Annotated in this window: 49 protein-coding genes (1 of these 49 running past the window's edge); 17 read left to right on the top strand and 32 right to left on the bottom strand. The window is 71.2% G+C overall.

Annotated elements, in window-relative coordinates; all coding sequences use genetic code 11:
- The 6 genes from ACFYXS_RS26115 to ACFYXS_RS26090 all read right to left on the bottom strand — a co-directional run.
- On the bottom strand, positions 1–244 hold the 5' portion of the coding sequence (locus ACFYXS_RS26115) for a hypothetical protein (RefSeq protein WP_389252255.1). The gene continues 782 nt to the left of window position 1, outside the view; 244 of the gene's 1,026 nt are visible here — the first part of the coding sequence; it begins with the start codon at positions 242–244; its stop codon lies beyond the left edge, outside the window.
- A gap of 216 nt (positions 245–460) precedes the next feature.
- Positions 461–1,510, bottom strand: a complete 1,050-nt coding sequence (locus ACFYXS_RS26110; protein WP_389252253.1) for an ABC transporter ATP-binding protein — start codon at positions 1,508–1,510, stop codon at positions 461–463.
- A complete protein-coding gene (locus ACFYXS_RS26105) occupies positions 1,494–2,522 on the bottom strand; it encodes an ABC transporter ATP-binding protein (RefSeq protein ID WP_389252305.1) in 1,029 nt (342 codons plus the stop codon). Before ACFYXS_RS26105 ends, ACFYXS_RS26110 begins: the two co-directional genes overlap by 17 nt.
- Before the next feature lie 14 nt (positions 2,523–2,536).
- On the bottom strand, positions 2,537–3,529 hold the full coding sequence (locus ACFYXS_RS26100; RefSeq protein WP_389252251.1) for an ABC transporter permease: 993 nt from the start codon (positions 3,527–3,529) through the stop codon (positions 2,537–2,539).
- A gap of 61 nt (positions 3,530–3,590) precedes the next feature.
- Positions 3,591–4,514 (bottom strand): ABC transporter permease, encoded by a 924-nt coding sequence (locus tag ACFYXS_RS26095; protein WP_389252249.1) that lies wholly within the window; start codon positions 4,512–4,514, stop codon positions 3,591–3,593.
- 6 nt (positions 4,515–4,520) lie between these two features.
- Positions 4,521–6,161 carry an ABC transporter substrate-binding protein gene (locus ACFYXS_RS26090; RefSeq protein WP_389252247.1) on the bottom strand — a complete coding sequence of 547 codons (1,641 nt, stop codon included), beginning with the start codon at positions 6,159–6,161 and terminating at the stop codon, positions 4,521–4,523.
- 407 nt (positions 6,162–6,568) lie between these two features.
- Here ACFYXS_RS26090 and ACFYXS_RS26085 point away from each other — a divergent pair, with 407 nt between their 5' ends.
- From ACFYXS_RS26085 to ACFYXS_RS26070, 4 genes are read left to right on the top strand one after another with little or no spacing between them, the layout of a single operon-like run.
- Positions 6,569–7,549, top strand: coding sequence for an ABC transporter permease (locus ACFYXS_RS26085; protein ID WP_389252245.1), 981 nt, complete (start codon positions 6,569–6,571; stop codon positions 7,547–7,549).
- A 54-nt stretch (positions 7,550–7,603) separates the two neighbouring features.
- Entirely contained in the window at positions 7,604–8,569 is a 966-nt protein-coding gene (locus ACFYXS_RS26080) for an ABC transporter permease (protein ID WP_389252243.1), read from the top strand.
- Positions 8,566–10,635, top strand: coding sequence for a dipeptide ABC transporter ATP-binding protein (locus ACFYXS_RS26075; protein ID WP_389252241.1), 2,070 nt, complete (start codon positions 8,566–8,568; stop codon positions 10,633–10,635). Before ACFYXS_RS26080 ends, ACFYXS_RS26075 begins: the two co-directional genes overlap by 4 nt.
- A gap of 38 nt (positions 10,636–10,673) precedes the next feature.
- Positions 10,674–12,371, top strand: a complete 1,698-nt coding sequence (locus tag ACFYXS_RS26070) for an ABC transporter family substrate-binding protein (protein WP_389252239.1) — start codon at positions 10,674–10,676, stop codon at positions 12,369–12,371.
- 137 nt (positions 12,372–12,508) lie between these two features.
- On the opposite strand, the gene ACFYXS_RS26065 is transcribed toward ACFYXS_RS26070, so the two are convergent.
- The 8 genes from ACFYXS_RS26065 to ACFYXS_RS26030 form a co-directional block, all read right to left on the bottom strand.
- A complete protein-coding gene (locus ACFYXS_RS26065) occupies positions 12,509–13,621 on the bottom strand; it encodes an ABC transporter ATP-binding protein (RefSeq protein ID WP_389252237.1) in 1,113 nt (370 codons plus the stop codon).
- Positions 13,614–14,669, bottom strand: a complete 1,056-nt coding sequence (locus ACFYXS_RS26060) for an ABC transporter ATP-binding protein (protein WP_389252235.1) — start codon at positions 14,667–14,669, stop codon at positions 13,614–13,616. Before ACFYXS_RS26060 ends, ACFYXS_RS26065 begins: the two co-directional genes overlap by 8 nt.
- Positions 14,670–14,680: 11 nt before the next feature.
- Complete coding sequence (locus tag ACFYXS_RS26055; protein ID WP_389252233.1) at positions 14,681–15,643, bottom strand: ABC transporter permease; 963 nt, start codon at positions 15,641–15,643, stop codon at positions 14,681–14,683.
- Positions 15,636–16,568 (bottom strand): ABC transporter permease, encoded by a 933-nt coding sequence (locus tag ACFYXS_RS26050; RefSeq protein WP_389252231.1) that lies wholly within the window; start codon positions 16,566–16,568, stop codon positions 15,636–15,638. Before ACFYXS_RS26050 ends, ACFYXS_RS26055 begins: the two co-directional genes overlap by 8 nt.
- Positions 16,569–16,724: 156 nt before the next feature.
- Positions 16,725–18,356, bottom strand: coding sequence for an ABC transporter substrate-binding protein (locus ACFYXS_RS26045; protein ID WP_389252229.1), 1,632 nt, complete (start codon positions 18,354–18,356; stop codon positions 16,725–16,727).
- Positions 18,357–18,983: 627 nt separating this feature from the next.
- Positions 18,984–20,879 carry a translational GTPase TypA gene (gene typA, locus ACFYXS_RS26040; RefSeq protein ID WP_389252227.1) on the bottom strand — a complete coding sequence of 632 codons (1,896 nt, stop codon included), beginning with the start codon at positions 20,877–20,879 and terminating at the stop codon, positions 18,984–18,986.
- 145 nt (positions 20,880–21,024) lie between these two features.
- Positions 21,025–21,696, bottom strand: coding sequence for a hypothetical protein (locus ACFYXS_RS26035; protein WP_389252225.1), 672 nt, complete (start codon positions 21,694–21,696; stop codon positions 21,025–21,027).
- A 135-nt stretch (positions 21,697–21,831) separates the two neighbouring features.
- The gene (locus ACFYXS_RS26030; protein ID WP_389252223.1) at positions 21,832–23,568 is read right to left on the bottom strand and encodes an ABC transporter family substrate-binding protein; all 1,737 of its coding nucleotides are present in this window, start codon (positions 23,566–23,568) and stop codon (positions 21,832–21,834) included.
- Between the two features lie 274 nt (positions 23,569–23,842).
- On the opposite strand from ACFYXS_RS26030, the gene ACFYXS_RS26025 reads away from it, so the two are divergent.
- From ACFYXS_RS26025 to ACFYXS_RS26010, 4 genes are read left to right on the top strand one after another with little or no spacing between them, the layout of a single operon-like run.
- Positions 23,843–24,136, top strand: a complete 294-nt coding sequence (locus ACFYXS_RS26025; protein WP_319658792.1) for a hypothetical protein — start codon at positions 23,843–23,845, stop codon at positions 24,134–24,136.
- 10 nt (positions 24,137–24,146) lie between these two features.
- Positions 24,147–24,998, top strand: coding sequence for a hypothetical protein (locus ACFYXS_RS26020; RefSeq protein WP_389252221.1), 852 nt, complete (start codon positions 24,147–24,149; stop codon positions 24,996–24,998).
- Positions 24,998–26,911, top strand: a complete 1,914-nt coding sequence (locus ACFYXS_RS26015) for a fumarate reductase/succinate dehydrogenase flavoprotein subunit (RefSeq protein WP_389252219.1) — start codon at positions 24,998–25,000, stop codon at positions 26,909–26,911. Before ACFYXS_RS26020 ends, ACFYXS_RS26015 begins: the two co-directional genes overlap by 1 nt.
- Positions 26,908–27,678, top strand: a complete 771-nt coding sequence (locus ACFYXS_RS26010; protein WP_389252217.1) for a succinate dehydrogenase/fumarate reductase iron-sulfur subunit — start codon at positions 26,908–26,910, stop codon at positions 27,676–27,678. The genes ACFYXS_RS26015 and ACFYXS_RS26010 overlap by 4 nt, the downstream gene beginning before the upstream one ends.
- Positions 27,679–27,762: 84 nt before the next feature.
- Here the strand turns inward: ACFYXS_RS26010 and ACFYXS_RS26005 are convergent, their stop codons facing one another.
- The 6 genes from ACFYXS_RS26005 to ACFYXS_RS25980 all read right to left on the bottom strand — a co-directional run bounded on the left by ACFYXS_RS26005 (position 27,763) and on the right by ACFYXS_RS25980 (position 35,186).
- Entirely contained in the window at positions 27,763–30,381 is a 2,619-nt protein-coding gene (locus ACFYXS_RS26005; RefSeq protein WP_389252215.1) for a SpoIIE family protein phosphatase, read from the bottom strand.
- 146 nt (positions 30,382–30,527) lie between these two features.
- Positions 30,528–33,107, bottom strand: a complete 2,580-nt coding sequence (locus ACFYXS_RS26000; RefSeq protein WP_389252213.1) for a SpoIIE family protein phosphatase — start codon at positions 33,105–33,107, stop codon at positions 30,528–30,530.
- Positions 33,108–33,270: 163 nt separating this feature from the next.
- Positions 33,271–33,675: a (deoxy)nucleoside triphosphate pyrophosphohydrolase gene (locus ACFYXS_RS25995; RefSeq protein WP_389252211.1), complete on the bottom strand. Its 405-nt coding sequence runs from the start codon at positions 33,673–33,675 to the stop codon at positions 33,271–33,273.
- Between the two features lie 10 nt (positions 33,676–33,685).
- Entirely contained in the window at positions 33,686–33,856 is a 171-nt protein-coding gene (locus ACFYXS_RS25990; protein WP_389252209.1) for an SPOR domain-containing protein, read from the bottom strand.
- Positions 33,853–34,290, bottom strand: coding sequence for an RpiB/LacA/LacB family sugar-phosphate isomerase (locus ACFYXS_RS25985; RefSeq protein WP_389252207.1), 438 nt, complete (start codon positions 34,288–34,290; stop codon positions 33,853–33,855). The genes ACFYXS_RS25990 and ACFYXS_RS25985 overlap by 4 nt, the downstream gene beginning before the upstream one ends.
- 188 nt (positions 34,291–34,478) lie before the next feature.
- Entirely contained in the window at positions 34,479–35,186 is a 708-nt protein-coding gene (locus ACFYXS_RS25980; RefSeq protein WP_389252205.1) for an SDR family oxidoreductase, read from the bottom strand.
- Positions 35,187–35,332: 146 nt separating this feature from the next.
- Between ACFYXS_RS25980 and ACFYXS_RS25975 the strand changes: the two genes are divergently transcribed.
- On the top strand, positions 35,333–36,172 hold the full coding sequence (locus ACFYXS_RS25975) for a helix-turn-helix transcriptional regulator (protein ID WP_389252203.1): 840 nt from the start codon (positions 35,333–35,335) through the stop codon (positions 36,170–36,172).
- A gap of 129 nt (positions 36,173–36,301) precedes the next feature.
- On the opposite strand, the gene ACFYXS_RS25970 is transcribed toward ACFYXS_RS25975, so the two are convergent.
- The 4 genes from ACFYXS_RS25970 to ACFYXS_RS25955 form a co-directional block, all read right to left on the bottom strand.
- Positions 36,302–37,057, bottom strand: coding sequence for a GntR family transcriptional regulator (locus tag ACFYXS_RS25970; RefSeq protein ID WP_319658783.1), 756 nt, complete (start codon positions 37,055–37,057; stop codon positions 36,302–36,304).
- Positions 37,058–37,147: 90 nt separating this feature from the next.
- Positions 37,148–38,434, bottom strand: coding sequence for a M14 family zinc carboxypeptidase (locus ACFYXS_RS25965; RefSeq protein WP_389252200.1), 1,287 nt, complete (start codon positions 38,432–38,434; stop codon positions 37,148–37,150).
- A gap of 145 nt (positions 38,435–38,579) precedes the next feature.
- On the bottom strand, positions 38,580–39,554 hold the full coding sequence (locus ACFYXS_RS25960) for an LPXTG cell wall anchor domain-containing protein (protein ID WP_389252198.1): 975 nt from the start codon (positions 39,552–39,554) through the stop codon (positions 38,580–38,582).
- Between the two features lie 152 nt (positions 39,555–39,706).
- The gene (locus tag ACFYXS_RS25955; RefSeq protein ID WP_389252196.1) at positions 39,707–40,762 is read right to left on the bottom strand and encodes a carboxymuconolactone decarboxylase family protein; all 1,056 of its coding nucleotides are present in this window, start codon (positions 40,760–40,762) and stop codon (positions 39,707–39,709) included.
- A gap of 203 nt (positions 40,763–40,965) precedes the next feature.
- Here ACFYXS_RS25955 and ACFYXS_RS25950 point away from each other — a divergent pair, with 203 nt between their 5' ends.
- Positions 40,966–42,126: a sensor histidine kinase gene (locus tag ACFYXS_RS25950; RefSeq protein ID WP_389252194.1), complete on the top strand. Its 1,161-nt coding sequence runs from the start codon at positions 40,966–40,968 to the stop codon at positions 42,124–42,126.
- Positions 42,123–42,875 (top strand): response regulator, encoded by a 753-nt coding sequence (locus tag ACFYXS_RS25945; RefSeq protein ID WP_389252192.1) that lies wholly within the window; start codon positions 42,123–42,125, stop codon positions 42,873–42,875. Before ACFYXS_RS25950 ends, ACFYXS_RS25945 begins: the two co-directional genes overlap by 4 nt.
- Here the strand turns inward: ACFYXS_RS25945 and ACFYXS_RS25940 are convergent.
- Positions 42,803–43,399 carry a hypothetical protein gene (locus ACFYXS_RS25940; RefSeq protein ID WP_389252190.1) on the bottom strand — a complete coding sequence of 199 codons (597 nt, stop codon included), beginning with the start codon at positions 43,397–43,399 and terminating at the stop codon, positions 42,803–42,805. The genes ACFYXS_RS25945 and ACFYXS_RS25940 overlap by 73 nt on opposite strands.
- 142 nt (positions 43,400–43,541) lie before the next feature.
- Here ACFYXS_RS25940 and ACFYXS_RS25935 point away from each other — a divergent pair, with 142 nt between their 5' ends.
- Positions 43,542–46,124 (top strand): alkaline phosphatase D family protein, encoded by a 2,583-nt coding sequence (locus ACFYXS_RS25935; protein WP_389252188.1) that lies wholly within the window; start codon positions 43,542–43,544, stop codon positions 46,122–46,124.
- A 69-nt stretch (positions 46,125–46,193) separates the two neighbouring features.
- On the opposite strand, the gene ACFYXS_RS25930 is transcribed toward ACFYXS_RS25935, so the two are convergent.
- On the bottom strand, positions 46,194–47,612 hold the full coding sequence (locus ACFYXS_RS25930) for an ATP-binding protein (RefSeq protein ID WP_389252186.1): 1,419 nt from the start codon (positions 47,610–47,612) through the stop codon (positions 46,194–46,196).
- Between the two features lie 165 nt (positions 47,613–47,777).
- A complete protein-coding gene (gene ychF / locus ACFYXS_RS25925) occupies positions 47,778–48,866 on the bottom strand; it encodes a redox-regulated ATPase YchF (protein ID WP_389252184.1) in 1,089 nt (362 codons plus the stop codon).
- A 186-nt stretch (positions 48,867–49,052) separates the two neighbouring features.
- On the opposite strand from ychF, the gene ACFYXS_RS25920 reads away from it, so the two are divergent.
- Complete coding sequence (locus ACFYXS_RS25920) at positions 49,053–49,589, top strand: DUF6542 domain-containing protein (protein WP_319658771.1); 537 nt, start codon at positions 49,053–49,055, stop codon at positions 49,587–49,589.
- A 24-nt stretch (positions 49,590–49,613) separates the two neighbouring features.
- Here ACFYXS_RS25920 and ppgK read toward each other — a convergent pair whose 3' ends face one another.
- The 3 genes from ppgK to ACFYXS_RS25905 are packed head-to-tail and all read right to left on the bottom strand — an operon-like array spanning position 49,614 to position 51,641.
- Complete coding sequence (gene ppgK, locus ACFYXS_RS25915; RefSeq protein WP_389252182.1) at positions 49,614–50,372, bottom strand: polyphosphate--glucose phosphotransferase; 759 nt, start codon at positions 50,370–50,372, stop codon at positions 49,614–49,616.
- Positions 50,373–50,401: 29 nt separating this feature from the next.
- Positions 50,402–51,427, bottom strand: coding sequence for a 4-hydroxy-3-methylbut-2-enyl diphosphate reductase (locus ACFYXS_RS25910; protein WP_389252180.1), 1,026 nt, complete (start codon positions 51,425–51,427; stop codon positions 50,402–50,404).
- Positions 51,428–51,455: 28 nt separating this feature from the next.
- Entirely contained in the window at positions 51,456–51,641 is a 186-nt protein-coding gene (locus ACFYXS_RS25905; RefSeq protein WP_389252178.1) for a hypothetical protein, read from the bottom strand.
- A 185-nt stretch (positions 51,642–51,826) separates the two neighbouring features.
- Between ACFYXS_RS25905 and xseA the strand changes: the two genes are divergently transcribed.
- The 3 genes from xseA to ACFYXS_RS25890 all read left to right on the top strand — a co-directional run bounded on the left by xseA (position 51,827) and on the right by ACFYXS_RS25890 (position 54,074).
- Positions 51,827–53,035, top strand: a complete 1,209-nt coding sequence (xseA, locus tag ACFYXS_RS25900; RefSeq protein ID WP_389252176.1) for an exodeoxyribonuclease VII large subunit — start codon at positions 51,827–51,829, stop codon at positions 53,033–53,035.
- A gap of 63 nt (positions 53,036–53,098) precedes the next feature.
- A complete protein-coding gene (locus tag ACFYXS_RS25895) occupies positions 53,099–53,350 on the top strand; it encodes an exodeoxyribonuclease VII small subunit (protein ID WP_389252174.1) in 252 nt (83 codons plus the stop codon).
- Between the two features lie 130 nt (positions 53,351–53,480).
- On the top strand, positions 53,481–54,074 hold the full coding sequence (locus ACFYXS_RS25890) for a malonic semialdehyde reductase (protein ID WP_389252172.1): 594 nt from the start codon (positions 53,481–53,483) through the stop codon (positions 54,072–54,074).
- Positions 54,075–54,097: 23 nt separating this feature from the next.
- Here ACFYXS_RS25890 and ACFYXS_RS25885 read toward each other — a convergent pair whose 3' ends face one another.
- Positions 54,098–54,628: a DUF4245 domain-containing protein gene (locus ACFYXS_RS25885; RefSeq protein WP_389252170.1), complete on the bottom strand. Its 531-nt coding sequence runs from the start codon at positions 54,626–54,628 to the stop codon at positions 54,098–54,100.
- Between the two features lie 159 nt (positions 54,629–54,787).
- Here ACFYXS_RS25885 and glpX point away from each other — a divergent pair, with 159 nt between their 5' ends.
- The gene (glpX, locus tag ACFYXS_RS25880) at positions 54,788–55,828 is read left to right on the top strand and encodes a class II fructose-bisphosphatase (protein ID WP_389252168.1); all 1,041 of its coding nucleotides are present in this window, start codon (positions 54,788–54,790) and stop codon (positions 55,826–55,828) included.
- 81 nt (positions 55,829–55,909) lie between these two features.
- On the opposite strand, the gene ACFYXS_RS25875 is transcribed toward glpX, so the two are convergent.
- Entirely contained in the window at positions 55,910–56,263 is a 354-nt protein-coding gene (locus ACFYXS_RS25875; protein ID WP_389252166.1) for a WhiB family transcriptional regulator, read from the bottom strand.
- Positions 56,264–56,665 lie beyond the last annotated feature (402 nt).

Here is a 56,665-nt window from a genome sequence, read left to right as displayed (position 1 = left end):
CCCCGAGGACCCCCACGCCGCCGGGCCGGAAGGCGGCCACCGCGCCGGCCGCGTACAGCCCGAGCAGCAGCAGGTCCACGGTGGAGGTGATCATCGGCGCCCCGCCGACCGGCACCCCGAGCCCGGTCCACACCCTGATGGCGCCCTCCGCCCGGAACTGGGTGAGGTCCTGCGCCACCCAGACGGCCTCGGCCGCTGCCAGAGCAGCACAGATCACGCCTCCGAGCCGATACGTCTGCCGCATGGCCACCTCCCAGGCCCCTCCGGCAGCAGTGTCCTTGCGTTCCCAGGGGATACGTGGCGCGACCGCCCCGCGTTCAACGCGGGGTCCTGCGGTGGCCGGCCGGGGCGGCGCGAGGCCACCCCGGCCGGCGGACGGCACCCGCACGGCCGTACGGCGCTCAGCCTGGCGGGCGCGTATATCGCCGGCGGGTCGGCCGGGTTGCCCGCGTGTTAAGGCTCATTCGCCCGCGGGGTCCGCGGGCACCACGGTCTTCTCCTCCGCGAAGTGGCAGGCGCTGGCGTGCGCCGCCGGGGAGTCCAGGCCGCGGAAGACGGCGGGGACGGCGAGTTCGGGCACCTCCAGGGCGCAGCGTTCCTCGGCCTTCCAGCAGCGGGTGCGGAAGCGGCATCCGGAGGGCGGGTCCGCCGGGGAGGGGACGTCGCCGGAGAGCAGGATGCGCTCGCGGTGTTCGCGGGCCTCCGGGTCGGGCACGGGGACGGCGGAGAGCAGGGCCTGGGTGTAGGGGTGGGTGGGGTGCTCGTAGATCTGGGTGTCGTCGCCGGTCTCGACGATCCGGCCGAGGTACATCACCGCGACGCGGTCGGAGATGTGCCGGACGATGGACAGGTCGTGCGCGATGAAGAGGTAGGCCAGGTCGAACTCGTCCTGCAGCTTCTCCATCAGGTTGACGACCTGGGCCTGGACGGAGACGTCCAGCGCCGAGACCGGTTCGTCGGCGACGATGATCTCCGGGCGCAGTGCCAGGCCGCGGGCGATGCCGATGCGCTGCCGCTGGCCGCCGGAGAACTGGTGCGGGTAGCGATTGATGTACTCCGGGTTGAGGCCGACGACGTCCAGCAGTTCCTGCACCTTGCGCCGGCGTTCGCTCTTGGGGGCGACCTCGGGGTGGATGTCGTAGGGCTCGCCGATGATGTCGCCGACCGTCATGCGCGGGTTCAGCGAGGTGTACGGGTCCTGGAAGACCATCTGGATGTTGCGGCGCACCGCCTTCAGGGCGCGCCCGGACAGCCGGGTGATGTCCTCGCCCTTGTAGAGGATGCGGCCCGCGGTGGCCTGCTCCAGATTGACCAGCAGCCGGGCGACGGTGGACTTGCCGCAGCCGGACTCCCCCACGATGCCCAGGGTCTCGCCCTTGCGGAGGTCGAAGTCGACGCCGTCGACGGCCTTGACCGCGCCGACCTGCTTCTTGAACAGGATGCCCTGGGTCAGCGGGAAGTGCTTGACCAGCCCGCGCACTTGGAGAATCGGTTCAGTGCTCGTGCCCACCGAGGCACTCCCTCCAGAAGTGGCATGCGCTGCCGCGGGTGGGGCTCACCGGGTACAGCTCGGGTTCGTCCGTGCGGCACACCTCGCGGGCCATCGGGCAGCGGGGGTGGAAGGCGCAGCCGGGCGGGATGTGCAGCAGGTTCGGCGGCAGGCCCTTGATCGCGTAGAGCTCCCGGCCCTTGTGGTCCAGGCGCGGGATCGACGCCAGCAGGCCCCTGGTGTACGGGTGGGCGGGGCGCTTGTAGATCTCGTGCACGGGGGCGGACTCCACGATGCGCCCCGCGTACATGACGGCGATGTGGTCGGCGACGTCGGCGACCACGCCGAGGTCGTGGGTGATGAGGATCAGGCCCATCCCGTACTCGCGCTGGAGCTCTGCCAGCAGCTCCATCACCTGGGCCTGGACGGTGACGTCCAGGGCGGTGGTCGGCTCGTCCGCGATGATCAGGTCGGGTTCGAGGGCGAGTGCCATGGCGATCATGACGCGCTGCCGCATGCCGCCGGAGAACTGGTGCGGGTACTGGCCCACCCGCTCCTTCGCCGCCGGGATGCGGACCCGGTCCATCAGCTCGACGGCCTTGGCCTTGGCCGCCTTGCGGGACATGCCCTGGTGCACCCGGAACATCTCGCCGAGCTGGTCGCCCACCGTCAGCACGGGGTTGAGCGAGGACAGCGCGTCCTGGAAGATCATCGCCATCCGGGCGCCGCGGACCCTGCGGCGCTCCTCGCCGCTCATCGTCAGCAGGTCCCGGCCCTGGAAGAGGATCTCGCCCCGGGTGACGTAGCCGGGCGGCGAGTCCAGGATGCCCATCACGGCCTGCGCGGTCACCGACTTGCCGCTGCCGGACTCGCCGAGCACCGCGAGCGTCTGGTGGGACCGCACCGAGTAGCTGACGCCGTTGACGGCCTTGGCGACGCCGTCCCGGGTGCGGAACTCCACGTGCAGGTCGCGGACGTCGAGCAGCGGCGCCCCGCCGTCCGCCGGCTCCCGCTCCTCGACCGGGTCGGCCATCACGCCTCCGTCCATCAGCGCAGCTTGGGGTCGAGGGCGTCGCGGACCGCGTCGCCGAGCATGATGAAGGCCAGCACCGTCACGCTCAGCGCGCCGGCCGGCCAGAGCAGCATGTGCGGCGCGTTGCGGATCTGCGTCGACGCCTGGGAGATGTCGATGCCCCAGGACACCGTGGGCGGCTTCAGGCCGACGCCGAGGTAGGACAAGGTGGCCTCCAGCGCGATGTACGTGCCGAGCGCGATGGTCGCGACGACGATGACCGGCGCCACCGCGTTGGGCGCGATGTGCCGCAGCAGGATGCGCCCGTTGCCGGCGCCCAGCGCCCGGGCCGCCTGCACGTAGTCGTTGTGTTTGGCGGTGATGACCGCGCCGCGCGCGATACGGCCGATCTGCGGCCAGCCCAGCAGCACGATGAAGCCGACCACCGGCCAGACCGTGGAGTTGGTGATCACCGACAGGAAGACCAGGCCGCCCAGCACGATGGGGATGCCGAAGAAGATGTCGCTGACCCGCGACAGCACCGCGTCCGGCCACTGGCCGAAGAAGCCCGCCAGGCCCCCGAGGAGGCTGCCGAGCAGCGCGGCGCCGACGGTGGCGCAGATGCCGACGGTGACCGAGGCGCGGGCGCCGTACACGACCCGGGTGTAGACGTCGCAGCCCTGGTTGTCGAAACCGAAGGGATGGCCCGGCGACGATCCCTTCTGGGAGTTGGCGAGGTCGCAGCTGAGCGGATTGCCGTCGGCGATCAGCTGCGGCCGGATCGCGATGACGACCAGGAACACGATGACGAGCGCGGAGAGCAGGAAGACCGGGTTCCGCCGCAGGTCCCGCCACGCGTCCGACCACAGACTGCGCGGCTTGTCCGCGACGGACGGCCCGGGCCCGCCCAGGTGCCCGGCGGGAGGCTCCTCCAGGCTGCGCGCCTCGTCCTGCCCGAGCTCCATCGCGGCGCCGGTGCCACCGGCCGGTTCCAGGGCCTCGTCGGGGTGGTTGCGGGGTTCGGGCATGGTGGTTCCTCGGCTCGGGCGGGAGGGGCTGCCGGTTCGCTCCGGGTCGCCGCCGCCCGGCTCACGCATAGCGGATCCTCGGGTCGAGCACCGCGTACAGGAGGTCGACGAGGAGGTTCGCCACGAGGAAGACGATGACCAGGATCGTCACGAAGCCGACGACGGTGGCCGAGTCCAGCCGCAGGATGCCCTGGTAGAGCTGGAAGCCGACGCCGCGGATGTTGAAGATGCGCTCGGTGACGATGGCGCCGCCCATCAGGGCCCCGATGTCCGTACCGATGAAGGTGACCACCGGGATGAGGGAGTTGCGCAGCAGATGGCGGGTGACCACCCGGCGGCGCGGCAGCCCCTTGGCCGTGGCGGTGCGCACGTAGTCGGCGCGGGCGTTCTCCACGACGGAGGTGCGGGTCAGCCGGGTGACGTACGCCAGCGAGGTCAGCGCCAGGACCAGGCCCGGGATGACCAGTTCCCCGAACGGCGCCTCGGAGGAGACCGAGGGCGCGATCAGGCCCCATTTGACCCCGAGCAGGTACTGCAGCACGTACCCGGAGACGAACGTCGGGACCGAGATGACGATCAGCGTGGCGAGCAGCGCCGCGGTGTCGACGGGACGGCCGCGGCGCAGCCCGGTGAGCACCCCGAGGCTGATGCCGATGACGATCTCGAAGACGATCGCGATGATCGTCAGGCGCAGGGTGACGGGGAAGGCGCTCCCCATCAGCTCGGTGACCGCCTGGCCGTTGTAGGCCGTGCCGAAGTCGCCCTGGAAGATCTGCCCCATGTAGTGCAGGTACTGCTGCCACAGGGGGTGGTCCAGGTAGAGGTCGTGGCGGATCTGCGCGGCCGTGGCGGGGTCGCACGCGCGGTCCCCGCACTTGGCCTGCACCGGGTCGCCGAGCGCGTACACCATGAAGAAGATCAGCACGGTGGTGCCGATGAACACGGGGATCATCTGCAGCAGCCGGCGGACGACATAGCGTCCCACGGGGCGTCAGCTGACCTTGATCTGGTTGTAGACCGGGACGCTGAACGGATTGAGGGCCACGTCGGACAGCCGGTCCGACCAGCCGGCGCTGCCGTTCTGGTACCAGAGCGCGATGGCCGGAACCTGCTGCGGCAGGATCCGCTCGGCCTCCTTGAAGGTCTCGACGGCCTTGGCGAGGTCGGTCTCGGCGTTGGCCCGGTCGATCAGCTGGTCGAACCGCGGGTTGCCGAAGTGCGAGTCGTTGGACGAGGCGCCGGTGTAGTACAGCGGCTGCAGGAAGTTCTGGATCAGCGGGTAGTCCATCTGCCAGCCGGCCCGGAAGGGGCCCTTCATCTGCTTGTTGACGATCTGGTTGCGGAAGTCGGGGAACGTGCCGACGGGGTTGCCGACGCAGGCCTTGTCGTTGCCCAGGACGTTGTTGATGCTGTTGCAGACGGCGTCGACCCAGTCCTTGTGGGAGCCGCTGTCGGCGTTGTAGGTGATCCTCATGGTGCCGCCGGGGATGCCGCCGGCCTCCTTGATCAGCTTCTTGGCCCGGGCCGGGTCGTAGCTGCAGACGTCGCCGCAGATGGTGTCGTCGAAGCCGCCCTGCGCGCCGAGCACCGGTGAGGTCCAGTCCTTGGCGGGGGTGCGGGTCTTCTGGAAGATCTGCTGGGTGATCTGGTCGCGGTTGATCGCCATCGAGATGCCCTGGCGCAGCTTCGCGGAGTCCGGGCCGGACCAGGCCTTGTCGTACAGCGGGAAGGCGAGGGTCTGGATGATGCCGGCCGGGGTGTTGAGGTAGCGGTCGCCGAGGTCGGACCGGACGTGCCTCAACTGCTGGGCGGGGACGTCGTCGACCAGGTCGAGGTTGCCGGCCTGCAGATCGGTGTAGGCGGTGTTGCTGTCGGTGTAGACCTCCAGGTCCACGCCGCCGTTGACCGCCGCGTCCGCGCCCTTGTAGCCGCTCCACGTGCGCAGCTTCATGGCCTGGCCCCTGGTGTACGACTCGACCTGGTAGGGGCCGTCGCCGACGGGCTTCTTCAGCCAGGCCGCGTGGTCGGTGAAGAAGGTCTTGGGCAGCGGCATGAAGGCGTTGTAGCCGAGGGTGTCGGGCCAGCTGGAGAACTTCTGGTTGAGCTTGACGGTGAAGTTCAGGGCGTCCTTGCGCACCAGGCCGGACATCACCTTGGCCGCCGGGGCGCCACTGGCCGGGTGGACCTTCTCGAAGCCGTCGATGTACGTGAAGAAAGGCGCGTTGATCTGCTTGTTCGTCACCAGTGCCGCGTAGTTCCAGGCGTTGATGAACGAGTCGGAGGTGACCTTCTCACCGTTGCTGAACGTCCAGCCGTCCTTGAGCCTGACCTCGAAGGTCTGGGAGTCCGCGGTCGAGATCGAGTCGGCCACGACGTTCTCGGCGGCCCCGGTCTTCGGGTTGTAGCGCTTCAGGCCGCGGAAGATCATGTCGAGCACCTTGCCGCCCTGCACCTCGTTGGTGTTGGCGGGCTCCAACGGGTTCTGCGGGTCGGTCCACGAAGCGCTGAGCACACCCTTGGCGTCCGGCTCGCCGCCCGTGCCGCCGCCCCCGCCGCCCCCGCAGGCCGTCGCCGTCGCCGCCAGGGCGAGGGCCGTCGCACCGATGGCCCAACCCGCCGCGCTCCGTCGCATCGGATGCCTCCTCAGGGAGCTCTACGCCACACAGGACACCTGAGCCCCCATCAGACCGCAAAGTGGGACATTGTGCACTGCGGCTCACCGGACCGCCCGGGGCCGCCACGACGATGAAGGGTTATCCCTCGGTCCCCTCCCGCCAATAAGGGGTTTCCCGATCGTCGGGTTAAGTTTCGATCAAGAAAATAAAGGATCGATCACGACGAACCGGCCTTCATTGACGTGGGTGTAATTCCGTTGCGAAAGTCCCACTCAACCCGCAAGGGCCGCGCACCCCACTCGCACGACCTGCGGAGACGGATGCGCCCAATGTTTCAGGCGCGCTACACAACTATGCCAGAGCCGGCTGAAACGTAACGTTTAATTTTCTTCATTATGTCGAACCGAGTGAGAGTGTGTGACTCGTGGGCCGTTATCTGCTGCGCCGACTCGTCAACTATCTGGCGCTGGTCCTTATCGCGGCCTCCCTCACCTACGCCCTCGCGGCGCTGAGCCTGAACCCGAGGGCCAACTTCGCCGGCCGCAATCCCCCGGTGGCCGCCGCATCGGTGACGCAGACCCTCAACGAGTACAACCTGAACCCCGACACCCCGATCGTGGTGCGTTTCGCGCACTGGGCCGGCGGAGTGGCGCACGGTGACCTCGGACGGACCGTGACGGGCGGACAGGTCAACGACGAGTTCGCCCGACGGGTGGGGGTGAGCACCCGGCTGCTGCTGATCGCCACGATCCTGGGATCCATCGGCGGTGTCCTGGTGGGCGCCTGGGGAGCCATCAGGCAGTACCGGGCGTCGGACCGGGTCAACACCCTGGCCTCGTTCTTCATCCTGGCCATGCCGGTCCCCGTGATCGCGGTCACGCTCATGCTGTGGTCGATCAACCTCAACGACGCCCTCGGCTTCAAGCTCATCAAATACACCAACGAGTACGACCCGGGTCTCACCAGCACCGGCGACATCCTCCTGAGCCGGGTGCAGCACCTGTTTCTGCCCAGCCTCACCCTGATCCTCATCCAGGTCTCGCTCTACAGCCGCTACCAGCGCAGCACCATGCTCGACGTGCTGGGCAGCGACTTCCTGCGCACCGCGCGGGCCAAGGGCCTCTCCCGGCGGGCCGCGCTGATGAAGCACGGGCTGCGCACCGCCGTCCTGCCGGTGGTCCCCCTGCTGGTCTACAACATCGTGCTCCTGTTCACCGGCGCCACCTTCACCGAGAAGATCTACGGCTGGCACGGCATGGGCGAATGGCTGGTCAACTCGATCAACACCAATGACGTCAACGCGGTGGCCGCGGTCGGCATGTTCACGGCCTTGGTGGTCCTGATCGCGGGCATCCTCTCCGATCTGCTCTACGCGGCGCTCGATCCGCGCGTACGGGTGCGCTGAGCACCGACGCACCCTGCCGCAGCCCCGATCCCGCGTCCTCAGGAGCCCTCACTCATGGCTGTCCAGACCCCCTCCGTCCAGCCTGCCACCCTCACCGCCCCGCCGGCCCGGCGCCGCGGCAGCGGACGGGCCCGGCTCACCGCCGTCCGCTTCGCCCGCAACCGCCTGGCGCTGTTCGGGCTGTGCATGATCGTCCTGCTCTTCGTCATGGCCTACGGCTCCCCGCTGTTCTACAAGTGGAGCTACACGGACCTGGACTTCACCGCGTTCCAGAAGCCGCCCTCGGGGGGCCACTGGTTCGGCACCGACCAGACCGGTACCGACCTGTTCGCCATGACCATGCGCGGCATGCAGAAGTCCCTGGTCATCGGCATCCTGGCGGGCGTCATCTGCACGGTGGTCGCCGCCACGGTCGGGGCGAGCGCCGGCTACTTCGGCGGCTGGGTCGACCGCTCCCTGATGTGGGTCGTCGACCTGCTGCTCGTCATGCCCAGCTTCCTGATCATCGCGGTGCTCTCCCCGCTGTTCCAGGGCAGTACCTGGCTGGTGTTCGTGTTCCTGCTGGCCCTCTTCAGCTGGATGATCACCGGCCGGGTGGTGCGCAGCATGACGCTCACCCTGAAGGACCGTGAATTCGTCAAGGCCGCCAAGTACATGGGCGTCCCGGCACCGGTCATCATCTTCCGGCACATCGTGCCGTCGATGGCCTCGATGCTGATCATCGACGGAACGATCCAGGTCGGCGCCGCGATCATCGGCGAGAGCAGCCTGTCGTACTTCGGCTTCGGTGTGCAGGCCCCCGATGTCTCGCTCGGCACCCTCATCGCCACCGGCACCCCGGCCGCACCCGCCTTCCCGTGGCTGTTCTACTTCCCGGCCGGCTGCCTGGTGCTGATCTGCCTGTCGATCGCCTTCATCGGCGACGGACTGCGGGACGCACTCGACCCCAACTCCAGCAGGGCCAAGGCCCGTGGCCCCCGCAAGCCCAAGAGCACGTCCAAGGAAGGACGCACGTCGTGACCGAGATCCCCGCCCTGGAGGTCACCGACCTCCACGTCTCCTTCCCGAGCGAGGCCGGGCCGGTCGGGGCCGTACGTGGCGTCTCCTTCTCGGTGCGGCGCGGTGAAGTCCTCGGCATCGTCGGCGAGTCGGGTTCCGGCAAGTCCGTCTCCTCCCTCGCGGTCCTCGGCCTGCTGCCGGAGACCGCGGACGTCAAGGGCTCGGTGAAGCTGCACGGCCGTGAGCTGCTGGGCCTGGACGACCGGGAGATGACGAAGATCCGCGGCAAGGACATCGCGATGATCTTCCAGGACCCGCTGTCCGCGCTGACGCCGGTCTACTCCGTCGGCGACCAGATCGTCGAGGCCCTGCGCATCCACCAGGACCTGGACAAGGCCGCCGCCCGCAAGCGCGCGGTCGAACTGCTGGACCTGGTCGGCATCCCCGACCCGGACCGGCGCGCCGACGCCTTCCCGCACGAGTTCTCCGGCGGCATGCGCCAGCGGGCGATGATCGCCATGGCGATCGCCAACGACCCCGAGGTGATCATCGCCGACGAGCCGACGACCGCCCTGGACGTCACCATCCAGGCGCAGATCCTGGACGTCCTGAAGAAGGCCCAGGAGGTCACCGGCGCCGCGATCGTCATGATCACCCACGACCTGGGCGTGGTGGCCGGCTTCGCCGACCGGGTCCAGGTGATGTACGCGGGCCGCCCGGTGGAGACCGGCCCCGTCGACGACGTCTACTACTCCCCCCGCATGCCGTACACCATCGGTCTGCTGGGCTCCATCCCGCGGCTGGACGACGGCCGTCGGCACGCGCTGACCCCCATCGACGGGAACCCGCCCTCGCTGGTCTCCCTGCCGCCCGGCTGCCCCTTCGCCGCGCGCTGCCCCGTGGCGATCGATGTGTGCCGGCGCGTCGAGCCGGAGCTGAAGGTGCGCGAGGGCGGCAACCACCCGACCGCCTGCCACCGCAGCCACGAGCTGGAGGAGGGCGGCTCCCTCGACCCGGCCACCGTCTACCCGGTGCCGGAACTGCCGCCGGCCCCCGCGGCGGACGTGCCCCGCGATCTGCGCGACTCCGTGCTGGAGGTGCGCGGGCTGGTCAAGCACTTCCCGCTGATGCACGGCGCCGTCATCAAGCGCCGGGTCGGCGAGGTGCGGGCGGTCGACGGCATCACCTTCGACATCCGCGAGGGCGAGACCCTCGGCCTGGTCGGCGAGTCCGGCTGCGGCAAGACCACCACCCTGCTGGAGATCCTCGACCTGCCCTCCGGCCAGTCCGGTGCCGTCACGGTCTTCGGGAAGGACATCCGGGGGCTGAAGGGCGCCGGCCGCAAGGCCCTGCGCCGCGACCTCCAGGTGGTCTTCCAGGACCCGATGGCGGCCCTCGACCCGCGCATGCCGGTCGGTGACATCCTGGCCGAGCCGTTGAAGACCCACGGCTGGTCCCGGGACCGCATCGCCGCCCGGGTGCCGGAGCTGCTGTCCCAGGTCGGTCTCGACCCGGACCACGTGGACCGCTTCCCCGCCGAGTTCTCCGGCGGTCAGCGCCAGCGCATCAGCATCGCCCGCGCCCTGGCCCTGGAACCCAAGCTGGTCGTGCTGGACGAACCGGTCTCCGCCCTGGACGTCTCCATCCAGGCCGGTGTGCTCAACCTGCTCGACGAGCTCAAGTCCCGCCTGGGGCTGAGCTATCTGTTCGTGGCCCACGACCTGTCCGTCGTACGGCACATCGCCGACCGGATCGCCGTGATGTACCTGGGCCGGATCGTCGAGATCGGCTCCGCGGAGGCCGTCTTCGGCGCCCCTTCGCACCCGTACACCCAGGCCCTGCTCTCGGCCGTCCCCCTGCCCGATCCCCGCAGGGAGCGCGAGCGCAAGCGTGTGCTGCTCACCGGCGACCTGCCCAGTCCCACCGACGTTCCCACCGGTTGCCGCTTCCGCAACCGCTGCCCGAAGTTCGCCGCCCTCGACGAGCTCCAGCGCGGCCGCTGCCGCGACGAGGACCCGTCACCCTCCGCCCTGGCGGGCGACCACAACGCGGCATGCCACTACGCCGCCGCGGTCACTGTCGTCTGACCCCCTCGTTGTCCCAACCCGTTAGAGGAGAGAGTTCGTTGAACAGAACACGTACGTCCGCAGTCATGGTCGCGCTGGCCACCGCCGGCGCGCTGGTCCTCACCGCGTGCGGCGGCGACGACGGCGGCGACAGCGCCGCGGCCAAGAAGAACTCGGTGCCCAAGTCCAACGCCAACAACATCCGGGCCACCGACCGCGACCAGCTGAAGGAGGGCGGCACCCTCAACTGGCCGGTCGCGGAGATCGCCGAGAACTTCAACTACAACGAGATCGACGGCACGCTCGCGGACGGCTTCGACGTCGAGCGCTCCCTGATCCCGATCACCATGCTGTCGGACGCGACGGGCACGGTGACCCCCAACCCGGACTACCTGACCTCGGCGAAGGTGGACGACAGCTCCGGCAAGCAGGTCGTCACCTACGAGATCAACCCCAAGGCCAAGTGGTCGGACGGCACGGCGATGTCCTGGAAGGACTTCGAGGCCAGCTGGAAGGCGCTGAACGGCAAGGACGCCAAGTACAAGATCTCCTCCAGCACCGGCTACGAGCTGATCTCCAGCGTCGCGAAGGGCAAGACCGACCAGGAGGTCGTGGTCACCTTCGACAGCCCCTTCGGTGACTGGAAGAGCCTGTTCAGCCCGCTCTACCCGGCCTCGGTCATCGGCACCCCGGACGGCTTCAACACCGGTTACCTCGGCAAGATCCCGGTCACCGCCGGCCCGTTCAAGTTCCAGGGCATCGACAAGACCACCAAGACCCTCACCGTCGTCCGCGACGACAAGTGGTGGGGCAGCAAGGCCATACTCGACAAGATCATTTTCCGCGCCCTGGACGCCGACGCCCAGGCCGGCGCCTTCGCCAACGGCGAGATCGGCTTCTTCAACGTCGGCCCCGACTCGGCCGCCTACAAGCAGGCCCAGGAGGTCAAGGGCGCCGAGATCCGCAAGGCGGCCGGCCCCAACTACCGCCACATCACCTTCAACGGCGCCCACGCCAACCTCAAGGACGTCAAGGTGCGGCAGGCGATCATGTCCGCCCTCAACCGGGACGCCATCGCCCAGTCCGACCTGCAGGGACTCGACTGGGACCCCAAGCCGCTGAACAACCACTTCTTCGTCACCAACCAGAAGGGGTACGCGGACAACGCGGCCGGCGTCGGCGTCTTCGACCAGGCCAAGGCCAAGAGCCTGCTCGACGAGGCCGGCTGGAAGCAGGACGGCGAGTTCCGCAAGAAGGGCGGCAAGACCCTCGAGCTGGACTTCGTCATCCCGGCGAACGTCAGCACCTCCGCCAACGAGGGCAAGCTGATGCAGCCCATGCTCAAGGCGGTCGGCATCAAGCTGAACATCAAGACCGTCCCGGTGCAGGAGTTCTTCGACAAGTACGTCAACACCGGCAGCTTCGACCTGACGGCCTTCTCCTGGCTCGGCACCGCCTTCCCGGTGTCGTCGACCAAGTCGATCTACGCCAAGCCCGTCGGTGACAACATCCAGCAGAACTACACCGGCGTGGGCAGCGACGAGCTCGACGCGGCCATGAACAAGGCCGCGGCGGACACCGACCCGTCCCAGGCCATCACCGACGCCAACGCCGCCGACGTGCTGATCTGGCAGCAGGCCAACCTGCTGCCGCTGTACCAGCGCCCCGACATCTACGCGGTCCAGAAGAACCTGGTCAACATCGGCGCCTACGGCTTCCAGGACCTGCGCTACGAGAACATCGGCTACACCAAGTAAGGCAGTCGTCCCGACTCCGCCCCGCCGGCGCTCCCGCGCCGGCGGGGCGGAGTCGTTCCGGCGAGCACTTCCCCGGCATGCGGAAGGGCGCCCACGCGGTGATCGCGTGGGCGCCCTTCGGACGCTACGGGCCGGACTCAGACCGTCGCGTGGACGACGTCCTTCTCCTCGGCGAAGTGGCACGCCGAGTCGTGCGCGGCCGGGGTCTCGGAGCTCTTGAAGCGCTCCGGGATCGCCAGCAGCGGCTCCTCCGTGGCGCACTTGTCCTGCGCCTTCCAGCAGCGGGTGCGGAACCGGCAGCCCGACGGCGGGTTGGCCGGGGAGGGCACATCGCCACTGAGGATGATGCGATCGCGGTGGTCGCGGGCCTCCGGGTCCGGCACCGGCACCGCCGACAGCAGGGCCTGGGTGTACGGGTGGGTGGGGTGGTCGTAGATCTCGGTGTCGGTACCGATCTCGGCCATCCTGCCCAGGTACATCACGCCGACGCGGTCGGAGATGTGCCGGACGATCGACAGGTCGTGCGCGATGAAGATGTAGGAGAGGTTGAACTCGTCCTGCAGCTTCTCCATCAGGTTGATGACCTGCGCCTGCACGGAGACGTCCAGCGCCGAGACGGGCTCGTCGCAGATGATGATCTCCGGGTTGAGCGCCAGGCCGCGGGCGATGCCGATGCGCTGCCGCTGGCCGCCGGAGAACTGGTGCGGGTACCGGTTGATGTACTCCGGGTTGAGACCCACGACGTCCAGCAGCTCCTGCACCTTGCGGCGCCGGTCGCCCTTCGGAGCCACCTCGGGGTGGATGTCGAAGGGCTCGCCGATGATGTCACCGACCGTCATACGCGGGTTCAGCGAGGTGTACGGGTCCTGGAAGACCATCTGGATGTTCCGGCGGACGGCCTTGAGCGCCCGCCCGGACAGCCGGGTGATGTCCTGGCCCTTGTAGAAGACCTCGCCCGCGGTGGCGCGCTCCAGGTTCATCAGCAGCTTGGCGACCGTGGACTTGCCGCAGCCGGACTCGCCCACGATGCCCAGGGTCTCACCCTGGTACAGGTCGAAGGAGACGCCGTCGACGGCCTTGACGGCGCCGATCTGCTTCTTGAACAGGATGCCCTGGGTCAGCGGGAAGTGCTTGACCAGGTTGCGCACCTGCAGGATGGGCTCACCGCGCTCGACCGGCTTCGCGATCGCGGCCTCGACCGCGGCCACCTCGTCGGAGACGGCCTCGCCGTTGTTGGTGACGTCAGCCATGGATCGTCTCCTTCCAGAAGTGGCACGCGCTGCCGCGGCCCGGCAGATCGCCGCCGTCGCGCTCGGTCACCGGGAGGAGCTTCGGGACCTCGGTACGGCAGATGTCCTGCGCCATCTCGCAGCGCGGGTTGAACGCGCAACCGGTGGGGATGCGCAGGAGGTTCGGAGGCAGGCCCTTGATCGCGTAGAGCTCCTGGCCCTTCTGGTCCAGGCGCGGGATCGACGCCAGCAGGCCCTTGGTGTACGGGTGGGCCGGCCGCTTGTAGATCTCGTGGACCGGCGCCGTCTCGACGATGCGGCCCGCGTACATCACGGCGATCTTGTCGGCGACGTCGGCGACCACACCGAGATCGTGGGTGATCAGGATCAGGCCCATGTTGAACTCGCGCTGCAGCTCCGCGAGCAGGTCCATGACCTGGGCCTGCACCGTCACGTCGAGCGCGGTGGTCGGCTCGTCGGCGATGATCAGGTCCGGCTCCAGGGCCAGCGCCATCGCGATCATGATGCGCTGGCGCATACCGCCGGAGAACTGGTGCGGGTAGTCGTCGACCCGCTCCCTGGCGGCCGGGATGCGGACCCGGTCCATCAGCTCGATGGCCTTGGCCTTGGCGTCCTTCTTGGACATGCCCTGGTGCACGCGGAACATCTCGGCCAGCTGGTAGCCGACGGTGAGTACCGGGTTGAGCGAGGACAGTGCGTCCTGGAAGATCATCGCGATCTTGCGGCCACGGATCTTCCGGCGCTCCTCGCCGGACATCTTGAGCATGTCCTGGCCGCGGAAGAGGATCTCGCCCTGCGGGATCCTGCCGGGCGGCATGTCGAGGATGCCCATGATCGCCTGCGCGGTCACGGACTTGCCGGAGCCGGACTCACCGAGCACGGCGAGCGTCTCACCGGCCGACACGGTGTAGTTCACACCGTTGACGGCCTTGGCGATGCCGTCACGCGTGTGGAACTCCACGTGCAGATCACGGACTTCCAGCAGGGGGGTACCGGCGTCCCCTGTTCGGGGAGCGGGCACCTCCGCGTTCTTGTCGATGATGGTCACGTACGCCTCCCTCAGCGCAGCTTGGGGTCGAGGGCGTTGCGGACCGCATCGCCGAGCATGATGAACGCCAGCACCGTGATGCTGAGCATGATCGACGGGAACAGCATGATGTGCTGAGCCGTACGGATCTGCGCGGCACCACCGGAGATGTCCTGACCCCAGGAGACCACCGTCGAGGGCAGTCCGACTCCCAGGTAGGACAGCGTGGCCTCGGCCGAGATGTAGCCGCCGAGCGCGATGGTGGCGACCACGATCACCGGCGCGACGGCGTTCGGCAGGATGTGCCTGATCAGGATCCGCGTGGTGCTCGCGCCCAGCGCCTTGGCGGCGTGCACGTAGTCCGCCTGCTTGATGGTGATCACCGAACCGCGCATGACACGGGTGATCTGCGTCCAGCCGAGGAAGCCCAGCGCGGCGATCACGACCCAGACGGTGCGGTTGGTGAAGGAGTTCAGAACCACCAGCGCGCCGAGCAGGAAGGGAATGGCGAAGAAGACGTCGGTGATCCGGGAGAGGATCGAGTCGACGATGCCACCGAAGTAGCCGGCGATCATCCCGACCACACCGCCCAGCAGGGTGACCACGATCGTCACGCAGATGCCCACCTCGATCGAGGCACGGGTGCCGTAGATCATGCGGGCGTAGACGCTGCGTCCCTGGCCGTCGTAGCCGAGCCACTCCGCCGAGAAGACATGCCCGTACTCGGGCTTGCCCAGGAAGTGGTTCCGCAGGTCGCCGTAGGTCGGCGAGGCGCCGGTGAACAGGCCGGGGAAGACCGAGATCAGCAGCAATAGCAGGATCAGGATCGCGGAGACCACGAAGTACGGGTTGCGCCGCAGGTCGCGCCAGGCGTCGCCCCACAGGCTGCGGGCCTTCTCGCTCTTGGGCTCCACGGCGACGACTCCGGCGGCGTCCGCTGCGGTCGTGGCCATGGGGTCCGTGTTCTCCACGGCGGTCTTGGTCACGTCAGGCATACCGGATCCTCGGGTCCAGGACCGCGTAGAGCAGGTCGACGAGCAGGCTGGTGACGAGGAAGACCAGCACGAGGACGGTGACCAGACCGACCAGCGTGGTCCCCTCACGGCGCACGATGGACTCGTAGATGGTGCCGCCGATGCCGTGGATGTTGAACAGGCCCTCGGTGACCACCGCACCACCCATCAGGGCACCGATGTCGGTACCGAGGAAGGTGACCACGGGGATCATCGAGTTGCGCATCAGGTGCACACCGACCACACGACGCCGGGGCAGGCCCTTGGCGATGGCGGTCCGCATGTAGTCCGCGCGCAGGTTCTCGGCTATGGAGGTACGGGTCAGCCGTGCCACATAGGCGAGCGAGAGGCTGGCGAGCACCACCGCCGGCATCAGCAACTGCCCGAAGTTCGTGTCGTCCTGGACGTTCGGTGTCACCCAGTCGAGCTGGAAGGCGAAGACCAGCTTGAAGATGAAGCCGAGGACGAACACCGGAACCGAGATCAACAGCAGGGTGAAGATCAGCACGGCGGAGTCGACGAGCTTGCCCGCCCTCATGCCGGCCCAGACACCGAGCGCAATGCCGACGACCACTTCGATCACGAAGGCGAGCCCCGCGAGTCGGATCGTCACCGGGAACGCATCCCCGAGCACGTCCCGCACCGGCCGACCGCTGGCAATCTGGTTGCCGAAGTCGAAGTGCAGGAGAATGCCGGTCATGTAGTCCCAGTACTGCTTCAGGATCGGCTGGTCGAGCCCGAGGTCGTGGCGGAGCCGCGCCACGGTCGTCGGGTCGGCGCCCTTGTCGCCGAACAGCGCCCTTACAGGGTCGCCCGGCAGGGCGTAGACCATCAAAAAGATCAGCAGAGTCGTCCCGATGAACACCGGGATCATCTGGAGCAGTCGTCGTGCGACATAACGCCCCATCGTGCCTCCATGTCAGTCGCTGCGGCAGCAGAGACGGGCCCTTCCCCCGTCCTCCACTTGACGGAAGACGGGAGAAGGGCCCCCCAGCCACTGCCTGCACCCGGCGCGTCCGACGGCTTCGTCAGTCCCGCATCGGTGTGCTCACTACGCGAGTGGTTACTTCTTGACCTGCACGCCGGTGAGGATCGGGTCACCGTTCTGCGCGTACTTGACGCCCGTCACGTTCTCCGAGTAACCGGCGTTGACCTTGTAGTACCAGAGCGGGATGGCCGGCATGAGGTCGACCATCTTCTTCTCGACCGCCTGGTACTGCTTGACGGAGTCCTCGAGGGTGGGCGCGGTGTCCGCGGCGTTGATCATCTTGTCGAGCTCCTTGTTGGAGAAGCCCGACTGGTTGCCACCCGACGTGGTGCCGTACAGGTCACGGATGAAGTTCGCGTTCACCGGGTAGTCGAGCACCCAGCCACTGCGGTACCAGGACTTGACCTCGTGGGCCGTACGGGCCTCGAGGTCGGAGTCGAAGTCGGCCTTGGAGTCGCCGACGCACTTCACGCCCGTGGCGTTGGTGATGCTGTTGCAGACAGCCTCGACCCACTCCTTGTGACCGCCATCCGCGTTGTACTGGATGGACATCTTGTTGCCCGGGACGCCGCCACCCGCCTTGATGAGCTCCTTGGCCTTGGCGGGGTCGTACTTGAACACGTCGCCGCCGACGTTGTCCTGGTAGCCCAGCACGCCCTTGGCGACGAAGCCGGTGGCGGGCTCACGGGTGCCCTGAAGCACGGTCTTGGTGATGGTGTCGCGGTCGATCGCCATCGACAGGCCCTGGAGGACCTTGGGGTTGATGTTCTTCCAGTCCTTCGTGTAGAAGGCCGGGACGATGGACTGGATCGCCGAGTACGGCTGGTCCACAGCGCGGTCGCCGAGGTCGTCACGGTAGACCGGGAGGTCCTTGGGGGCGACCTGGCGCAGGACGTCGACGTTGCCGGACTTGAGGTCCTCGTAGGCGGCCTCGAGGGTGGTGTAGTTCTTGAACGTCACACCACCGTTCTTCGCCTTGTTGTCACCCTTGTAGGCGTCGAAGCGCTTGACCACGATGCTCTTCTTGTGGTCCCAGCTGACGAACTGGTACGGGCCGTTGCCGACCGGCTTCTCGCCCGCGGCGGTCGGGTCCTTGAAGAAGGACTCGGGCAGCGGCGAGAACGCGGTGTAACCGAGCTTGTACACGAAGTACGGGATCGGCGTGACGAGCTCGATGGTGAAGGTCTTGTCGTCGACGACCTTCAGACCGGACATCTCCTGGGACTTGGGGTCACCCTTCTCCGGGTGAACGTCCTCGTAGCCCTTGATGTCGGAGTACCACGACGAGTTGAGCTGGTTGTTCTTGCTGTTGGCGCCCCAGTTCCACGCCTTGACGTAGGACTCCGCGGTCACCGGGGTGCCGTCGTGGAAGGTCCAGCCGTCCTTCAGGGTGACCGTGAAGGTCTTGTTGTCCTTCGTCTCGACCGACTTGGCGTTCGACATCACGATCTTGCCCTGGGGGTCGTAGTCCACCAGCTGCGAGAACAGCGAGTCGACGACGATGCCGCCGTTGCTCTCCTGCGTGTTGGAGGGCACGAGACCGTTCTGCGGCTCACCGACCTCGACGGAGAACTTGCCGTTGGGGTTGAAGCCGCCGCCGGCAGAGTCGTCACTGCCCTTGTCGCCGCCGCCACCACCACAAGCGGTAGCAGCCATAGCAACGATGATCGCACCTGCGACCCAGGTGGCGCTCTTGGCACCGCGCATGGGTTTGCCTCCTCAGGAGTCACTGTCCGTACGTGAAAGGCGCCGGACCCACTGACACCCCTGACAGTGGATTGCCGGCTACCTGTGCTCGTGAGTCGGCGCTCCCCATAAGCGCTTGGACCCATTGACCCGAGCTCAACGCGTCCAACTATCGGTCACGTTGAGCCTGCGAACCACACACTTACGATCTCGTTTTGGTCACAACCGGTCCAAAACAGTTTCGCAATTCGGACATTTGGATTGTAGACAGACACCGACGAAACGGACTTGTAACACAAGTATCGGTGAACTCTGTCCGGTATTCGGACGTCGGCAACTGAAAAACACTTGCCTCAAACCGCGTGGATTCCACGCGAATGTACGGTGCTGACGGACCGCCAGGGAACGCGCTGTCGTGGCCGCGCCACTGGCGTAACCACGACACTTCGTTCCGGTCCACGAGGTCCGGTACGACGGTTGGTTGCGGCGGTGACATCAGTCACAACAGCCGCCGACGGGGCGCCGGGCATGGCCCGGCTCACATGCACGCCGTGCCGTACGTAACGCCGGCGGCACAGCCGGTGACGCAAAGGCACCGGTCCCGGCTGCCCGCGGGAACGGGAGCAGGGCCGGTGCCCGGGGTTCGCGTCAGCGCTTGGCGCGGGAGGCGGTGCGACCGCGCTCCTTCTGGTCCAGGACGACCTTGCGGATGCGGACCGTCTCCGGGGTGACCTCGACGCACTCGTCGTCGCGGCAGAACTCCAGGGACTGCTCCAGCGAGAGCTTGCGCGGCGGGACGATCGCCTCGAAGGAGTCGGCGGAGGAGGAGCGCATGTTGGTGAGCTTCTTCTCCTTGGTGATGTTGACGTCCATGTCGTCGGCGCGGGAGTTCTCGCCGACGATCATGCCCTCGTACACCTCGGTGCCCGGCTCGGTGAAGAGCACACCGCGCTCCTGGAGGTTCGTCATCGCGAAGGCGGTGACGGCTCCGGCACGGTCGGCGACCAGGGAGCCGTTGTTGCGGGTCACCAGCGGGCCGAACCACGGCTCGTGGCCCTCGTGGATCGAGTGGGCGATACCGGTGCCGCGCGTGCCGGTCAGGAACTCGGTACGGAAGCCGATCAGACCGCGGGAGGGCACGATGAACTCCATGCGGACCCAGCCCGAGCCGTGGTTGGACATGTTGTCCATGCGGCCCTTGCGGGTACCCATGAGCTGCGTCACGGCGCCCATGTGCTCCTCGGGCACGTCGATGGTGATGCGCTCGACCGGCTCGTGGACCTTGCCCTCGACCTCGCGGGTCACCACCTGCGGCTTGCCGACGGTCAGCTCGAAGCCCTCCCGGCGCATGGTCTCGACGAGGATGGCCAGCGCCAGCTCACCGCGGCCCTGCACCTCCCAGGTGTCGGGACGCTCGGTCGGCAGGACGCGGAGGCTGACGTTACCGATCAGCTCGCGCTCCAGGCGGTCCTTGACCAGACGGGCGGTGACCTTGCGGTCCTTGACCGCCGACTTGTCGGCGCCCTTTCCGCCGGGGCCGCGGCCGACCAGCGGCGAGGTGTTGGCGCCGATGGTCATGGAGATCGCCGGCTCGTCCACCGTGATGAGCGGCAGCGCGATCGGGTTCTCCGGGTCGGCCAGCGTCTCGCCGATGGTGATCTCGGCGATGCCGGCGACGGCGCAGATGTCGCCCGGGCCGGCCTTCTCGGCGGGCTTGCGGGTGAGCGCCTCGGTCATCATCAGCTCGGTGATGCGGACGTTGGCGATCGAGCCGTCGCGCTTGATCCACGCGACGGTCTGGCCCTTCTTGAGCTCGCCCTGCTCGACACGGAGCAGCGCGATGCGGCCCAGGAAGTTGTCGGCGTCGAGGTTGGTGACGTGCGCCTGCAGCGGAGCGGACTCGTCGTACGCCGGGGCGGGCACGTGCGCGAGCAGCGTGGAGAAGAACGGCTCCAGGCTGTCGCTGTCGGCCGGGACGGTGCCGTTCTCCGGCTTGGTCAGCGAGGCCACGCCGTCCCGCGCGCAGGCGTAGACGATCGGGAACTCGATCTGGTCCTCGTCCGCGTCCAGGTCCAGGAACAGGTCGTACGTCTCGTTGACGACCTCGTCGATCCGGGAGTCCGGGCGGTCGGTCTTGTTGATGCACAAGATGACCGGCAGCTTGGCGGACAGCGCCTTGCGGAGCACGAAGCGGGTCTGCGGCAGCGGGCCCTCGGAGGCGTCCACCAGCAGCACGACCGCGTCGACCATCGACAGGCCGCGCTCGACCTCGCCACCGAAGTCGGCGTGGCCGGGGGTGTCGATGATGTTGATCGTGATGGGGTCGCCGCCACCCTTGGGGTGGTACTTAACGGCCGTGTTCTTCGCGAGGATCGTGATGCCCTTCTCGCGCTCCAGGTCGTTGGAGTCCATCATCCGGTCGTCCAGATGCTGGTGCGCGGCGAAGGCTCCGGCCTGCTTGAGCATGGCGTCAACCAGCGTCGTCTTGCCGTGGTCGACGTGGGCGACGATGGCGACATTACGAATGTCGTTGCGCGTGGGCATACTGGGGCGCTTCTCCCGGGTTGGTGGGTGTGGCGGCATACCCTCCTCGGCACACCTGCCGCCGGGCGACTCATGCCACGGCCTCACCCCATGGTACGGGGCCCGGACGGTAACGACCGCCCGGGCGTGATCGCCCCGACCGCGGTCAGGACCGGGCGGCCGCCGCGTCCGGTCCGCAGGACAGGCGGGCGGCCTTGCGGGCCAGGGCGTGTGAGCCCGGCCTCCCGCTGTCGCTGTCGACGTGCTGGTCGCAGTCGAGAAGACCCTGGCCCTCGACCGTCCAGCTCTCGGCGTGCCCGGTAGTGGTCCTCCCGCCGGGGCAGGTGTGGCGGAAGTCCGCCTCCACGGCCTGCACGTCCGCCCACCGCACGAAACGTCCCGCGCCCGACGGGGTCGTCGCGACGGCGTCGAAGTCGTCGGGCCCCCGGCCCGCCTCCGTGAACGTCAGGGTCCCGGCCGCGTCGCCCGGCGCGGCCTCGCCGATCCTCAGGGCCAGGGAGAACAGCACGTCACGTGAGGAGAGCTCCGGGCCGACCGCGGTGACGAAGGTCACGGGCGTGGACAGGCGCCGCACCGGGTGGCGCAGCGCGCCGCCGTCCTTCCCCTTCTTCTCCGGCGCGGCCAGGCCGGTGAGCCGCAGCGGCCGCTCGATGTTGAACCACGTGTACCGGCCGTCCTCGCAGCCGCGCTGTGCCGCCGCCGCGTTCGCAGGCTGCGGGGGCGCGGTGCGCGCCCCCGCAGCCGGTTCCGTGGCGGTGCACGCACCCGTGGCCGCGATGGCCGCGATCACCGCGCAGCCCGCTGTCCAACGCCTCATGGCGTCCCCCCGTACTCGTGATGTCCCCGTCGTGTGGTGCGGTCGCGACGATGGTTCCCCGCGGTGCCGGGGCGCTCCCGCCCTTTGAGGAACATCTGAGACCGCCCCTTTGCCCCTCCCCCAGGGCCGGGGCCCCTACTTCTTGAAGCCGATGTCCTGGAAGCGCGGGGTCGCGAAGCCGAAGGCTCCGGCGTTGCGGACGGAGGAGCGCAGGGCGACCAGCTCGGGACGCTGGAAGAGGGGGAGCGAGCCGGCGACGGCCCAGATGCGGGCGTCGGCGCGGGCGGCCAGGTCGCGGGCGGTGCCCGGGTCGAGCTCGCCGGAGGCCTGGTCGAGGAGCTGGTCGATCTGGTCGGTGCCGACCCGGGGGAAGTTCTGCGCGACGACCAGGCTCCCGTCGGGGCCGGCCTCGGGCTTGGCGTAGATGGGCCGGGTGTCGGTGGCCGGGAAGGCCGTGCCGGGCCAGGAGTACAGCGCCAGGTCGAAGTCGCCGGCGGCGAGGTGGTCGCGCAGGAAGCTCTCGTCGGAGACCTTCTGGATCTCGGTGCGCACGCCGATCCCGGAGAGCATGGCGGCGATGCGGTCGCCGACCGCGTCCAGGGCCTTGTTGGACTCCGGCAGCACGAAGCGCAGCGTGAGCGCCTTGCCGTTCTTGCGCAGCACGGTGGTGGAGGGCTCGACGACCGTGACCCGGACCTTGCGCGTGGAGGCCGCCTGGTTGCGCTCGGCCGGACCGGCGGGGGCCAGGGCGGTGCGGTGCCAGCCCGCGTCGGCGAGCTGCGCCTGCGCGGCCTTGGGGTCGGACTCGCCGAGGGCGGAGCTGTGGTCGGCGTACCCGGCCTGGGAGGCGAGCAGCAGGTGGTTGCCGAGCGGCTCGTCGGGCAGGCCGACCGGCTTGAGCACCGAGCGGGCGATCTCCTGGCGGTCGACGGCGCGGGCCACCGCGCGCCGGACGCGCTCGTCGGCCAGCGGGCCGTCGGCGCCGTTGAGGGCGAGCTGCGTGTAGGAGGCCGAGCGCGTCCGGTACACCGCCACGTTCTTGATCTTCGGGGTGCGGTCGACCTTCGCCATGTCCAGCGTGCCGTCGGCCAGGCCCGCGGCCCGCAGGTGCGCCGGCACGGCGGTCAGCACCACCCGGTCCAGTCTGGCCCGGTCGCCCCACCAGCGCGGGTTGCGGACCAGGGTGACGTCCTTGGCGGTGACCTTCTGCACCGTGAACGGACCGCCGCCCACCGGCAGGGCGCGGCGGGCGGAGTCGTTGAAGGCCGCGGCGGTGCCGGTCACGGACTTGGGGTAGAGCGGGGTGAAGAGCGACTGCCAGTCGGCGAAGCGACGGGAGAAGGTGACCCGGACCTCGCCCGGCTCCTTGCCCTGAGCGACCGAGGCGATGCGGTCGTAGCCGGCGTTGCGGGCGGCCCAGTAGGCCTCGTCCTTGCCGCGCAGCGCCTTCCACTGGGCGGCGAAGTCGGCGGTGGACACGGCCCGGCCGTCGCTCCAGACCGCCTTCGGGTTGAGCTTGTACGACACGACCTGCCGCGGCTCGCGCTCCACGACCTGCGCGGACTCCAGCAGGTCGGCGTCCCGCTGCGGCCGTCCGCTGCCGTCCAGCCGGAACGTCGCGGGGAGCACCGCCGCGGCCACCAGGTCGGTGGTGTCGTCGGCCGGGGTCTGGAAGGCGTTGAGCGTGGCGGGCGCGGTGTCGACGGCCCAGCGCAGAGTGCCTCCGTCGCGCACCGCGTCGCGCGGCGCCGAGGCGAGGTCGGTCCCGGCGAGCGGGTCCTCACGGCCTGCGGAGCACCCGGCGAGCGTCGCCAGTGCGAGGGCCAGCGCGGTGGCGAGCGCGGGAGGGGAGAGGGGGGCGCTGCGGGCCATCGTTGCGTACCTCCGCGAACCGGGGCCATCACCATGTGGCGTATTTGCCGCTTATCGCACCTCACTGAAAGCGATCATCACGCTGCCTCGTGCCCGACACGGCGCACGCCTCCCCGCTCCCACCCGACCGGCCCAACGGGGCGCGCGGCGCCGGGCGTACGCCCCCCACGAGTGTGAGAATCACGGCAGATCTCTTCCCAAGCGCGACTGTGACGCGCAACACTCGGCAGGCGCTAGCGCCGTGCACCGCACCGTGGCGGAGGTGAGGACAGCCATGTCCCTGCAGGACGATCTGACATCGGTACAGCGTCGGCTGGACGAGCTCGGCAGAGCCGTGTCCCGGCTCGAACAGCAGGTCGGCGACAGCCTTGACATGCGGCGCGTACGCGCCGACACCAAGCACCTGAGCGACGATCTCGCACTGCTGCGTGACAGCGTCAGCACCACCCACACGGGGCAGAAGCCGCGCCCGGAGATGGTGACCATCCCCGACACGCCGTACGACCCCTCATTCTGGTCCGGCGCGGAGGACGAAGGGCTGGGGGCGCCGGACCGCCGAGCGCCCTAGGGAGCCACCTTTGGCCACAGATACCGGAACCGAACCCGGAACCGAACCGCCTCCACCCGCTCCACCCGCGCGCCACGGCGTCCTGTCCGCCGGGCGCGCGGCCATTCCCGCCCGCCACCTGCGCACCGACCGGTGGTGGTTGCAACCTCTGCTGACCGCGCTGGGCCTGACCGCCTTCGTCGTCTACTCGACGTGGCGCGCCTTCGCCAACGCGCACTACTACGCGGAGCCGTATGTCTCGCCGTTCTACTCCCCCTGCCTGGGGTCGAACTGCGTGGACATGCCGCTGGGCGCCCGCTGGCCGATCTTCGGCGACTGGTGGGGGCTGTCCCCGGCGCTGCTCGTCCTGATCTTCCCGCTGGGCTTCCGGCTGACCTGCTACTACTACCGCAAGGCGTACTACCGGGGCTTCTGGGCCTCGCCGCCCGCCTGCGCGGTGGCCGAGCCGCACGCGGGGTACACCGGCGAGACCCGCTTCCCGCTGATCCTGCAGAACATCCACCGGTACTTCTTCTACTTCGCGATCCCGGTGGCCGCGATCCTCAGCTACGACGTCGTCCTGGCCTTCCGGGACGGGCGGGGCGCGTGGGGCCACATGGGCCTGGGCACCCTGGTGCTGCTGGTGAACATCGCCCTGATCTGGGCGTACACCTTCTCCTGCCACTCCTGCCGGCACATCGTCGGCGGACGGCTGAAGCACTTCTCACGGCATCCGGTGCGGTACCGCGCCTGGACCTGGGTGGGGCGGCTCAACCGTCACCACATGGGGCTGGCCTGGGCCTCGCTGATCAGCGTGGCGGTGTCCGACTTCTACGTCTATCTGGTCGCCAGTGGGGCGTTCGACGATCCGAGGTTCTTCTGATGACGCAAGTCGAACGGCACGCCTACGACGTCGTCGTGGTCGGCGCGGGCGGGGCGGGGCTGCGGGCCGCCATCGAGGCGCGCGAGCAGGGCATGCGCACCGCCGTGATCTGCAAGTCGCTCTTCGGCAAGGCGCACACCGTCATGGCCGAGGGCGGCATCGCGGCGAGCATGGCCAACGTCAATCCGCACGACAACTGGCAGGTGCACTTCCGCGACACGATGCGCGGGGGCAAGTTCCTCAACCAGTGGCGGATGGCGGAGCTGCACGCCCGCGAGGCGCCGGACCGGGTGTGGGAGCTGGAGACCTGGGGCGCGCTCTTCGACCGCACGAAGGACGGGAAGATCTCCCAGCGCAACTTCGGCGGCCACGAGTACCCGCGGCTGGCGCACGTCGGCGACCGGACCGGCCTGGAGCTGATCCGCACCCTCCAGCAGAAGATCGTCTCGCTGCAGCAGGAGGACGAGGCCGAGTACGGCGACCACGAGGCCCGGCTGAAGGTCTTCCAGGAGTGCACGGTCACCCGCGTCCTCAAGGACGGCGACCGTGTGTCGGGGATCTTCGGCTACGTGCGGGAGTCCGGGCGCTTCTTCGTGGTCGAGTCGCCGGCCGTGGTGCTGGCCACCGGCGGCATCGGCAAGTCCTTCAAGGTGACGTCGAACTCCTGGGAGTACACCGGCGACGGGCACGCGCTGGCGCTGCTGGCCGGGGCGCCGCTGATCAACATGGAGTTCGTGCAGTTCCACCCCACCGGCATGGTCTGGCCGCCGTCGGTGAAGGGCATCCTCGTCACCGAGTCGGTGCGCGGCGACGGCGGGGTGCTGCGCAATTCCGAGGGCAAGCGGTTCATGTTCGACTACATCCCGGATGTCTTCAAGGAGAAGTACGCGCAGAGCGAGGAGGAGGGCGACCGCTGGTACGAGGACCCGGACAACAACCGCCGCCCGCCCGAGCTGCTACCCCGCGACGAAGTGGCGCGCGCGATCAACTCCGAGGTCAAGGCCGGTCGCGGCACCCCGCACGGCGGTGTGTTCCTGGACGTCTCCACCCGGCTGCCCGCCGAGGTGATCCGGCGCAAACTCCCCTCGATGCACCACCAGTTCAAGGAGCTGGCGGACGTCGACATCACCGCCGAGGCGATGGAGGTCGGCCCGACCTGCCACTACGTGATGGGCGGCGTGGACGTGGAGCCGGACACCGCGGCGGCCACCGGGGTGCCGGGGCTGTTCGCGGCCGGTGAGGTCGCGGGCGGCATGCACGGCTCCAACCGGCTCGGCGGCAATTCCCTGTCGGACCTGCTGGTCTTCGGCCGGCGGGCGGGCCTGCACGCGAGCGAGTACGCGTCCGGGCTCGGCGCGGCCCGCCCCGCGGTGGCGGAGTGGCAGGTCGACGCCGCCGCGGCGGAGGCGCTGCGCCCGTTCAGCGCGGAGGCCGAGAAGGTCGCGGACGAGGTCGCGGAGAACCCGTACTCCCTCCATCAAGAACTGCAGCAGACGATGAACGACCTGGTCGGCATCATCCGCAAGCAGAACGAGATGGAGGAGGCGCTGACCCGGTTGTCGGCCCTGCGGGTGCGGGCGCGGCGGGCCGGTGTCGAGGGGCACCGGCAGTTCAACCCCGGCTGGCACCTGGCGATCGACCTGCGCAACATGCTGCTGGTCAGCGAGTGCGTGGCGCGGGCGGCACTGCAGCGCACGGAGTCGCGCGGCGGGCACACCCGGGACGACTACCCGGAGATGGACCGGCGCTGGCGCAAGGTCAATCTGGTGTGCCGGCTCGCCGATCCGGCCAACGCCTTCGGCGAGGTCTCGGTCGACCGGCGCGAGTCCGTCCCGATCCGTGACGACCTGCTCGCGCTGTTCGAGAAGGACGAGCTGCTGAAGTACCTGACGGACGAGGAGCTGGACCGGTGAGCACGTACTCGGGGCACTTCAGGGTGTGGCGCGGTGACGCGGACGGCGGTGAGCTCAAGGACTACGAGGTCGAGGTGCACGACGGCGAGGTCGTCCTCGACATCATCCACCGCCTGCAGGCCACCCAGGCGGGCGACCTGGCGGTGCGGTGGAACTGCAAGGCCGGCAAGTGCGGTTCGTGCAGCGCGGAGGTCAACGGGCGACCGAGGCTGATGTGCATGACCCGCATGTCGGTCTTCAGTCGCGAGGAGACCGTCACGGTCACCCCGATGCGCACCTTCCCGGTCGTGCGGGACCTGGTGACGGACGTGTCCTTCAACTACGAGAAGGCGCGCGAGATCCCCTCGTTCGTGCCGCCCAAGGGTGTCGCGCCGGGCGAGTACCGGATGGCGCAGGAGGACGTGGAGCGCTCGCAGGAATTCCGCAAGTGCATCGAGTGCTTCCTGTGCCAGAACACCTGCCACGTCGTCCGTGACCACGAGGAGAACAAGAAGGCCTTCGCGGGCCCGCGCTTCCTGATGCGGGTGGCGGAGCTGGACATGCATCCGCTGGACGCGGCCGAGGAGTCGGGCCTGGACCGCAAGCGGTCCGCCCAGGAGGAGCACGGCCTCGGCTACTGCAACATCACCAAGTGCTGCACCGAGGTGTGCCCCGAGCACATCAAGATCACCGACAATGCGCTGATCCCGCTCAAGGAGCGCGCGGTGGACCGCAAGTACGATCCGCTGGTCTGGCTGGGCGACAAGATCCGCCGCCGCAACAGCTGACCACCGGCGGTCCGGGCCGGCCCCGCGGGCCGGCCCGGCTCGTTCGGGTCCCTTCGGCTCGTTCGGGTCCCTTCGGGGCTCTGCTCAGAACAGGCTGAGCAGCGCCTCGATCGTGTCCTCCCCCGAGGTGCCGCCGCCGTCGGCGGGCAGTGCGAGTTCGAACCAGACCGTCTTGCCGCGGTGCGTGCGGCGGGAGCCCCAGCGGGTACTGAGCAGCGAGACCAGTTGCAGGCCCCGGCCGCCCTCGTCGGTGGCGCGGGCGCGCCGGCGGCGGGGCTGCACGAGGGCGTCGTCCCAGACCTCGCAGACCAGGGTGCGGTCGCGCAGCAGACGCAGCCGGATGTCGCCGTGGCCGTGCCGCAGGGCGTTGGTGACCAGTTCGCTGACGAGCAGCTCGGTGGTGTCCACCAGGGCCGCCAGGTCCCAGGACAGCAGGCACTCGCGGGCCAGTTCGCGGGCCCGGGCCACCGAGCGGGGGGTCGGCTCCAGCGTCCAGTCGCCGACCGAGTCGGCGGGCAGTCCGTGCACGCGCGCCATCAGCAGGGCGATGTCGTCCTCGCCGTGGGCGGTGTCGAGCCGGGCCAGTATGTGGTCGCAGACGTCCTCCAGCGGGCGCTGGGGGTCGTCCAGCGCCATGCGGAACGCGCGCAGGCCCTCGTCCAGGGGGTGGCTGCGGGACTCGACGAGGCCGTCGGTGTAGAGGGCCAGCAGGGCGCCGTCCGGGAGGTCGACCTCGACCTCCTCGAAGGGCTCGCCGCCGACGCCGAGCGGCATGCCGGTGGGGACCTCCAGCATCATCGCGGGTTCGCCGGGCTCGACCAGGACGGGCGGCAGGTGGCCGGCGTTGGCGATGGTGACCCGGCGGGTGATGGCGTCGTAGACCGCGTAGACGCAGGTGGCGAGGTAGACCTCGGACAGGTCGGAGGAGTCCGCCTCCTTGCCGTGCCGGCTGGTGCGGCCCTCACCGCTGCCGCCGAGGCCGCGGGCGACCTCGTCCAGGGCGGTCAGGACGTCGGCGGGCTCGATGTCGAGCAGCGCCAGGGTGCGGACGGCGGTGCGCAGTTCGCCCATCGCGACGGCGGCGCGCAGGCCGCGGCCCATGACGTCGCCGACGACGAGCGCGGTGCGGTGGCCGGGCAGTTCGATCACGTCGAACCAGTCGCCGCCGACCTCGGTCTCCATGTTGCCCGGCAGGTAGCGGCAGGCGATGTCCAATCCCGCGGCCTCGGGATTGCCGGGGGGCAGCAGGCTGCGCTGGAGGATGAGGGCGCGTTCGTGCTCGCGGCGGTAGAGCCGCGCGTTGTCGATGAAGATCGCGGCGCGGGCGGCCAGTTCCTCGGCGATCATGCGGTCGCGCTCGGAGAACGGCTCGCTGCCCTTGGCCCGGGCGAACTGCACCAGGCCGAGTACGGTGTCGCGGGCGACCACCGGCACCGCCAGGGTGGACTGGACGAGGCTGCTGCCCAGTTCACCGAGCTCCACCTCGCTGTCGCCGCCGTCGCCGGCTATCACCTGCGTCTGGGCGGTGCGCAGAGCGCCCGCCCAGGGCGAGTTGAACGGGTAGCGGTGCACGGCGCCGACGGAGACCGGGCTGCTGCCGTGGTCACCGCCCAGCCGGGTCACCGGGGCGTCGGACACGGCGCTGGCGAAGGCGACCCTGCGGACCTCGCCGCTGCCGTCGGCGGTGCCGACCGGGCCCTCCTCGCCCACCAGGAGCGCCTGGTAGAGGTCGACCGAGGCCAGGTCGCAGAAGTGCGGCACGGCGACGTCGAGCAGTTCGCGGGCGGTGGTCTCCAGGTCCAGGGAGCTGCCGATGCGCCGGCCGGCCTCGTTGAGCAGGGCGAGGTTGCGGCGGGTGTGCGCGGCCTCCCGCTCGGCGCGCTGGCGTCCGGTCACGTCCTGGGCGAGGCCGGCGACGCCGATGGGCCGTCCGCTGCCGCTGTGCAGCCGGTACAGCGAGATCGCCCAGCGGCGCCGGCTGGTGGTCCCGCCGGCCGCCGGGACGGTGCCGACGATCGTCATGTCCAGTACCGGGTCGCCGCTGTCCAGCACCTGCTTGAGCGCGGCGGTCAGCCGGTCGGCCTCGACACGGGAGAGGAAGTCGTGCGGGCTGCGTCCATGGTGCCCGCCGGGGGTGCGGCCGAAGACGGTGGCGAAGCGCTCGTTGACGCGCAGCAGCCGCAGATTGGTGTCGAAGAGGATGAAGCCCATCGGCGACTGGCCGAACACCGCCTGGGAGGAGGCGAGATCGGTCTCGATCTGGCGCAGCACCCGCATGTCGACGGCGATGCACAGCGCGCCGCGGCCGTTCGTCTCGCCGCGCGAGGGCATGACGTAGACCTCGGCGAGGCCTTCCTGGCCGGCCTTGTCGCGGTAGGGGACGACGCCGGTCCACTCGCGGCCGTCGAGGATCTCCGCGACGCGCTCGTGCGCGCGCTCGCGACGGTCCTCGGGCACGAAGGCGCGGATGGGGTCCTTGCCGAGGGCCTCGGCCGCGGGCACCCCGAAGAACTCCTCGGCGCGCTCGCTCCACTGCTCGATCCGCCCGTCGGGACCGAGGGAGAACGACGCGACCCGGATGTAGTCGTAGATCGACCCGGGCGGGCTCGACTGCCAGGCGCTCTGCGGCAGGGCCTCAGGGTTCCGGGGCCCAACGGCCCCCGATGGCTCATCGCTCACGCCCGACCCCTCCAGCTCACACATACGGACCGGCTGGTGCCGAGTATTCAGCATTACCCCCGTTCCGCACATGGTCTTGTCGATCACAGCATCATCTCAAGGCGTACGGATCCCGCCGACGCCCCACTTCAACTACCCTGCTCCAGCGCGCCGAACCGTGCGCGAGGCGGTCATGCCGGTACGGGCAGGGTGAGTTCGAACCAGACGGTCTTCCCCAGGGGTCCGTGACGGGTCCCCCAGCGCCTCGATGCACGGGCCACCAGCTGCAGTCCCCGGCCGCCCTCGTCCTCCGCGCCGGCGGAGCGTTCGCGCGGCGGATCGGGCAGCGGGTCGGAGACCTCGACCAGCAGCGAGGTGCCGCGCACGATGCGCACGCCGATCGGCCCGTGGGCGTAGCGCAGGGAGTTGGTGACCAGTTCGCTGACGAGCAGCACGGTCACGTCGGTCAGCTCCCGCAGCTCCCAGCGCGCCAGGGTGTCCCGCACGAGCCCCCGGGCCCGACGCACCGCGCTCGGCTCGGCGGCGAAGGTCCAGGCGGCCGTGCTGCCCTCGGGCAGGCCGCCGAGGCGGGCCACCAGCAGGGCCACGTCGTCGGGTTCGCGGCCGTGGGCGAGGGTGGCCAGCAGGTCGTCGCAGGTGGTCTCCAGGGAGTGCGGGGGTCGCCGGGCGAGCACCGCGCGGAGCCGTTCCAGGCCGACGTCGATGTCCTCGTCGCGGGCCTCGATCAGGCCGTCGGTGTAGAGCACCAGCACGCCACGGTCGGGGACGTCGAGTTCCACCGACTCGAACTCCACGCCGCCCACGCCGAGCGGCACCCCGGCGGGGATGTCCATCAGCCGCACGTCATCCGCCCGGTCCGTTCCCGGGACGACCAGCACGGGCGGCGGATGGCCGGCACGCGCGACGGTCAGCCGCCGCGTTGAGGGGTCGTAGACCGCGTAGACGCACGTCGCCGTCCAGCCCTCCGCGGTGTCGCCGGCCAGGTCGTCCCCGAGGTCGTCGACGCGCCGCAGCAGTTCCTCCGGCGCCATCTCCATCGCCGCCAGGGTGCGCACCGCGGTGCGCAGCCGCCCCATGGTCGCCGCGGCCCGCAGACCGTGCCCGATGACGTCCCCGACGACCAGCGCCACCCGGCCGCCGGCGAGCGGGATGACGTCGAACCAGTCGCCGCCCGCGGCGGCGCCCGAACTGCCGGGGACGTAGCGGAAGGCGAGCTCCACGCCGGGCGGTTCGGGGACGCTCTGCGGCAGCAGGCTGCGCTGGAGCATCAGCGCGCCCTCGCGCTCGCGGATGTAGAGGCGCGCGTTGTCCAGGGCGGCGGCCGAGCGGTCGGCGAGCTCCATCGCCAGCGCGAGGTCCTCGGCGTCGAAGGGCTCGCGCCCGCCGGCCCGGCTGACCACCAGCAGGCCCAGCACGATGCCGCGGGCCAGCAGCGGTGCCACGATCAGCGAGTGGATGCCGAGGTCGACCGCGGCCTGCACCTTGGGGTCGCCGGGGTAGGTGGTGATCGTCTCGCGCAGTTCCCGCGGGCTCTGCACCAGCGCGGGCCTGCCGGTGTGCAGCACCGCGCCGAAGATCGACGCGCGGTCGACCTGGATGACCTTGCCCAGTCCGAGCATCCGCTCGACGAGCGGCCCCTCCTTGATCGCCCCGATGCCCAGCTGGCGCATCTCCGTGGTGTCCCCGTACGGGGCGCCGGGCAGCTCGCCGCCGTCCGGCACGTTGGCGTGCAGGATGACCCCGCTGTAGTCGCTGAACCGGGGCACCACGGTCTGCGCCAGCTGCTCGGCGATCCGCCGCACGTCCAGCAGGTCCGCCAGTCGGGAGCCGACGTCGTTGAGCAGGGCGAGCCGGCGGCGGGCGCGCTCGATCTTCGCCGCGGAGTGCTGGCGCTCGGTGACGTCCATGACGGTGCAGCTGATGCCGAGCACCCGGCCCGCCCCGTCCTCCAGGCGGTGGTAGGACACCGACCGCCATCCCGAGGCCGGCCCGGGGACGACGACGTCGATGACCGCCCGGCCGGTGGCCAGCACGTGCCGTTGCAGTGTGGCCAGTTCCTCGGCGGCGTCCTTGTGCACCACCTCCTCGACCCGGCGGCCGAGCGTCTGCTCGCGGGGGACTCCGTTCATCCGGGTCAGGGCGTCGTTGACGCGGATGTAGCGCAGGTCGGTGTCGAAGATGGCGACGCCGAGCGGGGAGGAGTCGAAGAGCGGGTCCAGGGCCGCGAGGTCGTGCTCCAGGGTGCGGATGCGGCTGGTCTCGGCGACCGAGGCCAGGACGAACTGGCGGCCGTCCCCGTCGACCAGCATCGAGGCCCTGGCCTCCACCTGGACGCAGTGGCCGTCGCGGTGGCGCAGCCACAGGACGCCGTCCCAGCTGCCGGAGCGCAGCAGCTCCTCCAGGATGCGTTCCGTGGGCCCCGGGGAGGGCACGGCGGCGAGCCGGCGGCTGCCGCGAGGGGCCGGCCGGGCGCCGGTCGCCAGCAGGGTGCCGACCCGGCGGCCCACGATGTGCTCACCCGCCCAGCCGAGCATCTCCTCCGCGAGTGGGCTCCACAGCAGGACCCGCCCGGAGGTGTCGAGCATGACCACGGCCAGCCGCAGCGTGTCCAGGAGGCTGCCCGCCGTGGTGGCGGCGGGAGGCAGCGGCGGCAGCCCCACGGTCCCGTGCGCATGCGGAGCCCCGGTCCCGGGCTGCGCAGGGTGCTGCGTACCCTCCGGGTCCTCCGTGGAGTCGTCGCTCCTGGTCATGGATGGGGGCCCCAGACGATTGCGGGGTGTCCGGCGGACGGCCGCCGGAGCGTCAAGGGTGGGTCAATCAGCCCATACCCGATATTCCGGTCCGCGTATCGCCGGGCGGCGGCGGGCGCGGACGCGTCGGCGGCCGTGGGCCCGGCGGCGGGAGAGCGCCGCATCAGTGCCCGGACGCCCGCGCCGCCGCCCAGGCCACGGCCGGCCGGTCCTGGTCCAGCCAGTCGACCTCGTGGACGCGGTCGGGGGCGAGCCAGCGCAGCTCGTCGTGGTCCTGCAGCGGCCGGGGCTCCCCCGCGAGGATGCGCGCGGTCCAGACGTGCAGGACGTACCCCGGTTTCAGCGGCCACTCCCCCGGGACGCGTTCCAGCGGTTCCGCCTCGATGCCGAGCTCCTCGCGCAGCTCCCGCACCAGCGCGTCCCGCGTGGTCTCGCCGGGTTCGGTCTTGCCGCCGGGCAGCTCCCAGCGGCCGGCCAGCTCGGGCGGGGCGGTGCGCCGGGCGGCGAGCAGCCTGCCGTCGTCGAGCAGGGCGGCACCGACCACCACGGTCACGTCGCGCGTCGTCATGCGCGGAACCTTACGACGCGCGGCGGTCGATGCGCTCGATCACGTAGAGCTGCTTGTGCCCGCGGGCGTCGAGGGTGTCCGCGACGCGCTCGGCCTCCTGGCGGGTGGCGTAGCGGCCGACACGGTAGCGGTTGCCGTTGTCGTCCTGGCGTATGACGACCCACACCAGCTCGCCGCTCATCGGATCTCCTCCAGGTGCGCGACGTTGGCGCGGTCGTCGTCCTCGGCGCTGGGGCCGCCCGCGAGCCAGGCGTCGAGGATCTCCCGGAGCAACGGTCCGCTGGTGAGCCGCAGGCTGAGCACGAGGGTGTTGGCGTCGTTCCAGGTGCGGGCGCCGTCGGCGGAGTACGCGTCGACGCACAGGGCGGCGCGGACGCCCGGCACCTTGTTGGCGGCGATGGAGGCTCCCGTACCGGTCCAGCAGCAGACCACGGCGTGGTCGGCGCGGCCCTCCGCGACGTCCCGGGCGGCGCTCTCGGCGCTCCAGGCCCAGTCCGCGCGGTCACCGGCGCGCAGTGCGCCGTGCGGGAGGACGGTATGGCCGCGGCCGCGCAGTTCGTCGACGAGCAGCCGCGCCACAGGCTCGTCCATGTCCGAGGAAACGGCGATGCGCATATGCCGGAGCCTACGCCTCAACGTGACGCGTCGGACACGTTCGGACGGTATTCGACTCGATCGGGCCATGTTCGATGGGGAGTTGACTCAGAAGGGCCTCTCGTCCGCGCCCTCAGGACTCCCCGGCGCGCCCGGCGGCGCCTCGGGGCCCGACGGAGCGCCGCCGGTGCAAGGGATGTGACGGATCGTCACCAGGGCAGGGCGCCCTCGCGGTCGAAGTAACCGCCGGTCGGGCCGTCGGGGGCGACCGACGCCATGCGGACAATGATCTCGGCGCCCTCCTCCACCGTCTGGAAGCCGGTGTTGCCGTTCAGGTCGGTCCTGGTGAAGCCGGGCTCCACGGCGTTGACCCGGAAGTCCGGGAGCGCCTTCGCGTACTGCACGGTGATCATGTTGACCGCCAGCTTGGACGCCGGGTAGTCCAGCCCCGGGAACAGGTAGGCCGGCTGGTCGGGGTCGGAGACGTGGTGCAGCGAGGCCAGACCGCTGCTGACGTTGACGACGACCGGGGCGGCGGACCGACGCAGCAGCGGCAGGAAGGCGTGGGTGACGCGCACGACGCCGAAGACGTTGGTCTCGAAGGTCCGCCGCATCCGGTCGGCGGTGGTCTCGGCGGTGGGTACCACGGTGTTGTCCGCCCGGCGCACCTCGATGCCGGCGTTGTTGATCAGCACGTCCAGCCCGCCGTCGGCCTCGATCGTCCGCGCGGCGGCCGCCACCGAGGCGTCGTCGGTGACGTCGACGACGACGGAGCGCGCGCCCAGTCGCTCGGCGGCCCGCCGGCCGCGCTCGGCGTCCCGCGCGCCGATCCAGACGGTGTGACCCTCGGCGATCAGGCGGCGGGCGGTCTCGTACCCCAGGCCCTTGTTGGCGCCGGTGATGAGAGTGGTCGGCATGGTCTCGCTCCTCGGTTGGGACGGTCGGCGGTCCGGTGACGGATGCCTCCAGCGTGCGGCGGGGCCCGCCGCACTGGCAGTCGTCCCGTGTTCCTGGGACTCGCGGTACCAGGGCGATCCCGCGCCCGGGGAGGACACTGGGGGACATGGCGACAGCGGAGTTCGGCAGCGCGGTGCGCCGGTGGCGCGACAAGGTGTCACCGGAGGCGGCCGGCCTGCCCACGGGCGGCCACCGGCGCGCGGCGGGGCTGCGCCGTGAGGAGCTGGCCCAGCTCGCCGGGATCTCCGTCGACTACGTCACCCGCCTCGAACAGGGCCGCGCCTCGCACCCCTCGGCGCAGGTCGTGGAGGCCATGGCCCGTGCCCTGCGGCTGTCACCGACCGAACGCGCCCACCTCTTCGAGCTGGCCGGGCTGGCGCCGCCGGGGCCCGAGTCGGTCCCCGCGTACATCACCCCGAGCGTCCACCGGCTCCTGGACCGCATGGCCGGCACGCCCGTCGCGGTCTACGACGCCTCCTGGACGCTGCTCCAGTACAACCCGCCGTACGCGGCCCTGATGGGCGACCCCTCCGGCTGGCGCGGCAACGAGCGCAACGGCGTCTGGCGGCACTTCCTCGGCCTGAGCAGCCGCGTCCGGCACCCCCCGGAGGGCCTGGAGGCGTTCGAGACGGCGGTGGTCTCCGACCTGCGGGCCGCCGCCGCCCGCTACCCGTCCGACCAGCGGCTGCGGCGGCTCGTCTCGGACCTGCGGGCGCACAGCGACCGCTTCGCCGCCCAGTGGGACTCCGGGGTGATCGGCCGCCACGAAGCCGCGCACAAGACCATCGACCATCCGGGGGTGGGATCCCTGCGGCTGGACTGCGACGTGCTCACCGTGGCCGGCAGCGACCTCCGGATCATGATCTACACCGCCGAGCCCGCCACGGAGGACGCCGAGCGCCTCGCCCTGCTCACCGTGCTGGGCACCCAGTCCCTCGTGGGCTGACCGCCCCGGGGCGCGAGCGCCCCGCCTCACGGGCGCCTCTCGCGCGCGAAGGCGGCCGGGCTCACCGGCCCAGCGGCGGCCGGACGCCGGGGCGGTCACGACGCCCCGGCGCACCTCGCCGGGCTGCCCTCACTTGACCGGCATGCGGTAGGACGCCCGGTAGCGCTCGGCCGGGACGATGATGTCGGCGGTCTCGACGGGGAGGCCGGAAGCGTAGAACGTGCGGCGGATCTCGATGACGACGTGGCCGGGCACGCCGCCCAGCACCGCCGTCTCCTCCGCGAGCCCGGGGCGCGCGCCGACCTCCTCGGCGACGTTGTCGACGACGATGTCGAGCGCGGCCATGCGCTCGACCACGCCCTGCCCGGCCAGCGGGCCCTCCTCCGGCAGGAGCACGGGGGTGCGTCCGGTCACGGACAGCGGTTCCCACGAGGTGGCGAGCATCATCGGCTCGCCCTCGGCGCGGTAGAGGTAGCGGGTGCGCATCACCCGGTCGCCGGGCTGGATGCCCAGCCGTTCGGCGACCCGCGGGCCGGCCGCGTCCTGGAAGCTGTTCGCCTCCCAGCTGCCCTTGAAGCTCTCGTCCGCCTGCTCCTGCCGGAACGGCGACGCCTGGCCGCCGGCCTGCCGGTAGCCGGTGCGGACGATCAGCCGCGGGTCGGGGCGCTCGCGGACGTACGTGCCGGAGCCGGAGCGGCCCTCCACGAAGCCCTCGGCCATCAGGACCTTGCGGGCCTCCAGCGCGACGGTGTCCGACACCCCGTACTCGGCGCGGATACGGGCCTGCGAGGGCAGGCGGGTGTGCGGAGGGAGCGTGCCGTCGAGGATCTTCTGGCGGAGATCCTCGGCGACGCGAAGGTACGCGGGCTGCTCACCGAAAGGCACGTGCCCCTCCCTCGGGTTGACTGTGTGCAACAGCTTGGCAACACACCGTTGCCAGTCGCAAGTCTTGCCCATCGGATTACTTCTGTCGCGTCATCCCGGCAACAGCTCGAACGCCGCGAGCACCACCCTGGCGTGCTGCTCCGCCTGGTGCCTGACGGGGACCCAGCGGGCCCGGTGCGCGGTCTCGTACGCCCGGCACCAGTCGGCGACCAGCCGTTCCAGACGCTCGCGCACCGCGGCGGCAGGGGCCTGGGACGGCTCGACGCCCCGGGCGAGTCGCAGCAGCATGGCCGCGGCGCGCAGCGGCAGGCGCTGGGTGTAGATCTCGACGCTGCTGACCCGGGCCCGGGTCATCGCCGGCAGCGGCGGGGCGGAGGCCGTGCGCAGCGCCGGGTCCCAGTCGGCGGCGAGCTGCGGGCCGACGGCGACGATCTCGCGCGCGGCCCGCAGCAGCGGGCCGCCGTCCCCGGGCAGGTAGGGCAGCAGTTCCCCGATCAGGCCTCCGACGTGGTCGCTCGCCCGGCGCAGGGTGACACCGGCGGCGCGCAGCGCCTCGTCGGCGGCGGGGTGCGGGGAGGTGTCGCCCGCGCGGTCGCAGGCCCACATCGGCACCTCGGCGATCGCGGTGACGCCGCCGTAGCGGTGGGCGTAGGTCCACGTGGAGTTGTTGGCGTCCTCGCGCGGGCCGCCCGGGGGCGGCATCACGTAGACACCGGGGCCCGGGCTCGGCCAGTGGAAGGCGTCGGAGGAGCCGGCCTCCAGCGGGATGTCGAACTCGGCGGCTGACTTGGCGATGCGTTCGGCCAGCCGGGGGATGGCCCGGGTCACCTGGATGAAACTGCCGCCGACGTCGATGCCGTGCAGCGAGCACTGGAGCACCGGGCGCAACTCGTCGATGACCGCGATCAGCGCCCGGGTCTCGGGCAGCGCGCCGGCCAGCGATCCGTCGTCGGGCAGCCACTCCGGCTGCTCGGCGGCGCGCGGCCGGAAGAAGTGCCGGTAGTGGCCGAGCATCGTGAACCGGCCGTCCGGGACGGCCTCGTTGAGCCGCGCGCCGTCCGGGTCCGCGCAGAGCAGGAAGTGCCAGGAGGCGTCGGCGCCCTCGCGCAGCGCGGGATCGGCGGTCACCCACCGGGCCAGCCGGAGCGCGGTGGCGCCGCCGACCATCTCGTTGGCGTGCGGCCCGGCCACGACCAGGACGTTGCGCCGTCCGTGGCCCACCGACAGCAGGAGCAGCGGCTCCCCCGCCCGGGAGGTCCCCACCGTCCGCACCCCGCACAGATCGGGCCGGTGAAGGGCCAGGGCCCTGGCCGCCGCGGCGACCTCGTCCACGGTCGGGTACCGGTCACCGGCGGTGGTCTCCCCCGGATGTGTCATACAGCCCCCCGCTGTGGTCCTACCGTCGCATCGGATTGTTCCAATGCCCGCGAACCCGGGGCTAGTACGCGTAGGCGTGGTCGCCGCGCACGGACGAAGGGGGTACGGCACCTGGCGGAGCCGTACCCCCTTCCCTGCCGGAGCGTCAGTGGCGACGGGCGGCCTGGCGGCGGCGCGAGGCGAAGACGACGGCACCGCCGGCGAGCAGCAGCAGCGCGGCGGCCGCGGAGACCATGCCGACGTTGCCGGAACCGGTCTCGGCGAGGTCGCCGGACTCACCGTTCGGGGACTGGGCGGCGTCGACCGCGGCCGGGCTGGAGGCCGACGCGGAGACGGACGCGGACTCGGAACCGGACGCCGACGGCGTCGCGGAGTCGGAGGCCGGGACGGAGGCGGTCGGCGTGTCCGAGGCGGGCGGCGTGGTGGTCTCGTCGCCGCCGGACGGGGTGGTCGGAGGCGTCGTGGTCGGCGGCGCGGTGGTCGGCGGCGTGGACGGGACGGTCTGCTCGGAGCAGTCCTTGGTGCCGCCGTTCCACCAGGCGATCTTCTTGTCGCCGATGACCGCGTGGTCCGGGCCCTCGGGCAGCGGGCCGTGCTCGAAGCCGTCGCCCGCGTTCATGACGCCGTCGTACTTCTTGTTGCCGTAGTACAGGTCGACCTGGGCGAAGCAGGTCACGTCCGGGACGGCGACGTCGAGCGAGTCGGTGCCGTTGGTGATCGTGACGGTGTCCCAGTCGTGGAACACCTGCTTGCCGGAGGTCTCGAAGGTGGCGCCGTGGGTGCGGTACGAGGCCAGGGACACGGTGCAGGACGAGGAACCGTCCGCGACGCGCACCTTGACGTGCACCTTTCCGTCCTCGGCGGGCTTGAGGGTGACGTCGTCGACCTTCACCGACGCGTACCAGTTGGTGCCGTCGAGCGAGAACTCGCAGCGGTCGGTGCTGGTCTTGGTGCCGCCACCGTGTCCGGGCTGGTACGTGTGGTGGCCGCCCTTGGTCCAGCCCTTGCCGCCGGGGCAGTCGCTCGCCCAGGCGGAGGTGGCGCCCGCCGCGGAAAGGGCGACGGCGGCGGCACTCACACCGAGCAGCCGTCCGATGGTGACGCGTCGCGATATGGACATGCAGAACCCAATCTTGCGTTGCGTGGCCCGGCGGAGGCGCGAATGACGGCAGCCGTCCCCGTGTGCGAGCAGGCCGAGGCGTCGCCGGGCGGAGGTCGAGGTGCACACGGGGCACTACGGCCCCAGTGGCACCACGCATCGTCGTGTCTGCGTCAATGGCCTGTCAACCTGGCCCGCTGAAAAGGTCGTTGGATCGAGGTTTCGATCCGGGAAACAGCGGTGAAGGCGCCGAACGCCAGCAGCCGCACCAGATCCGCGTCGTACGGGTCCGGGTCGGCGGCGCGCCAGGCCTCGGCGTCCGCCTCGGTGATCCGGTACGGGGCCAGCGCGGCCAGCAGCACCAGTCGCGCGGCGGGGCGCCGGTCCGCCGGCAGCTCGGCCGTCCGGCGCGCGATCCAGCCGCCGCCCAGCGGCGGGTGCGAACCGTCCCACGCGTCCACGGCGGCCTCCACGGCCTCCCGGGCCTGCTCGCCGAGTCGTTCCCCGCCGCGCCCGGCCGCCGCCCTCAGCGCGGCGAACGCGGGCCCCACGGGGGCCTCTTCGGCCCAGTCCGGCGGCGGTCCGGCCGGCACTCCGCGCAGCAGCGGCAGGCTCGCGCCGGGCGGGAGCTCCCTGCGCACGGTGCGGGCCAGGGCGCGGCCGCCGGCGCTGCGCACCAGGCGCAGCCGCTGCAGACCGGCGGGCATCATGTCGTCATCGAGCAGCGCGGACACCATGCGGTTGATGAAGTGGAAGGCCAGCGCGGTGCCGACGAACTCCGGTGCCGCGGCGTCGTCGAAGGGCCGGCCGGCCACAGCTCCGGACGCGTCCGGTCCGAGGCCGGTCCGGGTCGCCCTCCCCCAGGCGAGCAGCGCGGCATGCTCCGGATCGGGGGGTGTGCCGCCGCGGGCGGCGGTCTCGGCGAGGCGGTGGTCCCCGGTGGCGTGCAGCAGGACGGTGTGCGCGTCCACGCAGAAGGGGCAGCGGTTGGCCTGCGACACCCCGAGCGCGACGAGTTCCTTCGCGGTGCGGGACGCACGGCCCGCGAGCAGCGACTCGCGCAGTACCGCCCAGGTGGCGGCCAGCAGGTCGGGGGCGGGCGACAGCACCACGAAGGTGGGCGCCCGCCGGATGCCGAAGTCGGTGGCCAGCTGTGCGTACACCGCGGCGGACCGGCCGGTGAGCGACTCCGGGGGCGCGGGGGTGGTGAGGCGGAAGGGTGCGGGCACGGGGTGCCTCCTGCTGGGTCGTCGGTCCCGTTCGCGGGTCTCGATCGTGGTCCCGGAGCGGTCCCCGGGTCGTCGTCCCCGGGAAGTGACATGGCACTGCTGCGCGGGCTGCGTCGCGGGGCCGCGCTACTCCCCGGGGAGTAGCGCGGGAGCCGTCTTCCAGGAGGACGTGCGGGACGCGCGAGCCCGGTTAAGGTGCCGCCATGGGAGGCGCCAGGCTGATCGCACGTCAGGTTCGTGAATCACCCCTGGAGTTGCGGGGGTGGCAGGGCGGTCTCTTCGACGGGGTACTGGGCCTCGTGCTCGTCGCCGACGTCCTGCTGCTGCCCGGTGTGCCGGCCCCCGCGGACGCCCTGGACCTCGCGCTGGCCCTCGTGGGCACGCTGGCCGTCACCGGCAGCCGCCGCGCGCCGCTGCCCGCGCTGCTGCTCTGCACGGGCTGCATGCTGGCGTACGCGCTGCGGGTGCACCCGGGGCCGACGGCGGCCTTCCCGGTGCTGGTCGCCGTCCACATCGCGGTGAGGACCGGCGGGCGGCGGCTGCCGGTGAAGGTGGCGGTGCTCGCCTTCCTCGGCGGGTACCTGGCCTCCGGGCAGCCCGCGCCGACCGCGGCGCAGTCGACCGCGCTGCTGCTCGGCTGGTTCCTGGCCTCGGTCGCCATGGCCGTGGTGGGCCGGCACCGCCGCGCGTACCTGGAGCAGTTGGAGCGGCGGGCGCTGGAGGCCGAACGCACCCGCGAGGAGGCGGCGCTGCGCCGCGCGGGCGAGGAACGGCTGCGCATCGCCCGGGAACTGCACGACTCGCTCACCCACAGCATCTCGATCATCAAGCTCCAGGCGGGCGTCGCCGTGCATCTGGCCCGCAAGCGCGGCGAGGAGGCCCCCGAGGCCCTGCTCGCCATCCAGGAGGCCAGCGGCGAGGCCATGCGGGAGCTGCGCGCGACGCTGGAGGTGCTGCGCGGCAGCGGGGGCGGCCACGGCGTGGACCGCATCGGGGACCTGGCCGAGCGCTCCCGTACCGCCGGGCTGCCCACCAGCGTCACCGTCAGCGGACGCGAGCGGCCGCTCGCCGACGGCGTCGACCGGGCCGCGTACCGCATCGTGCAGGAGGCGCTGACCAACGTCACCCGGCACGCCGGTCCGCGGCCGCGCGCCACGGTCCGCATCGAGTACGCCGATCTGCAGCTCGTCGTCCAGGTCGACGACGACGGCACCGCGGCGCCGGACGCGGAACCGGTCCCCGGCGTCGGCCTCACCGGCATGCGGGAGCGGGTCACCGCGCTCGGCGGGCGGCTGCGGGCCGGCCCGCGGCCGGAGGGCGGCTTCACCGTACGGGCCGAACTGCCACTGGAGGCGGCGACATGATCCGGGTGCTGATCGTCGACGACCAGGCGCTGATGCGGGCCGGGTTCCGGGCGCTGCTGGACGCGGAGGAGGGGATCGAGGTCGTCGCCGAGGCGGCCGACGGGCGGGAGGCCGTCGCGCTCGCCGAGCGGCACGTGCCCGACGTGGTCCTCCTCGACATCCAGATGCCGGTGCTCGACGGCATCGGCGCCACCCGGCGCATCGCCGCCGACCCCCGCCTGGCGGGCGTGCACGTCGTCATCCTGACCAACTACGGCCTGGACGAGTACGTCTTCGACGCGCTGCGCGCCGGCGCCAGCGGCTTCCTGCTGAAGGACACCGAGCCCGCGGACCTCGTCCAGGCCATCCACGTCGCGCAGCGCGGCGACGCGCTGCTCTCCCCGGCCATCACGCGCCGTCTGATCGCCGAGTTCGTCTCCCGGCCGCCGGACGCGGCGCACGCGGCGGGCCTGGAGGCACTGACCAACCGCGAGCGCGAGGTGGTGGCGCTCGCCGCGCGCGGACTGGCCAACGACGAGATCGCCGCGCGCATGGTCATCAGCCCGCTGACCGCCAAGACCCACGTCAGCCGGGCCATGACCAAGCTCGGTGCCCGCGACCGGGCCCAACTGGTCGTGTTCGCCTACGAGTCGGGGCTGATCACGCCCAAGTCCCCGGCCCCCGGGCCGCCGCCGCCCTACGCGCCGGCCGGCTCCCCGGCTTCCTCGGCATCCACGGCCCCGGAGTCGTCCCCGGGCTTCTCGAAGTAGACGTCGAGCACGGCGTCGAGCTCCTCGGACCAGGTCTTCATCCGGCCCCTGGCGGGCGTCTCGACCCAGGTCTCGTACCAGCGCCGCGGCGACAGGTAGACCGTCACGCAGAAACGGCGCCCGAACCGCGGGGCGTCGACCTCGACCGCGCCGATCTCGTCCCAGCCGAACTCGGCCTCGGTGTCGTCGAGCCGGAACGTGATGCCGTCCCGGTCCGCCCGGATCGAGCCGCGGCGGTCGGCGACCTCGAACACCGGTCCGTCGCCGTCCGGCCCCGCCTCCGGGTCGCGCTGCGCGGGCTGCTCCGCGGCGACCTCCGGGGCGGCGGCGTCCTCGGCGGGGGCGTCCTCGGCGGGGGACGGCGCGTCGTCGGTGACGGGCGCCGCCTTCACCAGGTCCGCGGACTTCTCCGCGGACGTGACCTGGGGCTCGTCCGGCTCCGGCACGACAATGCCGGGGACGTACGCCGGATCGATGCCGGCCGCCTGTACGAGCGGGATGTTCGAACCTCTGCTCTGCTCCACGGCGGGCAGTATGGCCCATCGGGCTGTGACCGCGACACTCGCCCCGCCCGGCGGCGCCGCCGCGCCGCCCGGTGGCCTCTCGTGTCCTGCCCATTCATGATCACGCAACCGGGGCGGCACCTGTCCGGACAACCCTGTGTACATGACCAACACACCTTCGATCGTCCCCTTCGACCGCCGGAAGTTCCTGGCGGCTGCGGGAGGCACCACCCTCGGTGCCCTCGCCGCAGGCCAGTTGGCCATGGGAGCCGCCTCGGCCGCCGAGGCCGGGACCGCGCCCGAGACCGCCGGGACCGCCCCGGCGGCCGTCGTCGACCCGGCCCCCTTCCTGCTCGGTGTCGCCTCGGGCGACCCCGACGAGGACAGCGTCGTGCTGTGGACGCGACTGGTCGCCGACCCGCTCGACGCGGAGACCGGCGGCATGGAACCCGTCGCGGTCAAGGTGAGTTGGGAGCTGGCGCGGGACGAGGAGTTCCGCCACGTCGTCGACGACGGGCACACCGAGGCCCACCCCGAGTCCGCGCACAGCGTGCACGTGGAAGCCAGGCACCTGACGCCCGACACCTGGTACTGGTACCGCTTCGAGGTGAACGGGGTCCGCAGCCGCGTCGGCCGTACCCGCACCCTGCCGAAGTCCGGTTCCCGCGTGGACCAGTTGCGCTTCGCCTTCGTGTCCTGCCAGAGCTGGGCCGGTGGCCACTACGCGGCCTACCGCGACCTGGCCGGTCAGGAGCTCGACTTCGTCATGCACCTGGGCGACTACATCTACGAGACCGCCGACGGCAGCCTGACCGAGTTCCGCCGGCTGCACGCCCAGTACAAGAGCGCCCCCGAACTCCGCGACGCGCACGCGCGGTTCCCGTTCTTCATGACGTGGGACGACCACGAGGTCCAGAACAACTACGCGGGCGACGTCCCCGGCGGCGCCGGCGACGGCCGGCCGTTCCTGGAGCGCCGGGCCAACGGCTACCAGGCGTACTACGAGCACCTGCCGCTGCGCCGGGCGCAGAAGCCGGACGGCCCCGACGCGCTGATGTACCGCAGGTTCGACTTCGGGCGGCTCGCCGAGTTCAGCATCCTCGACACCCGCCAGTACCGCACCGACCAGCCGTGCGGCGACGGCCGGAAGACCCCCTGCGAGGCGGTCGGCGACCCGGCGGGCACCCTCACCGGTCCGGAGCAGGAGAAGTGGCTGCTGCGGGGCCTGGGCCGGACCGGCGCGCAGTGGAACGTCATCGCGCAGCAGACCATCATGGCCGCGTTCGACTACGATCTGGGCCCGTCGAAGGTCGTCAACCTCGACCAGTGGGACGGCTACCCCGCCGCCCGCTCCCGGATCCTGGACTTCCTGGACAGCGAGCGTCCCCAGAACCCGGTGGTGCTCAGCGGCGACTGGCACACGCACTGGGTCAACGACCTCAAGAAGGACTTCGACGACCCGGCGTCCCGCACGGTGGCGACCGAGTTCGTCGGCACGTCCATCTCCTCGGGCGCCGGCTGGGACGCGGACGTCCGTGCGGGTCTCGCGGCCAACCCGCACGTAAGGTTCTACAACGGCACCTACCGCGGCTACGTGATCTGCGACATCACCCCGGAGCGCTGGCGCGCCGACCTGCGGATCGTGCTGAACGCGGGCGACGCCGCCTCCCCCGCGTACACGATCGCCGCGTTCGAGGTGCTCGACGGTGTCCCCGGCGCCCGTCGCCTCGACGGCGTCGGCGACGGGCTGTCCGGCCGGCTGACCGACAGCGGCACCGGCGCCCCGCTCACCAACATGCGGGTCAAGGTGCTGGACTCGGCGGGCAAGGCGGTCGTGTCGAGCACGACCGGCGCGGACGGCGAGTTCCTCGCCTTCGCCGTCCCCGGCGTCTACACCGTGGTCGCCGACGGCGTCGGCTACGACCCCGTCCAGGTGACCGCCACCGTGCAGGACGGCGCGCAGACCCGGGTCACCCTGCGCGCGGACCGGGCGCGGGCGCGCGCAGGCACCGGCACCACCATCCCCGGTCCGGTGGCCGAGGGCCTCACCTCCGACCTGGTGATCTCCAACGACCAGCTGGCGCTGGCGATCTCGGCCGGTTCCGAGGACTCGCAGCTGACCCCCGTCACCCTCGGCAAGCCGCGGGACATGGCCGCCGTGGGCCACCTGGACCAGATCGACTGGTTCAACCTGCCGTACGCGTCGGCCGCCCAGCCGCGCGGCACCGGCGCCTGGCAGCAGCGCACGGTCAGGTCCACCTTGGTCGAGGTGGTCTCCTCGACCGGCGCCGAGGCCCGGATCAGGGCCACCGGCGCGAGCACCGCCTTCACGGACGTCGCGGTCGTCACCGAGTACTCCGTCCGCGAGGGCGAGCGCTGGATCACCGCGGAGAGCGTCTTCACCAACCGCGGCACGGTGGCCCGCACCCTGTGGATCGGCGACGTGATCGACCACGACGGCACCGGCCAGCGCAGTGGCGTCCCCGGCCACGGCACCATCACCACCGGCACGCCCGCCGACTACGTGCCGACCGCGCCCTGGATCGGCATGACCGGGGCCGACAGCCAGACGTACGGCCTGCTCTACGAGGACCAGGCGTTCACCGCCTACGCGTGCGACATCTGGGCGATGACCCAGCGCCAGGTCACGATCGCGCCGGGGGCGAGCTACACCCTGCGCCGCCGGATCACCGCGGTCGACAACCGGGCCGCGCTCGACCCGTTCGCCGTGCTGAACACGCTCTGACCGCCCCGGGCCGGCGGGGCGGCGCCCCCGCCCCGCCGGCCCGGCGGTGTCCTACGGGCCTCCGGCCCCTCACAGCGGCCAGGCGGCCAGCAAGTCGCCGGGGCCGTAGGCGGCGTCGAGTCCCGGACAGTCGATGCCGCTGCGCGAGACCGCCACGACGGGCAGCGGTTCGTCGGTGAGGGCGGCCCGGTGCCGGTGGAGAGCCGCCAGGTCGTGCCGGTCGAAGGCCGACCTCTCCAGCCACTTGACGGAGCCGACGAAGAGCAACTCCTTGGCGACAGGGGCGCGGTCCGCCCCGACGACGTCGATCTCGACGTCGTTGGTGCGGGTCCAGTAGCCGCCCACCACGGGGGCCGCGGGCAGCCGGTCGTCGGGCAGTATCCGCGCCAGGGCCTCACGGACGAGCGGCTCGACGGCCCGGCCGCGCCAGCTGGTCCAGTGCTCCCGGACGCGCGCCAGGGTCAAATCGCCCCGCCCCCGCTCGATCTCTTCCATGGACGGGCCGAGCAGGCGCAGCCAGAACCGCAGGTAGGGATCCGTCACCCGGTAGCGGCGGTCCTTCGAAGGACGCAACGACACAGGCAGTTCCGCGGCGACGATCCGCTTGTCCGCGAGCAGCTCCAGCGCTCGCTGCAGTGGCGTGGCGCCGATTCCGCCGGCTGCTCGGGCGATGTTGGTGAAGGTCCGCTCGCCGCTCCCGACCGCGGCCAGCACCCTGCGCGCCTGGGCCTGCGGGGGGAACTCGGCGGCCAGCGAGCGCTCGGCCGACACCAGCAGGGCCGAGACCGGGTCGCTCAGCGCCTCGCCGAGGAAGTCCCACAGCCCCGCGCCGCGCGGCCACTCCGCGCAGATGAGCGGCAGCCCTCCGGTGACCAGCGCGGCGTCGAAGGCCTCCGCCGGGTCCAGCCCGAGCATCCTCCCCACCTCGGCGGGGTTCAGCGGTCCCAGCACCATCTCCCGGCCGCGCTGGTGGAAGGGGCGCCCGTAGCCGTTCAGCGCCTCCATCATCGACAGGTCGGAGCCGATGAGGACCAGCAGCACCGGCTTGGCCTCCAGCACCCGGTCCCAGGCCCGTTGCAGCATCCCCTCGAAGGCGCCGTCGTCATCCATCAGGTACGGCACCTCGTCGACGACCAGTACGCTCGCCCGGTCCGCGGGCAGCGCCGCGGCCAGCACGTCGAAGGCGGCGTCCCAGCTCTCCGGCCGCGCGGCGGCCACCAGCCCCGCCTGCGGCAGCGTCGACGCCTGGGCGTCCCTGGCCAGCCGCGCCAGATCGTCCCCGGGGGACGCACCGGTCGCCGCGTAGAACAGGAACGGGGCCCCGGAGCGCTCCGCGAACCGCTCGACCAGGCGCGACTTGCCCACCCGGCGCCGTCCGCGCAGCATCACACACCGACCGGGCCGCTCCCCGCCGACCCCTGCCGCCACCTTCCGCAGCTCTCGCTCCAGCGTCGCCAGTTCCTGCGTGCGACCGACGAAATCCACCACGTGCGCCGCCCTCCACCGGTGAAGCTAACGTTCATGTCAGTAACATGAATGTTAGCGACATTTCCCCGCACCGCACGGGAAACGAGCCAGGGGTCCGGCCCCGAAGAGCCGGACCCCTGTGCGCCGCACGTGCGCCGGATCGGCGAGGTGGTGGGACGTCGCCCCCTACACGTTGAAACGGAACTCCACCACGTCGCCGTCCTGCATGACGTACTCCTTGCCCTCCATGCGGGCCTTGCCCTTGGCGCGGGCCTCGGGGATGGACCCGCACTCGACCAGGTCGCCGAAGGAGACGATCTCCGCCTTGATGAAGCCCTTCTGGAAGTCGGTGTGGATCACACCGGCCGCCTCGGGGGCGGTGGCGCCCTTCTTGATCGTCCAGGCGCGGGCTTCCTTCGGGCCGGCCGTGAGGTACGTCTGCAGGCCGAGGGTGTCGAAGCCGACCCGGGCGAGGGTCGCGAGGCCGGGCTCCTCCTGGCCCATGGACTGCAGGAGTTCCAGCGCCTCCTCGTCGTCGAGCTCGATGAGTTCGGACTCGATCTTGGCGTTGAGGAAGATCGCCTCGGCGGGGGCGACGAGCGCGCGCTGCTCGGCCTTGAAGGCGTCGTCGGTCAGCTCGTCCTCGTCCACGTTGAACACGTACAGGAACGGCTTGGTGGTCAGCAGGTGCAGCTCGTGCAGGAGGCCGCCCTTCTCGGTGCCGGCGGTGATGCCGGCGGAGAAGAGGGTGCGGCCGTCCTCGAGGATCTGCTGCGCCTCCTGGACGGCGGCGAGCATCGCCGCCTTCTCCTTCTGGAGGCGGGCGTCCTTGGTCAGCCGCGGCAGGACCTTCTCGATGGTCTGCATGTCGGCGAGGATCAGCTCGGTGTTGATCGTCTCGATGTCGTCCTTCGGGGACACCTTGCCGTCGACGTGGACCACGTCCGGGTCGACGAAGGCCCGGATGACCTGGCAGATCGCGTCGGACTCGCGGATGTTGGCGAGGAACTTGTTGCCCAGGCCCGCGCCCTCGCTGGCGCCGCGGACGATGCCCGCGATGTCGACGAAGTCGACCGTGGCCGGGAGCTTGCGCTGCGACTCGAAGATCTTCGCGAGCGTGTCCAGGCGGGGGTCGGGGACACCGACGACGCCGACGTTGGGCTCGATCGTGGCGAACGGGTAGTTGGCCGCCAGCACGTCGTTCTTGGTCAGGGCGTTGAACAGGGTCGACTTGCCGACGTTCGGCAGGCCGACGATTCCGATCGTGAGCGACACGTGGCGACTTCCCGTAGCGAGGTGGGTGGAGGGCCCGCGCGCCCGGGCGGGCGGGGACGGACCGATCCACCAGTCTACGGAAGCGGGGGACCCCCACGGGCTCCGGCGGCCCGCCTCGCCCCCTGTGGGGCTGAAAAGTCGTGTCCTGCCCCCGTTTCCCCCCTGCCGGGCGCCTACGTTGGGTGCGTGGAGCAACACAGTGCGCGCACGCCGCACAACAACGGTGCCGCCACGCGGCCGGTCAGGCCGGCCGCGCGTCCGGCGCGCAGGCCCGCGGGCGCGACGGCCGTGGGCGGAGGTCCGCGCCGCGGCCCGTTGTGGGGCGTGCGGCGGGGACAGAGCGAGTCCCGTCTGACGGGGCTCGGCACCGGGGTCTTCATCACGCTGACCGCCTTGTGCGGCGGCGCCGTGGACTCCCTGATGAACGGCGAACCCGGCACGCTGTTCGGCGTGGTCTTCCTGCTGGCCTGCATCGCCGGCGGCGTGTGGGTGCGGCCGTACGACCTGTCGGCGGCGCCGGTGAGCGCGCCCATCGCCTTCACCATCGCGCTGGCCGTGACCGCCGACGGCGGCGGAGGGCTGACCGGGCACGTGATGGCACTGCTGACCGGGCTCGCCACGCTGACAGGGTGGCTGTACGGCGGCACGGTGTGCGCCGCCGTGATCACGGCCGTGCGGAAGGTGGCGTACGTGACGCGGGCGCGGCGAGCCGAGCGCCGCTGACCCCGCGTCCCGCGTCCCGGACCGCTATCCCGCGGCGGTGGTGGTGACCGCCGCGGCCGCCGCCATGCCCGCGCCGACGATGCCCGCGTTGTTCTGCAGCGCGGCCGGCACGATCTCCGCCTGGATGCCCTCGATCAGCGGGAGGAACTTGTCCGCCTTGCGGCTCACGCCACCGCCGATGACGAAGAGCTCGGGCGAGAAGAGCATCTCCACGTGCGCCAGGTACTTGGTGACCCGGCGCGCCCAGTGCTCCCAGCTGAGTTCCTCGTCCTCCTTGACCTTGGTGGAGGCGCGCTTCTCCGCCTCGTGCCCGTGCAGTTCCAGGTGGCCGAGCTCGGTGTTGGGCAGCAGCTTGCCGTCCACGAAGACGGCGCTGCCGATGCCCGTGCCGAGGGTCAGCACGATCACCGTGCCCGAGCGCCCACGGCCCGCGCCGTAGGCCATCTCGGCCATGCCCGCCGCGTCGGCGTCGTTGAGCAGCGTCACGGGAAGGCCGACCCGCTCCGAGAGCAGGCCGGCCGCGTCCGTGCCTATCCACCCCTTGTCGACGTTGGCCGCGGTGCGTGTGACGCCGTGCGTCACCACACCGGGGAACGTCGCGCCGATCGGGCCCTGCCAGCCGAAATGGGTGACGACCTCCTTGACGCAGTCCGCCACCGCGTCGGGCGTCGCGGGATGCGGAGTGAGCACTTTGCAGCGCTCCTCCGTCAGATCGCCGCGATCCAGGTCGACCGGGGCGCCCTTGATCCCCGAGCCGCCGATGTCCACACCGAAAACGCTCATGGCCCAACGCTACGACGTGGGACGGACGGTCACCCCTCGGACTGCTGACCCGCCTGCTCGGGGGCGCTCGCTGCGGCCCGTCCCGCCAGCTTGGCGGCGGCCTCGGCGCGCAGGTCGCGACGGAGCTCCTTGGGCAGCGAGAAGACGATCGACTCCTCGGCGGCCTTGACGATCTCGACGTCCTCGAAGCCGCGCTGCGACAGCCACTCCAGCACCTGCTCGACCAGCACGTCGGGCACGGAGGCACCGGAGGTGACACCGACCGTGGAGACGCCCTCCAGCCAGGCCTCGTCGATCTCCGCGGCGAAGTCCACGAGGTGGGCCTCGCGGGCGCCGGCCAGCTTGGCGACCTCGACCAGGCGCACGGAGTTGGAGGAGTTGCGCGAGCCGACGACGATCACCAGATCGGCCTCGGCGCCCATCTGCTTCACGGCGAGCTGGCGGTTCTGCGTGGCGTAGCAGATGTCGTCGCTGGGCGGCGAGATGAGCTGCGGGAACTTCTCCTTGAGCGCGTCGACCGTCTCCATGGTCTCGTCCACGGACAGGGTCGTCTGGGAGAGCCAGACCACCTTGGAGGGGTCGCGGACCTCGACCTTGGCGACATCGGCGGGGCCGTCGACCAGCGTGATGTGGTCCGGGGCCTCGCCGGAGGTGCCGATGACCTCCTCGTGGCCCTCGTGGCCGATCAGCAGGATGTCGAAGTCCTCGTTGGCGAAGCGGACCGCTTCCTTGTGGACCTTGGTCACCAGGGGGCAGGTCGCGTCGATGGTGGCGAGCTTTCCGCGCTCGGCCTCGTCGTGGACGGCCGGCGCCACACCGTGCGCGGAGAACATGACGATCGACCCCTCGGGGACCTCCGCCGTCTGCTCGACGAAGATCGCGCCCTTCTTCTCCAGGGTCTGCACGACGTACTTGTTGTGGACGATCTCGTGGCGGACGTAGATCGGGGCCCCGTACTGTTCCAGGGCCTTCTCGACGGCGATCACGGCACGGTCCACGCCCGCGCAGTAGCCACGGGGGGCGGCGAGCAGGACACGGCGGGCAGCAGCAGTCATGCGCCCATCGTACGGGGCGTGACGGAGGTCATCCGCCCCGCCGGGGGTGTCCGCGACGGGCGGCGCGCAGCAGGCCCGGCAGGCGTCCGGCGAGCACCGCGGCGACCACCGCCGTCAGGCAGCTGAAGCAGCCGCAGCCGGGGCCGCGGCGCCCGATGCGGAAGCCGCCGCCGATGCGTGGCGGCCGCGGGGGCGGCGGGCCGTGTGGGCGCATGGGGACCTCCCGGGCACATGGGTCTGCCCCCAGGGTGCGGGGTGTCCGGAGGGACGGACAGTGGTGGGTGCCATTCGGGTCGGGCACGCGGCGGACATGCGGTCGGACACGCGGTCGGACATCGGAGCCGACGCGGACGAGGCAGGGGCGGGGTCACTGTCCGTGGCGGGGGCTAGTCTCGGCGTATGGCTCAGAACACGTCCGCGGAGGCGCCGATCCCGGTCGGCGAGGTGTCACGGCTGATCGGCGGCTGGATCGACCGGCTGGGCGCGGTGTGGGTGGAGGGGCAGATCACCCAGCTGTCCCGGCGCCCCGGCGCGGGCGTGGTCTTCCTGACGCTGCGCGATCCGTCGCACGACATCTCGCTGAGCGTGACCTGCCGCCGCGCCGTCTTCGACGCCTTCGACGGCGCGGTCGGCGAGGGTGCGCGGGTCGTCGTGCACGCCCGCCCGGAGTGGTACGCGCCGCGCGGGCAGTTGTCGCTGCGGGCGGCGGAGATCCGTCCGATAGGCGTCGGCGACCTGCTGCTGAGGCTGGAGCAGCTGAAGAAGCGGCTGGCCGGCGAGGGCCTTTTCGCACTGGAGCGCAAGCGGCCGCTGCCCTTCCTGCCGCAGCTGATCGGCCTGGTGTGCGGCCGCGCCTCGGCCGCCGAGCGCGATGTGCTGGAGAACGCGCGGCTGCGCTGGCCGGCCGTGCGCTTCGAGGTGCGCAATGTGCCGGTGCAGGGGGCCTACGCGGTCCCGCAGGTGATCGAGGCGGTGCAGGGGCTCGACGCGCACCCCGAGGTCGACGTGATCATCGTAGCGCGCGGCGGCGGCAGCGTGGAGGACCTGCTGCCGTTCTCCGACGAGCGACTGGTGCGCGTGGTCGCCGAGTGCCGTACGCCGGTGGTGTCCGCGATCGGGCACGAGCCCGACACCCCGCTGCTGGACCTGGTCGCGGATCTGCGCGCCTCGACACCGACCGACGCCGCCAAGCGCGTCGTACCGGACGTCGGCGAGGAGCTGACCCGGGTCGAGCAGTTGCGGCACCGCTCGCTGCGGGTGATGAACGGGCTGCTGGACCGTGAGGAGCGCGGGCTCGTGGCGGCGATGAGCCGTCCCTCGATGGCGCGGCCGCGGCTGATGGTCGAGGAGCGCGAGGAGCAGGCGGCCGCGCTGCTGGAGCGTTCACGGCGGCATCTGCGGCACCGCCTGGACCGGGCGGACGACGAGCTGGAGCACACCCGGGCCCGGGTCGTCGCGCTCTCCCCTGCGGCGACGCTGCAGCGCGGGTACGCCGTCCTGCAGCGCGAGGGCGGCGCCGTCGTGCGCGCCGCGGGCGAGGTGGCCGACGAGGAGAAGCTGCGGGCCCGGGTGGCCGACGGCGAGTTCACGGTCCGCGTCACGCGCTGACCCGCGCCGGACCGCGGGGCCCGGCGGCCCCGCCGTGTCCGAGGGCGGCCCTAGTCTGGTGCCATGGCTGATCAGGACACGCTGGGGTACGAGCAGGCCCGCGACGAGCTCGTCGACGTCGTCCGCCGTCTGGAGGCGGGCGGCTCGACGCTGGAGGAGTCCCTCGCCCTGTGGGAACGCGGCGAGCAGCTCGCCAAGGTGTGCCGCAACTGGCTGGAGGGCGCCCGCGCGCGCCTGGACGCGGCCCTTGCGGAGGAGTCGGGCGAGGCGGCCGGGGACGGCCCCGGTGCGCCGGGGGCGGCCGAAGAGGAGTGAGGCGGTCATGGGTGGCGTGACGGTCCTCACGGGAGGGGCGGCCCCGGAATAGTTGAAACTTCACCTATGTTGGGTGGGGTGTTCGACGCCGCCCCGCCGGGGCGGTCCCCCACATCCCCCCGAGGTACCGATGACACTCCAGCTCGACACCGCCGCCCAGAACCTTCTCTTCCGCGACGCGCGCACCGCCAACTCCTTCACCACCGAGCCGGTGACCGACGAGCAGGTCCAGGCCGTGTACGACCTGGTGAAGTACGCGCCCACCGCCTACAACCAGCAGCCGCTGCGCATCGTGCTGGTCCGCTCCGAGGAGAGCCGCGAGCGCCTGGTCGGGCTCATGAACGAGGGCAACCGCGCGAAGACCTCCACCGCCCCGCTGGTGGCCGTCCTGGCCGCGGACAACGAGTTCCACGAGGAGCTGCCGGTCCAGTTCCCGGCCTTCCCGCAGGCCAAGGAGATGCTCTTCGCCGAGCGCCCGGTCCGCGAGCGGTCGGCCGCCTTCAACGCCGCGCTCCAGGTCGGCTACTTCATCCTCGGCGTGCGCGCCGCGGGTCTGGCCGCCGGCCCGATGACCGGTTTCGACGCCGAGGGCATCAACAAGGAGTTCTTCCCCGAGGGCGACCACTCCGTGCTCGCCGTGGTGAACATCGGCAAGCCGGGCGACAACGCCTGGCGCGCGCGCTCGCCGCGCCTGCCCTACGACGAGGTCGTCACCACCGTCTGAGCCACCGGCCCCGACCGGGCTCCCTACTGGCCGCTGCGCTCCTGGAGCGCGGCGGCCAGTTCCGCGAGCCGGTCGGCCGGAGCGGTGCCGGTGACCATCGTGGTCACCCCGCCCTCCTCCCGCACCAGGGCGTCGTACTTGGGGCCCTCGTAGCGGTCCCAGGTCTCGCCGCCGACGGTGCGGGTGCCGCTCTTGCGCGCGTCGTGGCTCGTCGCCGCGACGAACGCCGCCGCGTCCGCGTTGCTCTGCTCGACGGCCGCGTACTCGTTCTGCGGGTCGACGAAGCCGAGGTGCCAGTGCACCGCCTTCGGGTTCGTGTCCTCGTACGTCACAGAGGTCGCCCGCCAGCCCTTGCCGAGGCCCTCGGGGGCCGCGACCGGGTAGGGGGCGCTGCGGCGCGCCTGGTCGAGCTCGACCCGGTAGCCGACCACCTGGACGGGGTCGTGGTTCTCGTCGTGCGGGATGAAGAACCAGATGATCCCGACCACGACGCCGATCGCCGCCATCGAGATCACCATGTCACGCACTGTTTCCGTGCCGCGCTTCTTTGCCACGCCCCCTATGGTCCCTCATGCCCCGGAGCGTCCCGCCGCCCGGGTCCCGCCCGGGCCGGATGCGCTCATGTGACGGGGGCCCTGCTCATCCTGGCACCTGACGGATAAGGTCGTACCACCCTCTTTTCCGGCCGTCCTCGTACAGAAAGGTGCGCTGTGATGACCGAGCAGCACGAAAACCACATGCCGCGGCAGCTCGAAGTGAGCCCCGAGGCCCCCGACCGCAACCTCGCCCTCGAACTGGTGCGGGTCACCGAGGCCGCCGCGATGGCCGCCGGCCGCTGGGTGGGCCGGGGCGACAAGAACGGCGCGGACGGCGCGGCCGTCAAGGCCATGCGCACCCTGGTCTCCACCGTGTCGATGAACGGCGTCGTCGTCATCGGCGAGGGCGAGAAGGACGAGGCGCCGATGCTCTTCAACGGGGAGCGGATCGGCGACGGGACCGGCGCGGAGTGCGACATCGCCGTGGACCCGATCGACGGCACGACGCTCACCGCCAAGGGCATGCCCAACGCCGTCGCCGTCCTCGCCGCCGCCGACCGCGGCGCGATGTACGACCCGTCGGCCGTCTTCTACATGGACAAACTGGTCACCGGCCCCGAGGCCGCCGACTTTGTGGACATCACCGCCCCGCCGTCGGTGAACATCCGGCGGGTCGCCAAGGCCAAGGGCGGCGCCCCCGAGGACGTGACCGTCGTGGTGCTCGACCGGCCCCGGCACGAGGGCCTGGCCAGGGAGATCCGCGAGACCGGCGCGCGCATCACGTTCATCTCGGACGGCGATGTGGCGGGCGCCATCATGGCCGTCCGCGAGGGCACCGGCGTCGACATGCTGATGGGCATCGGCGGCACCCCTGAGGGCATCATCGCGGCCTGCGCGATCAAGTGCCTCGGCGGAACCATCCAGGGCAGGCTCTGGCCCAAGGACGACGCCGAGCGGAAGCGCGCCCTCGACGCGGGCCACGACCTCGACCGGGTCCTGCACACGGACGACCTGGTCAAGGGCGACAACGTGTTCTTCGTCGCCACCGGCATCACCGACGGCGAGCTGCTGCGCGGCGTGCGCTACCGCGCCGAGACCGCGACCACGCAGTCGCTGGTCATGCGCTCCAAGTCCGGCACGATCCGCCAGATCGACTCCACGCACCGGCTGTCGAAGCTCCGCGCCTACAGCACGATCGACTTCGACCGCGCGCGCTGACGGCCTCCCGGCCGGACGGCACCACCACGCACACAGGGGCCGGGAGCCCGCCCAGCGGCGGACTCCCGGCCCCGGAGCGTGTCAGCCCGCGGCGGCGATGCGCGGCGCCGGCCGCTGCAGTTCCGCCTCGCGGCGACGCCGGCGCGCGAGTACGACCCGGCGCTCGGCCGCGGTCATGCCGCCCCACACCCCGTAGGGCTCCGGCTGCAGCAACGCGTGCTCCCGGCACTCCAGCATGACCGGGCAGCGGGCGCAGACCCGCTTCGCGGCCTCCTCGCGCGACAGGCGTGCCGCCGTCGGCTCCTTGGAGGGGGCGAAGAACAGACCTGCCTCATCGCTGTGGCACGCCGCGTCCGAATGCCATGGGCCGCCCAGGTCCCGGGGGTGACTCAGGGAGGAACTGGATGCTGCCGCGGGCTCGATCGGTTGAAGCACGGGATACTCCTGACGACGGCTCGGCTTGGTGTCACCCTTGCCCGTCGCTGCCCTTCCCGCTGCGTCGGCACGGGGTTGTCGACGTGGGGGTCCGGCGGCGAGCGACGTGTCCCCATGCCCTACCCGCTGTGCGCGCGTTCATGCGCACGGTGTCCGCAGGCTCGCGCGCCCGCGCGTGCGCCGGCCGTACCGGAGGATGCGCCACCGGACCCTCCCGGCGGCGCGACGGCCCCGGCAACTGCGGTCGTCCCCGGACGTCTTGGGGCCCGCTCGCACGTCGGCGGTGGGGGGGGGGGGCCCCCCCCCCCCCCCCCCAACGGCCGGGGGGGGCCCCCCCCCCCCCCCCATGTGGGCGGGAGGGGGGGGGGCGGCCGTATTAATAACCCGGAGGCCGCGCGCCGG

This window comes from Streptomyces sp. NPDC002574, assembly GCF_042889545.1.
In the GTDB taxonomy this organism is placed as follows: domain Bacteria; phylum Actinomycetota; class Actinomycetes; order Streptomycetales; family Streptomycetaceae; genus Actinacidiphila.
Note: the sequence above shows the minus strand (reverse complement) of the source record. Positions and strands in the feature narration are given on the sequence as shown.

Excerpts from the sequence above, each read along its gene's own strand:
- ACFYXS_RS26105 (WP_389252305.1), bottom strand. The coding sequence starts at position 2,522 with ATGGCCGACCCGGTCGAGGAGCGGGAGCCGGCGGACGGCGGGGCGCCG.
- ACFYXS_RS26100 (WP_389252251.1), bottom strand. The coding sequence starts at position 3,529 with ATGCCCGAACCCCGCAACCACCCCGACGAGGCCCTGGAACCGGCCGGT.
- ACFYXS_RS26090 (WP_389252247.1), bottom strand. The coding sequence starts at position 6,161 with ATGCGACGGAGCGCGGCGGGTTGGGCCATCGGTGCGACGGCCCTCGCC.
- ACFYXS_RS26080 (WP_389252243.1), top strand. The coding sequence starts at position 7,604 with ATGGCTGTCCAGACCCCCTCCGTCCAGCCTGCCACCCTCACCGCCCCG.
- ACFYXS_RS26065 (WP_389252237.1), bottom strand. The coding sequence starts at position 13,621 with ATGGCTGACGTCACCAACAACGGCGAGGCCGTCTCCGACGAGGTGGCC.
- ACFYXS_RS26055 (WP_389252233.1), bottom strand. The coding sequence starts at position 15,643 with ATGCCTGACGTGACCAAGACCGCCGTGGAGAACACGGACCCCATGGCC.
- ACFYXS_RS26050 (WP_389252231.1), bottom strand. The coding sequence starts at position 16,568 with ATGGGGCGTTATGTCGCACGACGACTGCTCCAGATGATCCCGGTGTTC.
- ACFYXS_RS26045 (WP_389252229.1), bottom strand. The coding sequence starts at position 18,356 with ATGCGCGGTGCCAAGAGCGCCACCTGGGTCGCAGGTGCGATCATCGTT.
- typA (WP_389252227.1), bottom strand. The coding sequence starts at position 20,879 with ATGCCCACGCGCAACGACATTCGTAATGTCGCCATCGTCGCCCACGTC.
- ACFYXS_RS26035 (WP_389252225.1), bottom strand. The coding sequence starts at position 21,696 with ATGAGGCGTTGGACAGCGGGCTGCGCGGTGATCGCGGCCATCGCGGCC.
- ACFYXS_RS26030 (WP_389252223.1), bottom strand. The coding sequence starts at position 23,568 with ATGGCCCGCAGCGCCCCCCTCTCCCCTCCCGCGCTCGCCACCGCGCTG.
- ACFYXS_RS26025 (WP_319658792.1), top strand. The coding sequence starts at position 23,843 with ATGTCCCTGCAGGACGATCTGACATCGGTACAGCGTCGGCTGGACGAG.
- ACFYXS_RS26015 (WP_389252219.1), top strand. The coding sequence starts at position 24,998 with ATGACGCAAGTCGAACGGCACGCCTACGACGTCGTCGTGGTCGGCGCG.
- ACFYXS_RS26005 (WP_389252215.1), bottom strand. The coding sequence starts at position 30,381 with ATGTGTGAGCTGGAGGGGTCGGGCGTGAGCGATGAGCCATCGGGGGCC.
- ACFYXS_RS26000 (WP_389252213.1), bottom strand. The coding sequence starts at position 33,107 with ATGACCAGGAGCGACGACTCCACGGAGGACCCGGAGGGTACGCAGCAC.
- ACFYXS_RS25995 (WP_389252211.1), bottom strand. The coding sequence starts at position 33,675 with ATGACGACGCGCGACGTGACCGTGGTGGTCGGTGCCGCCCTGCTCGAC.
- ACFYXS_RS25990 (WP_389252209.1), bottom strand. The coding sequence starts at position 33,856 with ATGAGCGGCGAGCTGGTGTGGGTCGTCATACGCCAGGACGACAACGGC.
- ACFYXS_RS25985 (WP_389252207.1), bottom strand. The coding sequence starts at position 34,290 with ATGCGCATCGCCGTTTCCTCGGACATGGACGAGCCTGTGGCGCGGCTG.
- ACFYXS_RS25980 (WP_389252205.1), bottom strand. The coding sequence starts at position 35,186 with ATGCCGACCACTCTCATCACCGGCGCCAACAAGGGCCTGGGGTACGAG.
- ACFYXS_RS25975 (WP_389252203.1), top strand. The coding sequence starts at position 35,333 with ATGGCGACAGCGGAGTTCGGCAGCGCGGTGCGCCGGTGGCGCGACAAG.
- ACFYXS_RS25965 (WP_389252200.1), bottom strand. The coding sequence starts at position 38,434 with ATGACACATCCGGGGGAGACCACCGCCGGTGACCGGTACCCGACCGTG.
- ACFYXS_RS25960 (WP_389252198.1), bottom strand. The coding sequence starts at position 39,554 with ATGTCCATATCGCGACGCGTCACCATCGGACGGCTGCTCGGTGTGAGT.
- ACFYXS_RS25950 (WP_389252194.1), top strand. The coding sequence starts at position 40,966 with ATGGGAGGCGCCAGGCTGATCGCACGTCAGGTTCGTGAATCACCCCTG.
- ACFYXS_RS25945 (WP_389252192.1), top strand. The coding sequence starts at position 42,123 with ATGATCCGGGTGCTGATCGTCGACGACCAGGCGCTGATGCGGGCCGGG.
- ACFYXS_RS25935 (WP_389252188.1), top strand. The coding sequence starts at position 43,542 with ATGACCAACACACCTTCGATCGTCCCCTTCGACCGCCGGAAGTTCCTG.
- ppgK (WP_389252182.1), bottom strand. The coding sequence starts at position 50,372 with ATGAGCGTTTTCGGTGTGGACATCGGCGGCTCGGGGATCAAGGGCGCC.
- ACFYXS_RS25910 (WP_389252180.1), bottom strand. The coding sequence starts at position 51,427 with ATGACTGCTGCTGCCCGCCGTGTCCTGCTCGCCGCCCCCCGTGGCTAC.
- ACFYXS_RS25905 (WP_389252178.1), bottom strand. The coding sequence starts at position 51,641 with ATGCGCCCACACGGCCCGCCGCCCCCGCGGCCGCCACGCATCGGCGGC.
- xseA (WP_389252176.1), top strand. The coding sequence starts at position 51,827 with ATGGCTCAGAACACGTCCGCGGAGGCGCCGATCCCGGTCGGCGAGGTG.
- ACFYXS_RS25895 (WP_389252174.1), top strand. The coding sequence starts at position 53,099 with ATGGCTGATCAGGACACGCTGGGGTACGAGCAGGCCCGCGACGAGCTC.
- ACFYXS_RS25890 (WP_389252172.1), top strand. The coding sequence starts at position 53,481 with ATGACACTCCAGCTCGACACCGCCGCCCAGAACCTTCTCTTCCGCGAC.
- glpX (WP_389252168.1), top strand. The coding sequence starts at position 54,788 with ATGACCGAGCAGCACGAAAACCACATGCCGCGGCAGCTCGAAGTGAGC.